Below are 57671 nucleotides of genomic sequence, written 5' to 3'. Positions count from 1 at the left end.
TCATTTTGGCAGTAATATTATCTTTATGTTTCTCAGTTAACTGCAGGTAGGCTCGCGCCTTCTCATAGTTACCGTTGCGTACGTTTATATTGGCTACGTGTACCAGGGCAGCCACGTGGTCGTTAGCGCTACGCAGGGGGTATTGGGCCGCAATTTCGTAATGCTGCTCTGCCCCTTCATAGTCTTTTTTTTGCAGGCATATGCCGCCATATATAAACTCGTAGAAGCCGCGCCTCCGCTTGCTTAGCCATTCTGGCCTGCTCACCTCGTTCAGCAGGCGCTCGGCGCCACGGTAATCTTTGTTGTGGAAATGCTTTGCCGCCAGCACTATCGGGCCTTGTTTAAAATAGCCCCACGCCAGCAACACGATGAACATTGCGCACACCGCAGCCAATGAGTATATATGCATGTATAATACCGCCGTAAGCAGTACCACAAAAAGACCGGTGACTAATATGCGTGCCCGTACCGTGAACATGTATTAATGCTGATCTGTAAACTTATAACCTACGCCGCGTATTGAGTGAAAGTAAACCGGGTTTTTAGGATCCGGCTCAAAATACTTACGGAAAGTAAGGATAAAGTTATCGATGGTGCGGGTTGATGGGTACACGTCGTAGTTCCAAACGGTTTCCAGTATCTGCTCGCGCGATACGGCCTCGTTGCGGCGCTCTATCAATAGCTTCAGCAGCATGGTTTCCTTTTTGGTAAGCGGGGTGATGCTCTCATCTCCGTTCACCAACTCGAAAGAATTGAAGTGGATGGTTTTATCGCCGATCTTGTAGCTGTTGAACTCTTTCAGGTCATCGCCTTTAAGACTGCGTTTTACCAAATTGTTTACCCTCAGGATAAGCTCTTCCAGGTTGAAAGGTTTGGTAAGGTAATCATCCGCACCTTTTTTAAGTCCCGATATCTTATCCTCGTTGGTGTTTTTGGCCGTAAGGAACATGATAGGCACCTCCGAGTTCTCGAGCCTGATGGTTTCTGCCACCACAAAGCCATCAATCTCGGGCATCATCACATCCAGTATTACCAGGTTAAAGCGCTCCTCTTTAAAAATCTGGAGGGCTTTTTTACCATTATTTGCTGTAGAAACTTTATAACCTTCCAGCTCCAGGTTCAGCTTGATGGCTTCCAACAAATGCTCTTCGTCTTCGGCCAGTAATATTCTTTTTTTAGCAGGTATCATACTATTAATTTACGTTTATGCAAATACAACTTCAAACACACTGCCGGCGGGGCGGTTATCTTTCACCCTGATGCTGGCCTGGTGTTTGTCTAGCACTTCCTTTACAATATACAAGCCAAGGCCGGTTCCCTTGGTATTTCGGGTATCTTCACTGCCAACACGGTAAAATTTGTCAAAAATGCGTGTTTTTTCACTGTCAGATATTCCGATACCATGATCGGCCACCTGGAAGAATACTTTACCATCCTTCTGAAACAGCTTCACATCTACCGCCATACAAGGCTTCGAATATTTCACGGCGTTCTCTACCAGGTTGGTCACCACCGATGTCAGCGCGAATTTATCGCCGGTTATCTCAATTTTGGGTTCTATTTCGGCGTTGATAATCTGCTGGTTGCAATCGCACTTGGTTATCTGCAGGCGGTTTACAATGCTATCCACCAATACCGAAAGGTTAAATTGTGCTTTTGGAAAAGTGTATGAACTGTTTTCAATTTTTGCGGCCAGCAGCATGTTCTCTACCATGTCGTCCAACCGTTCTACATCGAGCAATGATTTATCAATAAAATCAAGTATCTGGGCCTTGCTCAAATCGCGCTTTTGGATGGTTTGGAGCAATATTTTGATAGATGCAAGCGGCGATTTCAGTTCGTGCGTTACCGAGAGTAAAAAATTCCTCTTTTGCTCCATCAGCTTACGTTCTTTTCTTACAGAAGTGTGCATGTGGTACGCGCCCAATAAAAACACGATGATGAACATCGAACCTTCGCCCATAATCATGGCGAAACGACGGGGCTGCAAGCTCACCAGCATGTACCCCCACCACATCAGTTCCGCAAGGGCGTAAATGATAATGGCATAAAATATAACAAGCGATCTCTTCATTTCAGTTTACAGTTTGCAGTGGGCAGTTTGCAGTCATCAGTTGGCGGTTTGCAGTTGGCAATGTTGTGTTTTTTTTGCGAACTGCCAACTGAGAACTGCCAACTCAAGCGCCGAATACTATATCAAGGCTATCAAAGATAGCGGTTTTTGTTGTTTCCAAATCGGCTATTGTATGTGCCGATGATATAAAGCCTACTTCGTAGCCCGATGGGCCCAAATATATGCCGCGATTGATGAGTTCGCGATGCATAACCTTGAATTTCAACATGCTCGCCGGGTCTATATCGTCTGCAGTACGGATGCTTTCCTTATCCGTAAATGCGAACCAGAATATGGAGCCAATAGTGAATATCTTCAATTCGTACCCCCGTTCGGCAACAAAGTCTTCTACCGACTTTACGAAATCAGCGGTCTTGGCATGAAGCTCCTCGTAAAAACCGGGCTGCAACAATTCGCTCAATTGGGCAATACCCGCAGCCATAGCAACCGGATTGCCGGATAGCGTACCGGCCTGGTAAACCGAGCCAACCGGCGATATATGATCCATTACTTCTGCCGAGGCACCGTAAGCGCCAACCGGCAAGCCTCCACCAATGATCTTACCATAAGTAAGTATATCAGGCTGAATATCGTAGTACGCCGCTGCACCCTCAAAACCGACGCGGAAACCGGAGATTACTTCATCGAACAGCAGCATAGTGCCGTTTTGGGTACAGGTATCGCGCAGGAATTGCAAATACTCTTTGGTTTGCAGCAGCAAGCCGTTGTTAGCCGGGATAGGTTCGATAATCACGACTGCTATCTGGTCTTTAAAATCTTCGAATGCTTTTAGCACTGCGTCTTTATCATTCAATGCCACCACGATAGTTTCATCGGCAAAGGCTTTTGGTACGCCTGCAGATGAGGTTTCGCCAAAAGTTACCAGGCCCGAACCAGCCTTTACCAGCAAAGCATCGGTATGCCCGTGATAGCAGCCCTCGAACTTCAGTATCTTATCGCGCTTGGTATAGCCCCTTGCCAGCCTGATGGCCGACATTACCGCTTCGGTGCCCGAACTTACGAAACGTATTTTTTGGATGTATTTATTATTGCTGAGGATAAGCTCCGCCAGTTCGTTCTCCAATGCCGTTGGTGCGCCGAAGGACATGCCATTCTGCATCACTTCCATCACCTTATTGCGAACTGAAGCATGGTTATGCCCCAAAATAAGCGGCCCCCATGAGCAGCAAAAATCAATAAACTCGTTGCCATCGGCATCCCAAATATGGCTGCCATCGCCTTTTTCGATAAAAAGCGGCGTGCCGTAAACAGATTTAAAGGCCCGCACAGGCGAGTTTACCCCACCGGGGAAATAGGTTTTTGCTTTCTCGTACAGTTCTGCAGATTTTGCTCTGCTGATATCAGGTATGCTCATTTTGTTTTTTCTTATAAACCCCGTCATTGCGAGGCACGAAGCAATCTCTAAGCTTTGCATCGCCGACCTGCTAGTCGGGAGATTATTGATATTTTAATTTTCCTTTAAGGTATCAATGAGCTCCCTTCGGTCGGTTGTCTTCGTTCCTCGCAATGACGCGGTGGTTAGAGGAGGCAAGCTCCTACAGCCACTTATTCAATAACACCTCTTTAGCGTGATACGTTAGTATCGCCGTTGCTCCTGCCCTGCGGATGCTGGTGAGCACCTCCATGGTGGCACGTTGCTCGTTGAGCCAGCCGTTTTGTACTGCGGCTTTTATCATGGCGTATTCGCCACTTACATTGTACGCGGCAACGGGTAGTTCGGTATTATCTTTTATTAGCTTTATTACGTCCAGGTAAGCCAGGGCGGGTTTCACCATCAGAAAATCTGCGCCTTCCAGCTCATCCAGGTTGGCTTCTATCAAAGCTTCACGCTGGTTGGCAGGGTTCATCTGGTAAGTTTTCTTGTCGCCGAATTTTGGTGCCGAATTAAGGGCATCTCTAAACGGACCGTAAAAGGCACTGGCATATTTTGCCGAGTACGACATGATGGATACATTGGTAAAGCCGGCATCATCCAGCGTTTTGCGGATATAGCCTACCCTGCCATCCATCATATCGCTTGGGGCAATGATATCGGCACCGCTGCGAGCGTGGGCCAGGGCCATCTTGCCTAAAACCTCCAGCGTTTCGTCATTCAATATCTCACCATTCTCCACAATGCCATCGTGTCCGTCGCTGCTGTAGGGGTCCATCGCTACGTCAGTTATTACGCAAGCCTCCGGGAATTCCTTTTTTACGGCACGGATAGCGCGCAGGTAAAGGCTCTCCTCGCGGTAGCTCTCGGTGGCATATTTATCTTTAAAGTCGTCGTGGATATTTGGGAACAGGTCGAAAGATTTCAGGCCCAGGTTGAGGCAGCTCTCCACCTCGCGCAGCAAATTATCTATCGAATAACGGTAGATGCCGGGCATGGATGCCACTTCGGTCTTTTGATTTTCGCCATCCACAATAAACAGCGGAAATATCAGGTTAGCCGCGCTAACATGCGTTTCCTGCACCATCTGGCGGATAACTTCACTCTTCCGGTTTCTTCTTGGTCGTTGTAACATTATTTATTCATTGGGTCATTGAGTCATTGGGTCATTGCCACCCTTACTAATGACTCAATGAACCAATGACTTAATGATATATTAAATGCCAAACACCGCTTCTGCCAGGCCTATTTCATCCGGGGAGAAGGGCAGCTTATAGCTTACGCCCATTTCTTCGAATTTTTTGCCGGTAGATTTGCCTATGGCTATTACTTTTTGTTGCGGCTGCAGCAGGTTGTCTACAAAGTAGGCTTCCACGTTGCTTGGGCTGGTAAATACCAATACATCTGCACCGGTTGGCTCTACGTGTTCTTCTAAAACGGTTTCGTAAACCGGCAGGTCTATTATTTTTGTTTCTGCCGATAAGCCCTGCTGTATGCTCCTCATAGGGTTATCCGCGCCGGGGAACAGTATGGCCGAGCCATTGGCCACCGCCGCAAAATCTGCAGCCACATCGGCTGTATCGGTGCTTTCGCCCACAAAATCGGCAAAGTGGCCGTTCTTGCGCAGCATATCTTCAGAGCCGGTGCCCATCACCCCAAACTTCACCCCTTTCGGGAAGGTTGGGTTCAACTGGAAAAAGTATTCCACCGCGTTTTTGCTGCTGAAGAAAACCCAATCGATATTCTTGAGGATATAGCTGTCGAACTTGTTGATAGTGCGCACCGTGCGTATGAGCGACCGGGCCTCTATCTCTATCTTATTTTTCTCCAACGCCCTGCGGAAATAGCTCCCCGCAGAAATATCGCGCGAGATGAATACTTTCGATGGAAATTTGCGGTCTTTGGCAAACTTGGCCACGATTTTTTCGGGCAGGCCCTCCAGTGTATCGGTTTCTATAAAAAGTCTGTCGGGGAAGCCTTCGCCATCCTCGGCCTTGCTGGTAAACACCTGGAACTTATCGTTCTCCTTGCGGCAATAAACGCCCAATGGCAAGTGGCAGCCACCGCCAAACAGCTTAAGCACGTTACGTTCTACGGCCAGTTCTGCGGCCACATCGGGGTGATTAAGGTCCTGCAGAGCTTCGTATAATATATGGTCGCGTTCGCGTATCTGTATGGCTAAAACGCCTTGTGCAGGTGCGGGTATAAATTCGGTAGCGCCGATTTCTTCCACATGAAATTCGTCCAGATTGATACCTAAACGGCTTACACCTGCTTTGGCCAGCATAATGGCGTCGTACTTCTCGTCGCGTAGTTTACCTATACGGGTTGGCACATTGCCACGCAGATCTTTAATCTCCAAATCTGGCCGCACGGCTAGTAATTGTGCTTTACGGCGGTTAGATGATGTGCCTACCAATCCGCCAAATTTAACGGATAGCTTTTGGCGCACATCGGTGCAGTCTTTCAACACCAGCAGCAATTCGGCGGGGTCTTCCCTCTCAGAAACTGCGGCAATGATGAGGCCCGGAGGGTTTTCGGTAGGCAGATCCTTATGCGAATGCACGGCAATATCAATAGTGCCGGCCAGCAATTCCTCTTCCAGCTCCTTGGTAAAGAAGCCTTTTCCCTCCAGCTTATCAAAGCTGAGGTTGAGGATGCGGTCGCCCTGGGTTTTTATAATTTTAAGTTCGGCGGATATGTGTATCGCTTCCAGGCTATCTTTCACAAAATTGGCCTGCCATAAAGCTAATTCGCTGCCACGCGTTCCTATAATTATTTTTCTGTCCAAAGGGGTGAATTATTTTAGCTGCAAATTTAATTTTTTATGGGGATGATAAGGAATGCCAATTGCATGAATTGCAACAATATGACCTAATAGAGGTAAAAGGCTAAAGGTAAAAGCCAAAAGGTAGGTGCTCCCGGCAATTAGGCTACGGCTTTTTGTTTTTTCTTCACCATAAGTGTGGCCAAAACAGCAAATAGGGTGTACGGGACTACGTATGTCCAAATAAGCTGCCGGGGTGTTCCGCCCAGTCCGAGAATAAATAATAGTGCAATTGCGGAAAAAAAACTTAAAAACATTAGTGCTAAGGGTAATAGCAAAATCAACCAGCCTTTAAATTTCACATTATTAAAAACCAACACAGTAAAAAAGAGGTACGACAATAATACAGAGAATTTAACAGCCGCTTCTTCTGCTTCACCTTTGTAGTGGACGAATTTTGAAAAATTATTACCCCAATAAAGGGCAAAGCCTATCATTATAATAACATAAGCTAGTATTATTGATAATTTGCCCTTACGTTCAAACATTGCCATCTAATTCAAAGGAAGTTTAGTTGTAAACTTTAGGTTGTAACGCCCGCGATAAATCCTGAGCAGTTTTTCGAAATGATGGGTGGCAATACCAAGGGCACCGATATCAATCTTTGTCTCGTTGCCTGCCAATGTGAAAACAAAGTAGGTTGTGCTGCTTTTGCCATGGCGCACAATGCGGGTATCTTCATTCGATATATCGGCCCAACTGTAAAAAACATTGTCTGTCAGGGCAACGCCATTGTTGCTCAGTATTATCTGCGGGTTGTGGTTTGTTAAATGGCGGTAGCCCATAAAGATAAATACGAGGCCGCCGAGCACGAACACGCATGCAAGTATCGGAGAATCGCCCCCTGTAAAAAAGTATGCGCCGCCACCTGCCATCCCTATGCCGAATAGCAAGGTACCCGTTGCCATAATTTTGGAATAATAGATGCGTGTTTCGGTGGGGATGCTGTAGTCGTCGTGAAAGATGTCGGGTTGCTTGAATTTTTCCTGCAAGGCTGCCCATTTTTCTTTTTGGGTAGCAGAGCGCAGCTCGGTCTTCTCCCAGAAGGCACCGTCGGCCCATATCAGGTTTGCTTTTATGGCGCGCTGTTTTAGTTCGTGTACGTTCCGTACGTTATCAAATGCCCATATGCGCCAACGCGCCGCCATAACCGACCAGTACAACCACGACGATGCAAGCCCTATCACAAAGCTGAAGACGACTAACCAGCCGGGCAAGTTCATCTGCAGGATCAAAAAAATCGTCAGACCAGTGGTGGCAAAAAAAATGAAAACAGATGGATAAGTTATCGTTCGCTTTCCGCGGGCTAAGGCTTCATCAACGGTTACGGTTTCGTACATGGGGATAAGGGTTTTGATGCCCTTAAATATAGGGATGTTTTAAAATATATTGCTGTCGCGAGAATTATGCCCCACTTCGCTTTCTATAAATGCCAATCAGCCTTTCAATTTCTTTCGGGTTAAGATCGAGGTTGGTTATCAACATCCGTTCGCTGCCATTTTTATAATTATAGTTCAAATAGTAATTTGTGGTACCTTTAAAGGATTCTTCGGTTACAGTTTCTTCACTTATTTGTTCCCAATTACAAAAATCAGCATCCGGGGTTTGCATACCTTTATTTGTAAGCAACAGCTGCACTTTCGTGTTGTTTAATTTGCTGTAATTCACGTTCAAAAACACACCAGCCACAACGCACATTAACACACCTAACCCTTTATTTTCGAAGCCCTCTTTAAAAATAAAAAAGTAAATGCCTAATAAAATCCCTCCGCACAATAGGATGTTCTCGAAAATGGGTTTCTTCTTAGAATAATAAATCCTTGTTTCTGCGGGTACCGACGGGTTATGTATAATTGTATTGGGAATGGTAGGTTTCATTTAGCGTAATAAATTATTAAAGCTAATAAAACTTATCGAGACATTGCACTGAGGGCAAAAGCATCCTACCTAATAGATAAAAAGGGTGTTTTTTAAACGTAAGTTGGAAGCTTACATCGCCCACCGCGAGTTATGCTTCGCTAAACTCGCGGTAGCGTTAGAATTAATTACTGTTGATCAATATATCCTTGGCCATAATCATTGGCACGCTGATATATTTCTTCTCCATGTAATTCATCACCTTTTCCAGTATCTCGCGCGATTCTTTATCCAGGCTTTGCACTTCCTCGGCAAATACGGTATTTACGGCGTTGTGGCGTATTTCTTTTATCTTCTCGGGCACCTGGCGCATGGCAAGTTCTATGCGGCGCTGTTTAAGCATTACCAAAAACTCGTTGATGTTTTGCTCGATGATGGTTTCGGCGTGCGATAGTTCGTGGTAACGCTCCTGCAGGTTCTTTTTTGCAACCTCGTTAAGGGAGTGGACCTCTATAAAGTTCACGTCGAATTGCTCCAGCACTTCGGGGGCGGTATCGTTCGGGATAGCCAGATCTACGATGGTCTTCTTGTCGGTATCGCCATTAAGCAACGAAGCGTATATTTCTGTAGTAATAATGGGCTCCACTGCCGAGGTGCAGGTAATAATGGCATCGAAGCCTTTTTTATAGGTCTTCAGGTCTTCCAGTTCGTAAGCGTCGCCGCCCAGGTCATCGGCCAGTTGCTGCGCTTTGGATAGCGTGCGATTAAAAACCGAGAAATTACTGAACTTATGTTTCTGCAGGTATTTAGAAATATTTTTGTTGGTTTCGCCGGCACCGATAATAAGGATACGGGCATTAGCGCATAGTTTCAAATCCTTCAATTTACGGTAAGCTAAAGACACTACCGAGATTGGATTTTTAGAAATATTGGTGTGCGTGTAAACTTCTTTGGCGGTTTTTACAACGCATTCCATAATTAAACGCAACTTATCACCTGTAAGGCCCGCTTTGCGGCCGCTGTCGTAAGCTTTACGTAACTGGGCAAGTATTTCTTTTTCGCCAACAATCAGGCTTTCTAAAGAGCATGAGGTGCGCAACAGGTGTTCCATAGCGGCATGGTCTTCGTATATAGAAGCAGCATCTAAAAAGGTCCCCATCGAGTGGGTACACAGGCCAATGCCCAGGGCATCGATAAACTCATGGGCAAATTCTCTATCCACCTTTTGGGAGGTAGATAATACAAACTCAACACGGTTACAAGTAGCCAGGTAAAATATTTCATCAATACCAAAATTGGCTTTCACCTCCTGGAGCTTACCGGTAAGGTCTTCCTGGCATATTACCAACTTCCCCAATTCCTTCAACTCGATTTGTTTATGCGTAAAAGCTATTACCTTTAGATACTTCAAAGCAGTTTTAAATTTGACCCAACAAAAATAGCATACTGTACAGGATGCAATGTCAAGGCTTTGTCAAACAGAGGTATTTAGAATGCTTATAAATAAAATGAATATTACAAAAAATGGAATATTATTTTATCAATGTTTCTTTTTTATCAATCGCCAGCCTATGAAAATTACAAATATCAAAAAAATAAGCTTAGTGATTGTGGTCATATTTTATTTATTGGCCGGGGCCAACCACTTTTACAACCCACAATCGTATTATCATATAATTCCGCGCTACCTTCCCTACCCAGTAGTATTGAACATTCTGTCGGGCTTTTTTGAAATTTTATTCGCCTTGCTGCTCATATCACCAAAAACAAGGCGGTTTGCAGCCTATAGCATCATTTTGATGCTGCTTGCCTTTTTGCCTGTACATGTTCAGATGGTTATTGATGCGCCCTTTTTATTAGGTACGTTAACCATATCCCCATTGGTTGCCTGGATAAGACTGATAGTTTTGCAGCCTTTGCTTATATGGTGGGCGTGGTGGCATAGGTGTTAGATTTGAGACGTGAGATTTGAGATTTGAGAAAGAATCCATAGGCCATAGCTGAAAAATGATTTAACAACATCCGAATTCGAACATCCGAATTCCGAAATCATCAACAAACATTCCAGCTGAAAAGCCGTTACCCAAAACATATGGATCTGCAAAGTATTGAACTACGTAACCTGGATGTGCAGGATTACCAGGAGCTAAAAAAATCGATGAAATCGGCCTACATGGATATGGACGAGGACTACTGGGATGCCGCATCGATAAAAAAACTGATAAAACTCTTCCCCGAAGGGCAAATCTGCGTAACCGTAAACAACGAAGTAGTAGGCTGTGCGCTATCTATTATGGTTGATTACAGCAAATTTGGCGATACTCACACTTACAAACAAATAACCGGCGACAGCACCTTTAAAACCCATACAGATAAAGGTGACGTGCTTTACGGTATCGACATCTTCGTACACCCAAAATACCGAGGCTTGCGCCTGGCCCGGCGTTTATATGATGCCCGCAAGCAGCTTTGCGAAAACCTCAACCTCAAAAGCATCATAGCCGGGGGCCGCATACCCAACTACCAGAAATTCCAGAACGACCTTACCCCCAAGCAATATATAGATAAGGTAAAGTACAAAGAGATATATGACCCTACCCTATCGTTCCAACTGGCAAACGATTTCCACGTGCGCAAGATACTGCGCAACTACCTGCCCGAGGATAGCCGCTCTAAAGGTTTTGCTACGCTGATAGAGTGGAACAACGTTTATTTTGAAGAGCCAACCACCGCCATCAACAATAAAACCGTTGTGCGCATTGGTTTGGTGCAATGGCAGATGCGCCCTTACAATAATATCAGCGAATTGTTGAAGCATGCGGAATATTTTGTAGATGCCGTTAGCGATTACCAAAGCGATTTCATCCTGTTCCCCGAGTTGTTCAACACACCGCTGATGGCCGAGTACAACCATCTCGACTCTGCCCGCGCCATGCGCGAGCTGGCCCAATACACCCAGCCCATCGTAGAGGCATTCAGCAAACTGGCGGTATCGTACAACGTAAACATTATTGCGGGCAGCATGCCTAAGATAGAGGAAGATTCGCTTTATAACGTATCGTACCTTTTCCGCCGCAATGGCAGCATGGAGGAAACCACCAAGATACACCCCACCCCGTCTGAGATCAGCAGCTGGGGCATGCGCGGCGGCGATGAGGTGATCGCTTTTGATACCGACGCAGGCAAAATTGGCATCCTCATTTGTTACGATGTGGAGTTCCCCGAGCTATCGCGCATTTTGGCCAGCCAGGATATGCAGATACTCTTCGTGCCCTTCCTTACCGATACGCAAAATGGCTACAACCGGGTAAAGTTTTGCGCCCAGGCCCGCGCGGTAGAAAACGAATGCTATGTGGCTATCGCCGGCTGCGTGGGCAACCTGCCCAATGTAAATAACATGGGGATTTCGTACGCACAATCGGCCGTGTTTACGCCGTCGGACTTTGGTTTCCCAACCAATGGTATACAATCAGAAGCTACGCCCAATACCGAAATGATCGTGATAGCCGATGTGGACCTTTCCGTATTGAACGAACTGCACGAGTACGGCAGCGTACAGAATTTGAAAGACCGCCGCACGGATTTGTACAGCATTATGTTTAACGGGAAGAAAGTGTAAGCTTCCCTCGGTTGGAAACCGACGGCAATGAAGGTGGGATTCTGATTTTTATTCAACATATGGCACCAATCCACCTTCATTGCCGTTCCATTCATGGAACGGATGATCAAGCACCCCTAAACAACCGCAAGCTATTTTTATATTGACCATAAATTATTTAAATTTGTTATATGACAAGTTTAACGGTAAAAATCCATAACGAACAGGAAGAGAAGGCGCTGATTGCTTTTTTGGATAGCCTTCATTACGAATATGAGGAAACCGACGACATGGATACAACGGAATACCTCCTATCCTCCGTTGCTATGAAAAACCACCTCGACGAAAGCATACAGCAAGCAAAAGAGGGCAAGGTATCTGCAATTCCACTGGATGACTTGTGGAAATAGTTTACACCGATAAAGCAAAAGCCGATTTAAAATACTGGAAAGAATCAAATAACTTATCCATCCAATCCCGCATTTCCCAACTGATACAATCCATCGGCGAAAATCCTTTTAAAGGGATAGGAAAACCCGAACCGCTAAAGCACCATTTATCCGGTACGTGGTCGCGCCGGATAACCCGCGAACACCGCATGGTTTATATTATTACAAATAATACGGCAACCATCATTTCATTGCGGCATCATTACTAAATTGCGCTCATGATCCGCAAAAACTATTACACCATCCCCGGCGCCAAAGGCAGGGGCATGCTGGCCGATATTACTTTTGATGATGCCAACCCCAAAGCGCCGCTGGTGATATTTGCCCACGGCATACGCGGATTTAAAGATTGGGGCGCGCACAACCTGGTTGCGCAGCATTTTGCCCAAAACGGCTTCCGCTACCTCAAGTTCAACTTCTCGCATAACGGCACCACACTGGATAGGCCTACCGATTTTGCCGACCTTATTGCCTTTAGCGATAACACCTTCAGCATAGAATTGGACGACCTTAAAGCTGTCATCGATTTTGCCTGCGGCGGCTCCTACGTGCCCGCCGTGCGCGAGGTTTACCTCATTGGCCACAGTTTGGGCGGCGGCATCAGCATCGTAAAAACTGCCGAAGATAAACGCATCACCAAACTGGTTACCATGGCGGCAATTTCCAGCTTTTACAACCTTTGGCCCAAACAGGCCGAGGCGCAATGGAAGCTGCAGGGCGTAATGTATATCGTCAATTCGCGCACCAAGCAAAACATGCCTTATAAGGTAAGCCTGCTGAACGATCTGGAGAAGAACCCCGAAAGGCTCGATGTACAGCTAAAGGCAGCCGAAATAAAACAGCCCTGGCTCATCGTTCATGGCGATGAAGACACCAGCGTACCCCTCAGCCATGCCGAAGAACTGCATGCGGCCCAGCCGGCAGCGCAACTGGCGGTTATAAAAGGCGCCGACCATGTGTTCAACGCCAGCCATCCTTACCTGCAACCGGAACTGCCTGCCATGCTATTGCAATTTTGTAACGTTTGTATTGAATTTTTGAAACAATAGGTCAGTTGTTACAATCAATAAGGTAGTTTTTTGCGTTATTGCATTTAAATACCTGTACCTATGAGTATATCCGGATCCCGAAAAAAAGGAAGCAAGTTCATCAACACCATCCCTACCGATTCGGCCGGGTTTGGCAAAATGATCCCCATCCTGCGGGAGTATATGAACAACACGGCGGAGAACACGCCGAAGAAGACCTTAGGCCCATTCAGCACCGATGTATCGGTGTATGATACCCCGCCCAAAAGCGGCCTGCGTATAACCTGGGTGGGGCACTCCAGCCTCATCATCGAAATCGACGGTATCCGCATCCTTACCGACCCGGTTTGGAGCCAGCGCGTATCGTTCTCGCAATCCTTCGGGCCAAAAAGGTTTTACCAGCCACCCATAGCCCTGGCCGATTTGCCTAAGATAGATGTCATCATCTCTTCGCACGACCATTACGACCACTTGGATAAAGCCACCATCAAGTTTTTTGCAGACAAAAGCGTACCGTTCATATGCTCGCTCGGCGTATGCGATTACCTCGAAAGTTGGGGTATAGATAAGGGACTCATCCACGAAGTGGATTGGGGCGATAGCGTAATGATAGGCGACTGCAGCATAACCGCTGCGCCTGCCAGGCATTTCTCGGGCAGGGGTATTACCCACCGCGACGAAACACTGTGGTCGTCATTCGTCATCAAGGGTCCTGTGCATAATATCTATTTCGGGGCCGATTCGGGCTACTCGCCCGATTTCAAGGCCATCGGCGAAACTTTCGGCCCCTTCGACCTGACCATGCTGGAGATTGGCGCCTACGGGCAACACTGGGCCGATATACACATGGGGCCGGATAACGCCTCCAACGCCCATCTCGATTTGAAGGGCGATATCATGATGGGCATCCACTGGGGCACCTTCAACCTGGCGCCACACGCCTGGTACGAACCCGCCGAACGGCTGGTGCAATTAGCGAAGGAAAAGAACATCAAGCTACTCCTCCCCGAACCGGGAAAACCTACGGAGGCTGACGCACCGCTGGTAAGTAACTGGTGGAAAAAGTTCATGAGTTAAGGCCGCAGATGCGGGGAGTTCCGTTAGAAAAACCTGGAAATGCCCTGTATAAACATGTGCAAAAACCTGGAAAAAACTGGACAAAACTGAATTATCGGTTTTGTATTATCATATTATAATACAGATATTTACGCAAAACCAATAACCAAGAGGCATGCGTAATTCTTACCATAAAACCTGGAAGAAAAACCCGCATTTTTTGAAGAAAAACGCCTAATTTATATGAGAAAAATGATGTACGCTGCGCTCATCATCGCGCTGCAATTTGCCTGTATAGTAGTATCTGCACAAACCGTTATCCCCCTTTGGGAAAAAGGCGCACCTGGTTTCGAAAGCCGCCGCAACGAGCCAGAGCAAGCTAAGGATTATTGGGTAAAGAACATCCATAACCCCTCGCTCACGGTTTACGCCCCGCCCGCCGGCACAGCCAACGGTGCCGCTGTAGTGATATGCCCCGGCGGCGGCCATCGCCTGCTGGTTTACAACTCCGAAGGCGTGGCACCGGCCAAATTCTACAACAGCCTGGGCATCACTGTTTTTATATTGAAATACCGCCTGGGCCGCGATACGCTATCGCCCTATAAAATAGAGGTGCACGCCAAGCAGGATGGCTACCGCGCCATGCGCCTGGTACGCAGCCGAGCCGCAGAGTTCGGCATCGACCCTAATCGCATCGGCCTGATGGGTTTCTCGGCCGGCGGCGAAGTGGTGGATATGATAGCCTTCGGCGGATACGACGGTGACCCCAACGCCCCCGACCCGATAGACCGTGCAAATGCCAAACCCAACTTCATCGTTCAGGTGTACCCGGGCCCATCATATGTGCCGGCAACCATCGCCCCTAATGCCCCACCTGCCTTCCTGGTGGCCGCTAATGACGATGCTTGCTGCTCGCTGCCGCTTATCCAGTTGCTGCAACGCTACCGCGAGGCGAAAGTACCTGTAGAACTGCATATGTACGCCCAGGGCGACCACGCCTTTAACATGGGTACCAACCGCAAACTCAAATCCATCAACCATTGGCCCGATAGGTTAGCCGACTGGCTGGAAGACAGCCACATATTGCAACCCGTAAAGGATTTGAAGAAGGTGGTGCATTAGGGAGTTGGAGAAAGTTAGAACAGTTAAGAGGTTAGAACAGTTAAATATTCCGCATCGTTTGTATGTAGACATGTAACGCTTGAACGGGTGGGTTACAACACAAACAGGCGCTGAACACGTAAATGTTAAATTAAAACAACAAATTTTTAAATGTTAAGCTTGATTGACGCTTATACGCTAGAATGGAACCCAATGACGGCAGAAGGGTACAATGAAAGCAAGAATGAAGTTACACTAGTTTTTAATTGTGATATTACGACTGAAAGTAAGGTTAACGAAGTAGTTAAGTACGTTGTGGGGCGTACTTTTTGGTGTTGTCAGAACTTCCCCTCCAAAGCTAAAATTACATTATCTTTTGACATCAGAGGACAAGGTATAATTATAACTAAATCGACTAGATTCAAAGAAAAATTGTTTGAAATATTTGAACCTTTAAATATTGACAACCGAATTTTGATTGATTTTCTTAGATAATATGGCATTGATTAACATACTTGCTAAAAGTGGAAAAACTATTAACTGGAATGTCTTTCTTAAAGATTATTCTACCTTAAATATCTTTGATATTGAAGTTTTTCCTATTCCAAAAGAATTAGGTTTTGATTGTGATAGTGTTGGTTTTAGTATTCATAAGGGGTATTTGGAAAAGGAGGCTGTTATATTGGAAGTAAAACGCTTAATAACATTCTTTCAATTAAGTCCATACAATTTTAAATTTATAGAATTATATGATGGAGTAGAAGTTCACCTTGAGAATGTTATGGTTTTGATTAGTGGCTTGTTACCTGTATCTTAATTTTTAACTTATAACACCACACTAAATTTTAAATACCCTGAATTATTAACAAAAAAATATTAAAACATGAAAAGTTTATTAACCGCCTTACTTGTTTTGTTAACAGGTACTATTTATGCCCAGCATTCACTAGAAAAAATCTGGCAAAGCGACTCTACGCTTAATACGCCCGAATCGGTGTTGTATGACGCAAAGGGTAAAACCCTTTATGTAGCCAATATGGGCGATTCTAAAAAGCAAGGGTCGGGCGGCATCAGTAAAGTGGGGTTAGATGGCAAGATCATCAAAACAGACTGGGTTACCGGGCTTACCGCAGCAAAAGGTATGGGCCTGTATAAGAATTTGCTATACGCTGCCGAATTGACAACTGTAGCCGTAATAGACGTTAATACGGCAACAGTTATTAAACGTATAACGGTTGAAGGCGCTAAGTTTTTGAACGACATTACCATCGATGAAAAGGGCATAATTTACGTAAGCGATTCGCAAACCGGCAGCGTACACCAAATAATTGATGGGCAGGCCAGCGTTTATTTAGAGAACTTGAAAGGCATAAACGGCGTGTTATCTGTAGGCACCGACCTTTACGTACTTACCGACGGCGTTTTACAAAAAGTAGATACCAAAAAAAATGCCACAACACTTGCAAAAGGCATGGAAGGTGGTACCGACGGGATTGTTAAGGTAGGCCCGCAGGAATTTATTGTGACCGGATGGGCAGGCACCATTTATTACGTAAACGCCGACGGATCGACACAAGTGCTATCAGATACCCGCGACAAGAAAATGAGCACCGCAGACCTTGCTTATAACGCCGCAGAAAGGATCATCTACGTGCCTACGTTTGCAAAAAACTCGGTGATTGCGTTTAAGGTGAAATGATTGGAATTTAGCCTTCTTGCCGGATAGTTATGGGTGCCCGAGGGACGGGGGAGCAAACCTTGTCGCTTACGGGTCCGCGCGCCGTGCCGAATATTTTATATTAACCCTAAACCGATGAGCCGAACCGCCAAAATAATTTCAACCTTACTCAGATACCAGGTATTGGCATTTGTACTTGTTGCACTTCCTCATCTCGCCGAAGCGCAAGATGAGGATACTTTTCAGCCGGATAGTATTTATCAGGCCCGCAAAGTAAAAACAATTTATGTCTATGAAAATTCGACTAAGGATCTGGCTAAAGTAATAGAATTGGATACAAACGGGCATAAAGTTAAAATAGCAAATTATTCCGCTTCCTATGACAGGCTTTCCCGAATGCGAAAGAGGATAGATAGTTATGTTCGTTATATATACGATTCGGAAAAGAAACTGATTGAGGTAATTGATTCGAGCAATCGCTCCATGCCCGAAGATCAGACAGACCGTACTTATTTTTTCTACGATACAACCGGTGTTTTGAAGGTTTCAAAATACTATAAAAGAAAATACCTGTATAGCCAAACCGACTACAGTTTTAACCCGCTCAAAGCCATCGAAACCCGAAGGAACGATTCTTTGCTCATTGCTATACGAACAACCGAATACGATAAGGATTTTTATGATAAGCGCTGGTATGGATACGCCTGGGAGCCCACACTTAAACATGGATACACCTTTAAGGGTACCGATACCTTAAGATATGGCTACACCGACCAAAAAGACTTAAGAAAGTTGGAAAACTATACGGAGATCACAAATAGCTTCAATTCAAAAGGCCAATTGGTTTCTGCGTACACCAATCAACGTTTTATGACGGATACCGATGTATGGAGAACGTTTAAGTCGACAGTGATTTATAACTATTATCACAACGGGCTTTTAAAAAGTGTTCGGGGTTATATCCCCGAATATTTTAAATACGAATTCTATAAATGACGATTTCCCAGCATTGACCCGTGCGGCCGGAAGACAGCCATATTTTACAGTCCGAAAAAGGATTTAAAGCAGGTGACGCATTAGGGGGAGTATGTGGGCAAACCGTGAAACGAGGCAATATCAAATAGCAAACCAAAAAGTCACCCCTTTTGATGGGTTGTTTCGTACACCAATTTCACCATTATGTCCTTTTATTATCTGCGAAGATATATACAGGCCAAGCCCTATTCCGGAGTAATTATGTGAGGTGTTCTCTGCCCTAAAGAACCGGTCGAATACGTGATTTATGTTATCCTCAGGTATCCCTATCCCCTGGTCGGTAACACTCAAACTGATCCGGCCATCATCCAACCGCTCAAAATGAAGTTCAACCGGGCTGCCTGCCGGGGAGTATTTAAAAGCCTTCGTTAAAAAATTGCTTAAAACCTGTTCAATCCGGTCATGATCTGCAAGAAGCATCAGCGATTCATCTCCGCGGATGTCTACGCTGTGTTTCCCATCTGCCAATCTGCATTGGTCAACGCATTCAACCACCATTTCCATCAGGTTAAATTCGCTCCTTTTAAGTTCAAGCCTGCCGGCCTGTATCCTTGTCACATCTAATAATTCGTCTATCAGGCTTGTTAATTTATTTATCTGTTTGGATGAACGCTGTACAAAGGGTGCAATACCGTTTAAGTTATCGTTTTGGGAAACCATTCTTTCCAAAACCTGCAAAGATGCTTTAACGGTAGTTATGGGTGTCTTTAGCTCGTGGCTGGCTATACTCATAAATTCATCCTTTTTGGCCATCAATTCCTCGGTGACCCTTATCGATACTTGTTGAAGCCTTACCTCCTCCTCTGCTTTTTTTCGTTCAACTATCTCTGTTTCCAACTCGTCGAGCGTTCGCAAACGATAAATCATCGGCAAAAGTTTATAAAGCGCATATACGGTGAACAGCGAGACGATAGCGGTCAAAAATCTTATCAATGCACTTAGCCTGTAGGCCGGCCACCAAAAAATCAGGGCATCCAATAAATGTGTAGAACCGCACAGCAGTATAAAGGCGATAAAAAGCCAAAGGATTTTTGGAAAAGGAATATCCTTTCGTTTGCTGATAATGCGGAATAACAAAATAGGAATAGCGAAATAGGCAACCCAAATGGCCATATCAGAAATAATATATAACCAACCATGAAATTGTTCCCAATTTCCACAGTGCCACCGGGCAGGCCAATCGGCTGTATCGAACAGCTTTGAAAAAAAGTGCTTCACCTGGCTTAACAGGCTTTCGTTTATTTGGTGCGACGAAATGCTTTTTGGACCACATACTGTACCGCACTTTGCAGGCATATGCGTTAAATCCTTGCTACTTTCCATTACTTAAGCTTAAAAGTATCTTGTTGTATATATACTCCCCGAATGAATGTACAAGCTAACAGAACCGGATCCAGGTATCCGTTATAATGTGGCGAAAAAAATTTGCCGCAGATTGAATCTGATTGGAACCGACAAAATCAATCACTAAAGCTATAAAAAAGCGGATAAAACAATGTTTTTTGTTCAGACAAACTATAAAAAACAAATTGTGGATTAGGTTTTTACCGTGACTACAAAAATGTGCGTTAAGGCGGCCGCCCCCCCAAATACGCCGAAAGAAAGCATGAAAGCCGGCTAAAGGTGCTTACCTTAAAACCGGCTTTCCATTGCCAAAGCAAAGGGTATGCATCTGTACTAATACCCCGGGGCAAAGCAGCTGTGCCAGCCGCCTGCTAATTCTGGTTATTTAACCACAATGGCTTTATTTGCCGAGAACAGGAAAAAGTACATCTTCGCTTCTTTGTTGTCGGCCCAATCCTTTGGGTCATCGGATAGCGATTTTAAGGATACTTTTTGGGTGTACACATAATCGCCTACGCTATCTATGTAGCAATTTGCGTATTCGTCGCCCCAATCTTTGCGTACCTGTGTGGTTTTATCAGCATCATAAGTTACGTTAAAATCGGCCGATACATTACCATCTACCAGCAGCTCTACCCGGTAAGTGGTAACGCCATCGGTATTTTTGCCGTTGTTGGTGATACGTACCTTGGGGTTGCTGCGCCCTTCGTCTTTATAGCTTTTCCAGTCATCGGGCCACGTACCCCAGGTGCCGTTAGTCCTAACATTCTCTTTATAAGCAATACAGCTTATGGTACCTGTTTGCGAAAATGCGGAATATGAAAATGCCGCTACAAAAAACAATAACAAAAGTGCCTTTTTCATTGTGATAATAATTTTAGTTGTGTTAAAATATCAATTAATGGTTTATAAGTATATAGGCTGATTATCAAAGATGTCACTAATTATTTGAAATATATTTATAAAAAATTCGGTGCATAAAATGCATGCTAAAATAAAGTGCGCAATAGCCTGTATTTCCCGGCGAGATGCCCATCCCGGTACTTGCCGAAAGGGCGAAACCGATTTTTCACTGTAAAATGCAGGTTATTTCACTACAATCGCCTTATCGGCAGAGAACAGGAAAAAATACATCTGCGAGTCTTTATTGTCTTTCCAATCGTTAGGGTCGTCTGAGAGGGATTTTAATGATACCTTTTGGGTGTATATATAATCGCCTACCTTATCTACGTAGCAATTTGCATACTCGTCGTTCCAGTCTTTTCGTACCTGCGTGGTTTTATCAGCGTCGTAGGTCACTGAAAAGTCTGCGCTTACCGTCCCATCTACGATTATCTCAACGCGGTAGGTGGTAACGCCATCGTCGTTTTTACCATTATTGGTGATACGTATTTTGGGATTGCTGCGCCCCTCGTCTGAGTAGCTCTTCCATTTGTCGGGCCATGTGCCCCAGGTACCCGATGTCCTGAAGTTTTCCTTATAAGCAATACAGCTTATAGTGCCGGTTTGCGAAAAAGCGGAATACGAAAATGCCGCTACAAAAAATAGTAATAACAGGGCTTTTTTCATCGTCATAAAGTGTTAGCTATGTTAAATATCAGATTATATTTTTATAATACAATAGGCTGATTATCAAAAATGTCAGGATATTTATTGCAAAAAACTAATATTTAATTTGCAATACCGTGTTGTAGGTATTTTTTGGTACGCCTGACCAGCCCTGCACCCGTTTAGGTTGTGCAGAAGGCAAAAAAAAACGGGTAGCCTGGCGCAATGGCCGGGCTACCCGTTTTAAATGCTTTGCAACAGTTTGCTATTTTACGCGCTCAACGTATTCGCCGGTGCGGGTATCTACTTTTATTTTATCGCCCTGGTTTACAAACAGGGGCACTTTTATCTCCACGCCGTTTTCGGTGGTGGCATTTTTCATGGCACCAGATGAAGTATCGCCTTTAACAGCCGGCTCGGTGTACGTAATTTCCAGCTCAACGTGGTTAGGGGCGGTTGCCATAATGGGCTCCTCGCTCTCGAAGGACACGATAACGTTCATACCCTCTTTAAGGAATTTAACCGCCGGGCCGAACAGCGTTTTGGGGATGCTATGCTGATCGTAAGTGGTGTTATCCATTACTACCATATAGTCGCCTTCCTCATACAGGTATTGGAAATCGTTGGTTTCCACGCGGCATATCTCCACCTGCTCGTCGGTGCCCAGCCGTGCTTCAACCGCCCTGCCGGTTTTAATATTGCGGAACTTATCCAGATAAAACGCGCCCCCTTTACCGGGGGTGCGGTGTAAAACCTCGGTAACAATTACCAGTTCGCCGTTGTAGCGTAATATATTCCCTACTTTAACTTCAGATGCCTTTGCCATGTAAATACTATCGTAAATTTTGTGCGCGAAGATAAATTAATTATGTAAAACGCTATCATAAAAACTGTTGGCAGCGCATTAAAAAAAAACCGCACGCGGCAAATGCCGGGCACGGTTATCAGATCAGTTAAAGTAAAAAGCTTTTAGTTTATTGTTTCACACGCTCGCCGGTACACTCAAACATACCCAGCAGGCTGCCCGTAACGTGGTCGTCGTCTTTTTTCTCCATGGTGATGTTTACGTCGTACCCCTGTGTGGTAAAGAAGATGGCGATACCTTTCTCGTTCTTATCCACCTTGGTTACCGGTTCATCTTTCTTGGTTTCGGGGTTTTCCATCGTGCCGGTAAAGGCGCCATCTTTTTCTGTTATGGTGAAAAACATATGCACATCACCATTGGGCGTGCCTTTTATCAAAATATCCCATTTGCCTGCAAAATAAGCCGGTGGGGTAGTTTGCGCCTGCGCCTTTACCGAAATGAATAAGAAAGCCAGCAGCCCGGCCAGAAGTAGTTTAATTTTTTTCATGCTTGTTGTTTTTGAAATTTATGGGTTTTAAAATTGGTGCTTATTTGGTGCCGCTGCGCTTTACCTCATTTTCCAGCAGGTTTATGAATGCCGGCTGCGCCCAGGCACCTGCATCGTGCCCTATTGATGTATAATAGGCCCGGCCTTTGCCCACCTCGCGGTACCAGGCCACCGGATGGTCTTTACCCATACCGAAGTTTTTATCCTTTACGAATAGGATGTTACCGCTGGGATTGATCTTTTCGCCGTCGATCGCGTAAATAATATGCGCGCCATGGCTGCGGGGGTTATCAAAGAATACGTACCACTCGTCGGTATGCGCCCAGGGTTGCGGCAAACGCTTTACTACTAAACTATCGTTTACCGTGTTTAGCGAAACCGTTGCCTGCTGCAGGTGTTTTTCTATCGGATGGTGCGAGAAGCCAGCGCCCACCAGCTCCTTTTCGTACCAGGGCCATTGGTGCGAGTTATCGCCCGCGCCGTGTATGCCCAGCCAGCTGCCACCGCCGCTAACATAAGCTTGTAAGGTTTTTTGTTGCTCATCATTCAATAGCCGCCCGGTGCAGTTATTGAAGATTACGATATCGAATTTAGCCAGTTGCGCGGCGTTGAACACCCCGCCATCTTCGGTACTGTACAAAAACCAATCGTTCTTTTTGGCCAGATCGGCAAAGGCCTTTTTACCGGCCTCTATAGATTCGCCATGGCGGAAACCGGTTGATTTGGAAAACAGCAACACCGCCTTTTGGTTAGCCGGGAAAGTGATTGCCGGCACCTCCGTTTCGTACGACACCGGGAAACCATGGGTAACCTTGTAGGCAAACAGCATCATGGCGCCTACCGCCAATATCACGATGGCCAAAACCGACCAGAGGGTTATTTTTAAGGCTTTTTTCATGATATTGCTCATATTGGTTTAATAGCCGGGCGCGAGGTGCGACTATCGCCAAATTGGTTAATAATTTACTAAGTATAATCTATAAAATGGTTAGCAAGGGCCATTCATTTATTAAAAATGAATAAATGAAGGTATGGAAATTTTATTTACATTTATTAAAATTTAATAAATAATTTTTTCGCCATTTTTGTACAGATGGAAAACCTGCAGGAGGCACGCGATTTTTTTAAGATAGGATATTTGGAGTATCGACCTAATATCACCATCGACTGTGCCATCTTCGGCTACCGCGATGGCGACCTGAAAGTGTTACTGGTAAAAAACAAGCTGATACGCAAATGGTACCTGCCGGGTGGCTTCATCAAGAAAACCGAAAGCCTTGACGATGCCGCATCGCGCATAACAGCCGAACGCACCGGGCTGGAAAAATTGTTCCTGAAACAGGTAAAAGCCTTTGGCGATGTGGGTCGCAACTCTGCGCTGGACGTTTTTGATGAGGACGCCTTTGAGGAGATGATAGGCTTCAGGATAGACGATAGCAGCTGGCTTGCCGGCGAAACAGTTACTTTGGGTTTTTACGCTATTACCGATATTGTAAACGCCAGTCCAAAAGCCGACTTTTTTTCGGAGGCTTGCCGATGGTTCCCGATAGATGCCCTGCCGGAGCTGGGTTTCGACCACGCCGAAATCGTGGCTGAGGCCCTGGCGCGCATGCGGATAGACCTTTACCACTTCCCGATAGGGAAAAACCTGCTGCAGCCGAAATTCACCCTCAAAGAAATAAAAACGCTATACGAGGTACTCTCGGGCAAAACACTCAACCCAACCAATTTCCCCAACAAGCTGCTATCGCTTGGCCTGCTCACCAAGCTGGATGAAAAGCGCAGCATAGGCGGGCACCGCTCGCCAACCTATTATAAATTCAATGAGGATACGTACGAAAAGGCATTGGAAGAGGGGTTGGTGTTGGTGTAGAGGGGGTTACTACCGTCATCCTACACTAACACTGTCCCCCCATCCACTACAATATTTTGCCCGGTACCGAAGCGTTGCTTCATCAGGTAAACGAAAGCCTGCGCAACGTCTTCGGCTTCGCCGGCGCGCTTTAAAAGGAGGTTATCGGCCATGGCTTGATATAAGCCCTCGCGTTGTTCGGCAGGCATGCTATCCCACAAATTGGTCCTGATTACGCCCGGCACTACAGCATTAACACGGATGGGTGCCAATTCTACCGCCATGGCCCGCACGAAGCCCTCCATAGCCCCGCATATTGCCGAAGCAACCGACCAGCCCACGCCCGGCCTGGCGTTGGCCGTGCCGCTGATGAGGCAAATAGAACCACCGGCCTTGATGTTTGGCGCAGCGTATTTCACTGCTGCAAACGGCGACCAAAAACGCACATTGAAAAAAGAACGCGCATCTTCTATGTCGGTCTGGTCGATAGTTTTCAGGTTCAGATTCTCTCCTGCAGTATAAACCAAATGGTCGAACGCTCCTATGCCTGCGAAAAAGTCTTTAATGTTCTCTTCTTTGCTCAGATCTACGGCGTGGCCTTCGCTGCCATCCGGCAAGCCCGCCAAAGCCTTATCTATGCGCTGCTGATTGCTGGATACGATGACCACATTAGCGCCCTCTGTCGTAGCGGCTTTAGCTGTTGCCAATCCAAGCCCGCTGCTTGCGCCTAATAAAATGACCTTTTTGCCTTGCAGGCCTTTCAATTGATATTCCATTGTGTTATTATTTGTTGATGCAAATTTCGGCAGCGCGAAACCGCATCCACTTAACAAATGGTAAAATCGGATCCAGGCTTTTATTTATCCGTTTCGATGTGCTTTATTACTGCAATCAAATCCTCCCCGCCAAATTGCCGCTGCGCAGTTTCGTAGGTTTTTAGAGCGGCCTCGCCCAGCGGAGACGCTAAACCAATATCTTGCGCCAGCTTAAGATCTTTAACGATATTGTCGAGCGAGAATGCAGCCTTGTAGTTATCGTTCATGATAGCATCGCCCTTTATTTTCATGAAAGGGTTGGCCAGTGCGCCGCTGTTGAGCAGAGTCAACAAAGTTTCGGGGACTATGCCGTTTTGCCTGGCTAGTATTACGGCTTCAGTCAAACCCTGCGCATGTATGGCCAGCAGCGTGTTGATAGCCAATTTGGCCACATTGCCTGCGCCCACATCGCCAATAAGCGTAGCGCTTTTACCCATTGCCTCTAAAACGGGCTTTACACGCTCAAACGCTGCGGCATCGCCGCCGGCCATAATTACCAATTGCGCAGTCTCAGCTTGTTTTACGCTGCCCGATACCGGCGCATCTAAATAGGCATTACCCTGTGCAGCGCAAAGCCCTGCAATTTCCCTGCTGATGGCCGGCGATACGGTACTCATATTGATGATTACCTTCCCGCCGGCGCCAGCACTCAGCACACCCTCATCGCCGTGGAAAATATCGTTGATGGCCTTATCGTCCGTCACCATAATGATGATTACATCTGATTGCTTAATCAATTCGGCAGGCGTGGTCGCCGTGCCTGCACCCTGCTCTTTCAGGGCGGCTTCTTTATCTTTATTGCGGTTATAAACCGTTACGGGGTAGCCCGCCTTGATCAGTTGCTGCGCCATGGGCGTACCCATCAGTCCCAGGCCTATCCAGCCTATTTTCGTAGTTTCCATATATATAGATGTCGGTATTTTATTTTAACAAATATGCCCGGTAAATGCGGGCACACACTTATCAATTGGTAAAAAGCTATTTGATGTTCCTGCGAATGCGGCTAAGCGATTGCGGCGTAATGCCCAGGTACGAAGCAATATCTGTTAAGGATACGCGCTGCGCTATATACCCTTGCTGTTCCATGAATAATTTATACCGCTCAGCCGAATCGAGACCACGGTAGGCGTTTCTGGTGCTTATTTTAGCCAGTAGGGTGCTTTGCGTGGCCTGCGCGATCAGTTCGCGCAGGTAAGGTATCCTGGCATACAATTGCTCCAGCCTATTTTTGCTGATAACGGTTACCCGCGCATCGCAGGCTGCCTGTATGCTTTCATCGGCAATGATGCCATCGTTAAAGCTTTTCAGGATGGTACATAGCTGTCCTGCCTTTAAAAAGAAGTAAGTAATTTCGTTCCCCTTCTCGTTTTGTGCCATAATGCGCAGCACGCCATCCTCTATAAAAAACATCTGCCGGCACACCTGCCCTGATCGGAATAGGTACTCACCCTCTTTGAAATGCTTTAATTCAAAAGCATCCGTTATCTGTTGCTGATCGTCTAACGGTATCGGTTTCAGTTGCTGCAGCAAGCTTATCAGCGTATTTTCCATAAAGCAAATATCTGCCAATCAGCCCATATTATTATGTATTTTAGTGACGAGAAAAACCCCGAAATGAAGAAGCTAGTTTTTTTGTTTGCCCCCATCATTGTTCTCTTATCCTGTACAAGCAAGCCTGCAAAAAAAAACATCGATACCCTTACTACTGCAAAGCCCAAACCTGCTAAACCCCGAGCAAATCTTTTAGCTATTTACCAGGGCGTTTGGATAAAAAGCGATTATATAGAAAAAATACGGCAGACTCAATCGGTTTTGGCATCGGTAGATTTGGTAGTTGGCATAACCGGCATGCAGATAGATACTGCGGCAATGACTGGCGATAGCCTTTTGGTACCTGTTGGTTGGGATAACCAAAACCCCGGCAGCGTAGCCCTTAGGCTGAAGCCCGGCAAAAGGCCCGGCACTTTTCAATTCGGCGAGGATGAGCTGGGCTACTCGGTTTCTGGCGGCGATACGGCTTTAATTTGGTACCAGGTTTACAACAAGCAGCTATTTACCACCTCATACCGCAAAATCGCCAACGTGGACCCTAACAAAAATGTTAGCGATGGAATCAACTACGCCATCAACAAAGCCCTTTTAGCTGGCAGTTATACGCTTAAGGGCGCGACCGGGAAAACCAGCAAAGTTACCTTCACGCCCAACGGCGCGGTGACCGGCCTGGCGGGCTTCAGAAAATATTTCATCGAGAACGACCTTAAACCCGGTCCGCTCAATAACATGGACCTCATCACCTTCGATGAGTTCAGCAACAAAAGGGTTGTTTATCATTACGTATTTGAAGGTAATACGTTAAAGCTTTACGAAGCAAAACCTAACGCAAAAGCTACCCTGATGGTTTTAGGAAAACTTAAATATACGCTAAGCCGGCAATAGCCCGGCTGATACATTTTCCTCGAAGTATTTTTTTACCAGCAGACTGATAAAGCGCTTCAAGTAGGTTTCGTTGAGGAACACGTTGCTCCAGTTATCAAAACGCTGGCACTGTATGCCCAGATAAAAAAAGTAGAGGCTTACGCCCAAAGCGGGCAGCAATCGTTTTTCTTCGTCGCTTATTTTTACAACCGATTCGTAACCATCCAAAAAACTTTTCTTTTTCCGTTCGCGTTCGGCGGGGTCTTTTTCGGTGCTGTGTATCTGCAATATGTTATAGGCAATATCATAAGCCAGCCAGCCGTTGCCACAAAAATCAAAATCGAAGATGGTCACCACGCCACCCTTAGTGATATTCATATTATCGAACCATATATCCAGATGTATTACGCCTTGGCGCATCTGCGTATCATCGGCATTAGCTAGCTCGCGCAACAGGTATTTTTGTGCCGATAGCATCCAGGCCATTTCATCAGATTGGGCGGGGAGGAAATTATCGAGATATATGAACGAATCCTGAAGGATAGTTTGGGGCGTATAGTCAACCCTTTGCAGTTGCAAGCTCTCTGTTAAGCGGTGGATACGGGCCATGGTTTCCCCAATTTTGTAATGCTGCTCTTCGGATAAGTTCAGCAGCTTTTCGCCTTCGGCAAATGAAAACATCAACCCAAAACGCTTGCCCTCCGGCGCATCCAGCTGTTGCAGGTACTTGCCCGAGGCATCCGTTAAAGGGTAGGAAACCGAAACACCGCCATCGCGGAGTAAATTGAGCAAGCGAATCTCCTCGTTGATTTCTGTTTCGTTGCGCCAATTCAGGCTATAAACTCTAAAAACAAACCTATCGGCACCGTCAGTTATCAAATAGCTGTGATTGATTCCCGTTTTCAATAATTTACAGGTGGTGTTGGCGGAAAAACTATACTTGTCTTGCAGGAATTTTGCCAAATGGCTTGCCGAAAGTATAGAACTGATTGACGGGAATGTTTCCATGGGGATTTTATTGGGCTGCAAAGAAACAAAAACCGCCACTGCTTTTGGCAATGGCGGTTAATTTAATATTTTAAAACATCAACTATAAATCATCGATACTTATCACACGTGTTTCATCGTTTTGAACCTGTAACCTGCTATTCGTATTTTAGAAACAAATTCAGGCTTATACTCATCCTCTATCAATTCAAAACGAATTTTTAAAGCAGTCATAAAAGCTTTTAGAGCATCCAACTGGGCTTTAGTTTGAGGATATACGATAAGCGTTTTCATGAAAATGAATTTAAGCAAACGTTCCAACTTTACAACATTCAAACCTTACAACAAATCTTACACCGCGTCCGAAAGCGACGAGAACGTAAAGTCCCTAACCTTCAATGGCGGTATCAAGTAGCTGCGGTAGCTTTCCACGCTAATGCTGCGTTCCTGCCTGCCCAGGGCCTCCAGGTTGTTCAGCATAATTACGGGGCTCTCGTTAAAGCGGAAGTTCTTCACCGGGAATTTTATCTTGCCGTTCTCGATGTAGAACGTACCATCGCGGGTAAGCCCGGTTAACAGCAGCGATTGCGGATCTACCATGCGGATGTACCACAGCCGCGATACCAATATGCCTCGCTCGGTGCTTTTGATTAGTTCTTCGAGGGTGGCATCGCCGCCATCCATAATGATATTGCTTGGGCCGGGCACCGGGGCTACGCCCTTCTTCTGCGCCCAATAGCGCGAGTACGAAAGATTTTTCACAACGCCTTTATCTATCCACATCGTTTTCTCGCGTGGCAGGCCATCGCCGCCCCAGGTTGCGCCGGGCAGGTCGGGGTTAAAGGGGTCCGAATAGATATTTACCTTGGGGTCCATCAGTTGCTCTCCTAAGCGGGTGCCCCCGCCTTTTTTGCTCAAAAAGCTCCGGCCTTCTTCGGCGCTGCGGGCATCAAAGCGGAACATGTTCTCCAGCATATAAGTTGCGGCAACCGGCTCCAGTATCACCGTGTATTTACCAGGCTCCATGGCCCTTGCGCCTATCGAAGCGTTGGCTTTCATGGCAGCGACGCGCGTTGCAGAAGCGGTATCCAGTTTGCTTGCATCGGTAAAACCGCGGGCAGCATAGCCCGAAGCGGTACCTGCATCGTTGCGTAGGGTTATCGTGAAGTTTACATCCGTGCTTTTGTTATAGGCAAACAAACCCTTTGAGTTCATCACCGCGCTGAAGTTGGTAGAATTGTCTAAAAAGCCGGCGGCATTCAATTTCGCTTCTTTGGCAACAGCCAAACTTTTGCCCACCATCTCGGCCCGGCTATCGGGCGTCATATTGGCGGTATTGGCATTATAGGTTATCGCTTCCTTAAATTCCGATTGGCCCAGCATAGGCATATACTCGGGATTCTCGGGCGCCAGTTGCGCCAGTTCTTCTGAGCGGCGAACTACGCGCTCCAAGGCGGCATCGTCGAACTCGTTGATAGAGGCCGAGCCTGCCTTTTTGCCGTAAACCGATGTTACCGAGAGGCCGATGCTGCTTACATCGCCCGCGGTCGAAACCGCGTTCAGTGCATAGCGCACATTGCCTTCGTCGCCCCCGCCGAGGCTTGCTTCGCACTCATCGGCTTTGGAATAGCTTAGCACCTTTTTTAGTAAGGCCTGTGCCTGTTCTTTTGTATATATAGCCATCTTTTAACCGATTTTTCTTTTTGTGTTGATTACATTAACCCCATTGAACCTTGTTGTAGATGAGCCGTGTGATACCGCGCTGCTTTGGCCCGGCTGCCCTTTACCATCGTTAAACGCGCCCATAAAGCGGTAGTCGCTTTGGTCGCAAACCTGGGTGCAGCTGTTCCAGAATTCCTGCGTGTTGGCCTGGTAGGCTACATCGTTCAGCATACCGGCGATCTGGCCGTTCTTTATCTCGTAAAACAGTTGACCGCCAAACTGGAAGTTGTAGCGTTGCTGATCGATAGAGAAAGAGCCGTCGCCGATGATGTAAATACCTTTTTCTACGTTTTTGATCATATCGTCCACACTTAGCTTTTCTGCACCCGGTTGAAGGGAAATATTCGGCATACGCTGGAATTGTACGTCCTGCCAGCTTTGTGCGTAGCAGCATCCCTGCGATTCTTTCAGGCCGATGATGTGCGCCTGATCGCGGATGGCCTGATAGTTTACCAGCACGCCGTTTTTGATGATGTCCCACTTTTTGGTACCCACGCCTTCGTCATCATAACCAACGGCACCGAGGGAGCCCACCTGTGTTTTATCGGCAACAACATTCACCTTATCGCTACCGAACTTGAAGTTGCCCGATTTCCATTTATCTAAAGTTAGGAAACTGGTACCCGCGTAATTAGCTTCGTAGCCCAGCACGCGGTCGAGTTCTGTTGGATGCCCAACAGATTCGTGTATGGTTAGCCCAAGGTGGCTCGGATCGAGCACCAAATCGTACTTGCCCGGGTCAACCGATTTTGCATTGATTTTCTCGCCCGCCTGTTTGGTGGCAAACTTAATATCCTCCAGCATATCGTAACGCTTTTTGTAGCGCGGGGTGATGCCGGGGAGTGTTTCTGATGCCAATGGCGTTAGATATTCGTACCCCATACCCATTGGTGCGCTTAGCGAGCGGCGGGTTTCGAAGGAGTTTTTTGCAGGATCGATTTTGGTAACCGTGAAGCTGGGGTAAAAGCGGTGGATATCCTGGTCGATATACGAGCCATCGGTACTGGCAAAATACTTCTGCTCGTTAACCGCAAAGATGGTAGAGTTGACAAAGTTAGCACCTGCACCCATAGCAATGGCGTTGGTGTTAAGCAGTAAATCTACCTTTTCTTTGATAGGAACCTCGAAAGCGTTTTTCTCAATAGGCGTTTTCCAGCTCACCTCGCCGTAACCTTTTTGAGGAGCCAACTGTACCGGTGCGCTGCCTAGCTTGGCATTGGCTTTTGCAACGGCAACCGCGCGTTTTGCGGTTTTAGCAACGCCATCTTTGGTTACATCGTTAGTGGCGGCAAAGCCCCAGCAACCGTTCGCAATAACGCGGATACCCACGCCGTAGCTTTCGGTATTGGCTACATTAAGCACCCGGTTTTCGCGGGTGATGACGAACTGGTTAAGGTAGCGGCCTATGCGCACATCGGCGTAGCTTGCACCGGCTGCTTTAGCGGCGTTTAGCCCTGCGTCGGCCAGTTCCTTTTTAATTTTGGCATCCACCGGGTTCAGGGCATCCTGTACATCGATATTTTTACCGAATGCGCCGAGGTTTGGCAATGCTGTTGCCGCCGCGCCAAGCCCTGTTAAATAAATAAAATCTCTTCTTCTCATATTATGATACGTTTAATCATCGCAATACCGCCCGGTCAAGCGTCCCATCTTGACCGAAACACATTTTGGAGCGTCCTCGCTCCCGTCGCAGTTAAAAAGTAAGCGTGGACGCCTACAAAGATTATTATTCAAGCGTGGACGCTTGAACAGGCGCAGTTTTTATTGCGCCATATTTTTCACGACAACTTCCTCTCCACCCACAAAAAAACGAAAGCTGCCAGCAGCAGGATATAAAAGTAAATTTTCGGCACCTCAATCCGAAGTTTTTGATGTATCTGTTTCGTTACAATACTGCCCGATTGATGGCTTGCGGCATATTGCTGCGTGGCGGCGGTTTTCGCAGCGGCTTGTACGCCTTTCCATTCGGTTGGCGGCCAGGCGTAAAACCAATCGGTAGTATTATTTTGCCTTACGGATTGCCAACCTGCCTCCGTTGGCCAGTAAGGTGCCGACCACTCGAAGTGCATCGCGGGATTTTGCTCATGGGCCAGGGCCTCGCCGTTGATGCTGATTGCCGAACTTGTACTTTTCGCAATGCGTAGGTGCACCGGCTCGCCGACAAATGGCATGGCATCTGCCTCTATCGGCATGGCTGCGTTCGTATCTCTACGGGCGGCCTTACCAATCAGGGCACTCCATACCGCAGCATAATCATGCTGGTTGCCGCCCAATGCCCAACTATACGTGTTGCCCAAAGTACTGAAGACTAATTTTCCCTGCCCTGCAAGGCTGCTGCTTGCCAGCACCCGGTCATTCGCCCCGGTAATCAGCGGCTGCGTGCCTTCATGGTAGCGGATGCCTGTTGTGCCATTACCTATTTTATCTGATACGCTTTTTTTGCTGTTGATGGCAAGGGCAGATAAACTCTCTTTACCCGGAACATTATCCGTTGGGAATTCTTTTTGCAGCCAGGATGTTTTGCCGGTACTATCCGCCCGGATAATGATGCCCAAGCCATCATCTTCCACCTCATGCTTTAGTGATGCAGCGTCGGTGCCGCCCAGGGTATTGAGGGTGGATAGGTCGCCTATCACCACATCGAATTGCGCGAGGGTTGAGGCCGTGAGCCTATCCAACGGCAGCTGTTTAATATTGATGTATTCGCTGTTGAATTTTTCTTTGCTGATGGCCGAACGCGCGGCTACTGCATAACCCTGTGCACTGAGCCAGCTCTTTAAAAACTTTGTCTCAAAACCGGGCGAAGCGGAAAGTATCAGCACCTTCAGCGGCTTCACCGGCTCTACTATAAACGGCAAGCTGCCTTGCAAAACGGTATCGCCGCCGCTTACCGATAGCAGTTGATAAATTTGTTTGCCGTTTGATTTCGGCGTGGCATTCAACTCAAAGTTCCATTGCCCGTTTGGTTGGATGGTGGCTGTATCTAAAACCGTATTCAATCCTTTCAACAACAGCATTACCTTTTGTGCCGATGGGTTCTGGTAAGTCCCTTGTACCTGCAAGGCCTTGCCTGTCTTTAGCTTTTGGGGCCAACTGATATGGCTTATACCTTCGGGCGGCATTTGCGGGTGGAAAATCACGGGCAGGCTATCCAGTTCATCCAACTGGGTTTTATTCAGGCCATGGCCGTAAATATGCAGCGGATTGCCTTTTAGGGTATCGGCCAGCGCATCCAAACTATTCGTGAACATGGCGCGGGTATAGGCCTTTTTGATGGCCTCGTCGGCGGTAAATAGCCGCACTTTTGCAGGGATACTATCGATAGTAAATCCTTTTGTAAGGAGGGCAAACTCCTCACTGTCGTTTTGCTTTGCTTCTTTCTGATAGCTTACCAGCAATGCCATACAAGCCAAAGCGATTACAGCAAGCAGGACTGCCAATGCCCTCAACGCCAAACGCTTTTGATTAGGCCTTCGGATTTCCAGCCAAACTGCGAAGGCCGCCAGCAATATGCAAAGCCCGATTACGATGGTATTCCAGTTGGCGTGCATCATGGCCTGGCGTTTTTAAGGTTTTTATAATAGCTGCGCGATAGTCCCCCATCCGCCGGTTGGCCCTTTGCGAACGGTTGCACCTTAGGCACCGATATCGTTGTTTGGATTGCCCGTTGTACTATACCAATATCCACTACATTTATTTTTTGTGCCGATAATATCCTGCGCATGGCACCTAAAGCGGTGAGGTAGGTACCCGGCTGAGCAGATGCGCGTAGGCTCAATTGCTGGTTAGCCACCTGCAATACGCGGGCATCTGCAGTAGTTAATATGGGTTTGGCCTTCAGTTGTTCCAATATTTCTATAGCCTTGCGGAGTGCTCCGGACGGGTCAGCTGCAGGCTTTCCTTCTTGTTTGTTTATCGGCTGGATAATCTTATCCAGTTCGCCGGTAAGGCGTTTATCCAGTTTGATGGGCGTGGGGTTATAGGCCGTTTTCGCCACGAAGGAGCGTGATTTTTGCTGCAAGTCCTTCAGCAAACGCAAAGCCTTATAGGCAAAGGGCAATGCAGCTTGCGGTTTGTATAGTCGCAGTTGCAGCTCGGCCTTCCACATTTCGGTAAGGGTGGCCTTCAGTTGCGCTTTGATGGCCGGCTCGAAGAACTGCGCGTCCTCGGCTTTATCATGATCGTCGGTGTACTCTTTTAATATTTTGGCCGCGTTGCTGAAATCTGCCGGGTCGGCCACGCCATCGCTGGTTTTCGGGCCTTCCTGGGTTTCATCTTCTTCGCCTAAAAATTTGCCGTAGCGCAGGCGTAGCAGTTTCTGGTCGATCCCGAGCTCATTGCTACGGGCGTTGAATTTCTCCACCGAGATGCTATCCTTATCCTTCAATAATTGTTCTGCATCGATGATGATTTGCCTTTCGCTACGGAAGAATTCGGGTTTGAGGTTGGCGCCGCTCAGTACACCGTCCATACTGAGGAGTTCGGCGGTGTCCTGGATGGCCACAGTAAATACGTCGGTGCGGCTTTGTTGCTGATGGGTATCTTTTGCCTGAACATAAAAATACAGCTCGTCGCCGGGTTCCATGTTCAGGGCGGGCAGGTCTACCAGTTTCTGCGCATCGTATTGGGGGTTGCCCGCAAATGCGGTATTGAAATTCAGTTTATACTCCTTGAATTTTACGCCCTCGCCGCGTCCCTTGGCCACGGTGGCCATAATCTGCGCATTGGCAATGCCGTAATCATCCGTTAAGGCGGCATCTATATTGATGCGCTGGGCTTCGCCCGCATCGATATAAGTATAGGGTTTGGGCGTTTTGATTTGTATCACCGGCGGCGCATCTTTAATAACCTGCACCTGGTAAAGTTCAGACAGCTTGTCATCTATACTTACCTGGTAATATCCCGGTCCGCTGATGGTTTTCGCGGCCCGCCAGGCTTTGCCCTCGCCGGTATCATTCAGGCTGATACGCTCCATATCATTAAACAGCAAGTACGCAGTCTTTACCGCAATGTTGGTGCTGATATGCCAGTTTACGGTTGCGCCATCCTCTACGGAGAGATTGAACCTATCCTGGCTGCGTTGTGCCTTGTGGGTATAAGCGGGTGGGGCAATGATAATATCGATGCCCTCAATCTGCGGGAGGGGTTTTTCCATCGGGAACTTTTGCTCCGCAATGCCTATTCCTCTGGTCCGGCTCTTGCCGCCATTTGCGGGATGGTACAGCATTGCTATTGTCACAAAAAACAATGCCGATAAGCCCATCAGCAATAATGAGCGCAAAAACCGCTTGGCGAAAAGCTTATGGTTTACCTGTAAGTTGGTCAATGCTTCCGCAGCATTTGCCCGGGCCAGCGACTGCAACACATTCAATTCCTCCGCAGGCAGTAATAACAGCCCCGTACTCTCCTGTAGTTCCGGATATTCGCTATCGAGGAAGCTCACGATTTTTTGGCTGCCGATGCGCCATGGACGATGTAGGACGAGCATCAGAATAAACGTGCTCCAAAACACCGGGAAGGCCCACCAAACCAACCATCCCAGCAGCAAAAACACGCCCGCTGCTAACAACGCAACGGTGGCCGACAAAGCGGCATCGGCCAGCACCTGGTAAACTACCCAGCGGCGGCGCAGCGCATCAATTTTATGTATTGCGTGCTCAGCCATTAGTGGTAGATTTTGTTTTGTGGGATAGCCAGCGCTCCGCAAAGAATACTAATACGATCAACAGCCAAAAATACGGCGCAATAGGCTTTGGATTAGTGGCAGTTATGGACGATGGCTTATAACTATTAGCCATGTAATACGGCATTAACTGCTTATCGCTTAGCGCGCGCCTGTCATATTCAGCAGGCACGGTATAAGGTTTATCATTCAGCAATTGCAGTATCTGTTTGGGGAAGGCATCGTTCCAAACCATGTCGCACCAGGCTGGGTTGAGGCGCGTGTAGAAATGGTAGAGAGTTTTATCGCCCTTTTGTTCTTTGCCGAGTATCGCACCGCCGAAGCCATCGCTCCATAATATCTCCCGTATGGCAGTAGCAGAAATGCGTTTGGTCAGCGGGATATCACCGGGGTTAATTACTGTATGCACATCTAGCATTTTACCGCCTTCGTACTTAAAAACATTTGTATTACTGGCTGATAAACGATTATCCACCGACTTATCGCTCAGCCAAAAAAGCCAGGTTTGCCCTGCGGGAATCTGGTTTGGCGATGCGTATTGTTTCACGACGGCCTTGTGCCCCATGAAGCCTGTGGCGGCCTGCAGTGCAGCGTGCAGGTAATGCGCATCCAAAGCATATTTATCCGTGTAGATGGCGATGTTGATGGTGGCGGTATCTACAGCTACCAGCTGCTGCTTTGCCCCTTTCAGGCTGACTAAGGGCCGACCATTTTGTATAGTTAATTGTAAATCGCCCGCGCCCCCTGCCTTTACGGGCTTGGTATCGAACTGTGTACCCTGCGGGTTGCTGGTGCCCACCATTGCCCTTATCTCACCTGAATTATCGAGCCATGCCCCCGCAATCCAGAGGCTTGTGGAATCTGCCGGCGTATAAGTCGCCCACTGAATGGCTGATTTGATTATCGGTTTACTGCCTGCAAAATGGCTTAAGCCATTTGGTGTGTAGAGGTATGCCTGCGGTATGCTCGGCGCTTTTTCATCCAATTGCTTTATCAGGCTCCAGTAATTGGCCTGGGTGGCGGTATCTTTTATCGTGGTATCTGCCAATTCAAGTTTCAAGTCGGCGGCGGCAAAACCCTTGTTGAAATAATGGAACTCAAAGCCTGCTTTCAGCAAAGAATCTACCTGTGGTTTGAATTTTTGATTGCTTTCCTTTAAATTTTCTTTGGGGATAAGCACCCAGCCCTTCGCCTTTTTATCCGGCGCAAACCAGGTCCACAGCGGTCCTGCCAAAAAGAAGGCCAGCAAGGCCAGCAGCAGGCAACGCAGTATCAGCAGGATGATATCTAATAATTTTAAACTGCGGCTGGTAGTTTTAGAAGCTTCGGTAATGAGCGAGATACTGCCCACTTTCAGTGTTTTGCCCGGGCGGATATTCCATAGGTGTATCAGTACCGGGATGCCGAGGGCAGCCAGTGCGATAAACCATATGGGGGATAGGAAACTCATCTTTGGAGAGTGGTGAGTAGTGAATGGTGAGTGGTTTTGAAACCCTGGTGTGCCGAGCATAGCGCTAATGTCCGCTTGCAGAGTTTACTCACCCCGACATCGCTATCGCTTGTCGACCCTCTCTGCTTCGCAAAGAGGGTGAAGAAATATAGCCACCATGTCTCCCCCTCTTTACGAAGTGGAGAGGGGGCGGGGGGTGAGTCCACTCGCGATGCGGACAAGGCCGCTATGTATTGAAAACCTGAGTAGGCAAAACTAAAAAAAGCGGGGGATGTGCGATTCCCCTCTTGAGAGGGGTGGACGGGTGTGTCCTCTGCGTCGAGCTTTGCGCCATTGCTTTGCGGCGAACACACCCCCGCCACCGCGCTGCCCGGCGCACCCCCTCTCGAGAGGGGAGCAAAAAAACCGTTCCGAAACTCATCGTTGCGGATAAAGCTATTATAAGATATTAAATTCGGTTGCCTTCTCATAACGCCCCCTTCTTCCTTTGCACCAAAAAATCACGCAGGGCTTCGTCAAGCGGTTGCGCCGTGCTCAGCATCCGGTACGAAATACGTTTGCCTAATAGCGTTGAGCGGATTGCCGCCAAATGCTGCTGCAATTTTTCGGTATAGGCATCTTTTGCGCGTTGCGTGTTTACTTGTATGGCTTCGCCTGTTTCCAGGTCTTCCAGTGTAGAATATCCTTTGAAATCAAAATCAAGCTCGTTCTGCCCCATCAGGTGGAAAACGATGATCTCATGTTTCAGGGCCGAAAGCGAACTGAGCAGGGCGTCAATCTCCCCCTCCGCCTGGTACATATCGGTTATAAAAACCAGCAGTTCCTTGCGGCCATTGCCTGCAAACAACTCCTTATAATGTACGGGTTTGGTGAACGTGCCCGTTGGCTCGAGGCCTTGCAAATGATAGAACAGGCGTTGCAGATGCTGCGGATCGGGTTTGGAGGGGAGCGAGAACAGCTCGCCATCCTTAAACACGTTCAGTGCAACCGAATCGCCCTGCAGGTTGGCCAAATAAGCCAGCGATGCAGTCAAGGCTTTGGCATAATCTATTTTCTTTATGCCGTTATCATCATGGTTCATGGAGGCGCTGGCATCCACCAAAAACCTTACGGAAATACTGGTCTCTATCTCCGATTCGCGGATGTAGTATCGGTCACTGCGGGCAAACATGCGCCAATCGAGCCAGCGCAGGTCGTCGCCCGGCTGGTAGCTGCGGTACTGGCTAAACTCCAGTCCGGGCCCCTTTACGGTGCTTTTGTTGAACCCATTCATAAAGCCATCGATAACCGTTTTCGCCAGTAACGGCAAATCCTTAATGGTCATTAATACTTTGGGGTCGAGCACAGTTTGATTTACGATTTTAGATGTACGATTTTAGATTCTGTCTGAACCGCTGATTTTAATGATAGAATGATTTCGCTGATGCGTGATTTTTATATACCGCCCTGACGTTCGATGATTTTCAGCAATTCCTCCGTCACCCTGTCAGAATTTATGCCCTCGGCTTCGGCTTTAAAGTTCATCAATATGCGGTGCCTTAAAACGGCCGGGGCCATGGCATGGATATCTTCCATCAATACCGAATACCGGCCTTTCAGCAAGGCGCGGGCTTTGGCCGTCAGGATCAGTGCCTGCCCTGCACGCGGGCCAGCACCCCAACGCACCCATTCCTTTATATAGGTTACTTCGGTTGTATCGGGCCGGGTGGCGCGGATGATATGGCTTACATAGCGCGTCAGGTCCTCATTGATGGTAACCTGCCTTACCAGCTCCTGCGCCTGGGTTATTTCTTCGGCGGTGATAACGGCTTTTACGTCGGCCTTTTTTGTGCCGGTGGTGCGGTTCAATATCGCAAATTCTTCCTGCTCGGTTGGGTAGCCAATTTTTATCAGCAATAAAAATCGGTCTAACTGTGCCTCTGGCAGCGGATAAGTGCCGGCTTGCTCAATGGGGTTTTGCGTGGCGAGGATAAAGAAGGGCTTATCCAGCGGGTAAGTTTGCCCGCCGTAGGTTACCTCAAATTCCTGCATGGCTTCCAGCAGGGCCGACTGTGTCTTAGGCGGCGTCCTGTTTATCTCATCCGCCAATATAATATTGGCAAATAACGGCCCCTTATTAAATTTGAAGAAACGCTTGCCGGTGGCATGGTCCTCCTCCAATATCTCCGTACCGATGATATCCGTCGGCATCAAATCGGGTGTAAACTGTATGCGCCTGAACGAGAGATGCAACGCCTGCGACATGGTTTTTACGATGAGCGTTTTCGCCAGGCCGGGTACGCCCTCCAGCAGGCAATGCCCGCCGGCCAAAAAGGCCACCAGCAGTTCGTCCAATATATGGTCCTGCCCTACTATTACCTTTTGTATCTCGGTTTTCAGCTGCGGTAATTTGGCCAGCAGGGTTTTGATGTTAGTCTCGGTAAGTTCCAATCTTATCGTGTTTATAATATATGTCGTTTGTTTTGTGCGCCATAGCGATGGGTTTGAAACCTATCGCTATGGCATGTGTCGTTATTTGACTCACCCCGACGGCCCGCATGCGCGGGCGTCGACCCTCTCTGCTTCGCAAAGAGGGTTAAAAATGAAGCTCACCCTCTTTTCCGCAGGAAGAGAGGGTCGGGCAGCGAAGCGAACCCGGGGTGAGTCAACGGGTAGGCGGCATTCCCCACCAACACCCTCACAAGATATTACCCTTTTAACTAAATACCCAGTTTTTTTACCAAAAACCCAACAAAGTATCTAAAACTTTACAACGTTGTTAGCTTATCATAAGCAAGGGGCAAAAATTTTATCCTAATTTTAGGGTTTTGTAATTGATGGCACAAGGCGCAAAGTTTACTTTTACCAGGTTAAGTTACCATAGCGGCGATTGGGATACCGACCAGCGCATGCCCTCAAACCTGCTCAACTCGCTGGTAGAATACACCACCATCCCCATCGACCCGCACGAAAAGGTTATCCCCCTCAGCAGCGACGATATCTTCAATTACCCCTTCTGCTACCTTAGCGGCCATAAACTCGTACAGTTCGACACGAAGGAAAAGGCCAATTTCAAAAAATACGTGCAGAACGGGGGCTTCGTATTCGTTGACGATTGCAATCACGATATTGACGGGCTTTTCGCCAAATCGTTCGAAGCGCAAATGGCGGCACTGTTCGGGCCTGCTGCTTTAAAAAAGATACCCAACAACCATAAGCTTTATCACTCCTTTTTCAGTTTTGATAAAGGACCGCCTACCACGTCATTCGAACTGAACGGCTGGGGCGACGACCTGGTGCACGATTATCTTAAGGCTATAGAAGTAGATGGCCGCATAACCGTATTGTACAGCAGCAAAGATTATGGCTGCGAATGGGATTACGATTTCCGCAATAAGCGCTTCCTGGCCGAGGATAACACCAAATTCGGGGTGAATATTATTGTTTACGCCATGAATTCATGATGCGGTTTACCTATGTTTGCTATGGTTAACACTAAATGATGAACGATACTTACTACATACTGGATAATGGCCAACAAACAGGCCCCTACACGCTTAAAGAACTGTTTGAGCTGGACCTGGATGTAGATACCATGGTTTTAACGCCCGGTAACGAAGAAGGGCAGGAAGCATCTTACATCCCTGAATTATTTGAGTATTTTGAGGCCAGAGGTATATATTTCCCTACAGAAGGCAATCTGGCTAACTTTTGGGTAAGGCTGCTGGCTTATTTTTTAGATTTGTTTATCATTTCGATAGTGCTTTCCCTTGTTGCACAGGATTATGTTTTGGAACTTTCCAAATCATTCAATATAGAAAACCCTAACCAAGCCCAGGCTATCGAACGCTTGAAATTCAGCATGGCGCTATATGTGCTGTTGGCATTGTATAACACGCTTTGCGAATCGACCCCGATGCGCGGCAGCATCGGTAAGAAATTGTGTCGGCTGGCCGTAGTTGACGCCGATGGCCGCAGGCTTGGTGTTGGCAGGGCATTACTACGCAATTTTTTTAAAATATTATCAAGCTTGCCCCTTAACATCGGTTTCCTACCGATTCTTTGGAACGAACGCCGCCAGGCCTGGCACGACAGGATTGCTAAAACCTACGTTATCCGCCGCGACGTTTAACAAAAACACCCACGAAGGTTGTTTTCATCGGGTGTGTTTGCCTATATTAGGCTTTTAATCGTATCACCTTGAAAAGAAAAGATTTCCTTTACCTTACCGGCATGGGCATCAGCGCAACCATGCTCAGCAGGATGACCGCCATGGGCAGCCCCGTGGTACCCGGCACCGTTTTGCGCGATGTTGATGTAGCCCTTAAAAAACGCATGGCGGATGTTGCCCTCAACGCAGCCCGCTCAAAAGGCGCCACCTATACCGATGCGCGCATAGGCCGCTACCTTAACCAGTTTGTGGTTACCCGCGATAAAAACATCGAGAATATTGTGGATACCGAAAGCTACGGCATGGGCATCCGCGTTATTGCCAATGGCTGCTGGGGCTTTGCCGCTACCGATAAGCTGGATAACGATAGCATTGCACGCGCGGCCGAAACAGCTGTGGCAATAGCTAAAGAAAACGCCCGCATACAAAGCGAGCCTGTGCGACTGGCCCCACAGAAAGGTTACGGCGAGGTAAGCTGGAAAACGCCTATCGAAAAGAATGCCTTCGAGGTGCCGATGAAGGACAAAACCGACCTGCTGTTATCCGTAAATGATGCTGCATTTAAAAACGGCGCCAGCTATGCGCAGTCGGTATTGTTTTTTGTGAACGAGCAGAAATACTTCGCATCAACCGATGGCTCGTACATCGACCAGGATATCCATCGTATATGGCCAATTTTTGGTATGACGAAAGTCGACGAAAAGAGCGGAAAGTTTGAAACCCGCAGCAGCTTAAGCGCGCCACGCGGCATGGGTTACGAATACTTAATCCCGCGCGAAAGCGATAAAATAAAAAGCCAAACCACCCTATACCGCGACCGCTACGATATGCTGGAAGATGCCGGTGCAGCGGCTTTGCAGGCTGCTCAAAAGCTCAAGGCAAAATCGGTAGAGCCGGGCAAATACGACCTGGTGCTCGACCCAAGCCACCTGTGGCTCACCATCCACGAATCGGTTGGACACCCTTCAGAACTCGACCGTGTGCTGGGTTACGAAGCCAACTTTGCCGGTACCAGCTTCCTCACGCTCGATAAATGGGAATCGAAAAAATTCAAGTTCGGAAGCGAGCACGTAAACATTGTTGCCGATAAGCTGCAGCCGGGTTCGCTTGGTGCGGTTGGTTATGATGATGAAGGCGTAGGCACTAAGCAATGGGATATCATTAAAGACGGCATACTGGTAAACTACCAGGCCATCCGCGATCAGGCGCATATCATCGGCCTTACCGAATCGCAGGGCTGCTGTTACTCGCAAAGCTGGCAGGATGTACAGTTCCAACGCATGCCGAACATCTCCCTGCAACCGGGCAAAACCCCGCTGAATGTAGAGCAGATGATTAGCAAGGTAGAAAAAGGCATCTACATTATCGGCGATAGCTCTTTCTCTATCGATCAGCAGCGCTACAACTTCCAGTTTAGCGGGCAACTTTATTACGAGATAAAGAACGGCAAAATAGTAGGTATGCTGAACGATGTAGCCTACCAGGCCAACACGCAGGAGTTTTGGAACAGCTGCGCCGCCGTTTGCGATAAAAGCGATTACCGTTTGGGCGGCTCCTTCTTCGACGGAAAGGGCCAGCCGATGCAAAGCAGCGCGGTCTCTCATGGTTCATCAACTGCCCTATTTAAAGGGGTTAACGTAATTAACACAGCAAGAAAAATTTAAGATATGGCTATCCTAACTGAAGACGAATGCAAAGCGATACTGAAAAAGGCGCTTAGCTACTCCAAAGCCGACGAATGCGAAATAAGCCTTAACGGGTCCGATTCTGCCAATATACGTTACGCGCGTAATTCGGTATCAACCAGCGGCGCGTTAAGCTCAAGCAGCATGGCCATTTCATCTGCCTTCGGCAAAAAACTGGGGATTGTTACGCTGAATGAATATACCGATGAGGCTATCTCTGCTGCCGTAAAACGCTCGGAAGAGCTGGCTAAGCTGGCACCTGAGAACCCCGAGTATATGCCATTTTTAGGTCCGCAAAAGTATGATGCACCGGCAAAAACCTTCGTACCGGCGACTGCTGCCATTACACCGGCACAACGCACGGATATGGTAGCGCAAAGCCTCAACGTAGCCAAAGAGAACAAGCTTACCGCCGCAGGCTTTTTGCAAAACAGCGCAGGCTTTTCGGCCATGATGAACTCGCATGGGTTGTTTGCCTATAACACCTCAACCGATATCAACTTCTCGGTTACCCTGCGCACGGCAGATAGCCAGGGTTCGGGCTACTCCACAAAAAATTATAACGATGTTGCCAAGCTGGATACCCTTGCCTTTACCAAAATAGCAGCGCAAAAGGCAAGTGGCTCGGCAAGTGCACGCGCCATAGAGCCGGGCAAATACACCGTAATTTTAGAGCCTGCCGCCGGCATTGTTCTGTTAGAGCAATTGTACGGCAGCCTTGATGCCCGCAGTGCAGATGAAGGCCGCAGCTTTTTGAGCAAACCGGGAGGCAAAACCAAACTGGGCGAAAAACTGGTTGATGAACGCATCAATATCTACACCGACCCATGGCACCCCGACCTGCCCAGCAGTAGTTGGAGCGGCGACGGCCAACCGCAGGTAAAACGCAGCTGGATTGAAAAAGGCGTGGTGAAAAACTTTAACTATTCGCGCTTTTGGGCGCAGAAGAAAGGCGTTGCACCGATCCCCGGTGGTGGCAATATTATTATGGATGGCGGCACCCAAACATTAGAGGAACTGATAAAAGGCACCGCCAAAGGCATATTGGTAACCCGCCTGTGGTATATTCGCCCGGTAGATCCGCAAACGCTGCTGTTCACAGGCCTTACCCGCGATGGCACGTTCTACATAGAGAACGGCCAGATAAAATTCCCGATAAAGAATCTGCGCTTTAACGAGAGCCCGGTTATTATGCTGAACAATCTGGATGCTTTGGGCAAACCCGAGCGCACTGTAAGCGGCGAAAGCGGCCAAAGCGCTATGATTCCGCCTATAAGGATAAAGGAGTTTACGTTTACATCGCTATCGGATGCGGTTTAGTGAGTGATGAGCGGTTGCATTGCCTACTACCGCTCAAATTGAAACCCAGGGGGCGCAAGGTTGAGAAATCGATTTTGCGCCCTTTTTAGTTTAGCATTTTAGGCAAAACCTTAAAAAATGTTAAATCTGTTAATATTTATTTTCAGACACCGATATTAGCGTTACCTAACGTTGATCTTTTGCCATAAACCTTATTGAACGCCATGACACGCTGCCTGTATTTTATTTTATTGATAATGTTTTTCAGCATGTCGGCGCGCGCTCAAAACGAATATTTAGCCCGACTGCAAATCTTTGGTCGTACAAACGAATTCGGGGTTTCGCCCGATGAAGAGATTTGGGTTACGAACAGGGCAGGTAACTTATTCTATACTAGTCAAATTGGTCGACCATGGGAACTTGGCTCATTCGGCAGCCTTGATCGTTATTCGCCGAGTATAGGCGGCATTTTCGAGCGTATCAGTGTTATCTCCCGCGATACGCTCATCATCTCGGGGTATATAGACTCTGACAGGACACACGGCATTGTGTATTGGTCGGGAAACCACGGCGTCACCTGGAAAAAAGTAATATTTGGTAAAAGTAGTTGGCTTGATGCGTTCTTTGTTGACAATAAAGGCCGATGTTGGGCAAGCGGCAGTTCGCAGTTCATTTATTATTCAACTGATAAGGGCCAAACCTGGGCGACATTAGGCAAAGTAGAAAAAAAAGGGGATTTCAGGGTTAATGCTATCCATTTTGCCGATGACGGGATAACCGGCATTGCCGGATCGTATGATAACCAGATATACCGCACGTATAATAATTGTATCAGTTGGGAAAAACTGCCTACGCCTTTGTCGCAAAAGCGATACCAGTTGATTTCTATTGAAGATCGGGGCGAAATCCTAAAAATAAGGGCGTTCGGCGATTATTATATCGTGAACCAGCAAGGGCGTGTATTCATTAGCAAAAGTGACCATGTTGATTGGAGGTACTTGCCCGATGCAGACGATTTTGAAGTGAATGACCGCGGCGGATTATATACCGTAAACCGGGATTCGACGGTTCAGCTCTTCGATAATAATTTAAATAGCCTGTGGAAATCCGACAAAAAATTCGATAGTCCGCCCAAGGCGATCAGCGTAAAAAACGGGAAACTGTTTGCGCTTACGCCAGAGCATATCTACAAAGTAAGCCCAAAAGGTTTTGTTGAATCTGAATTATTAACCAGTCAAACAGACATCCCCGAGCCATATTTAAAGGTTACCTATAAAGACACCACATACGGATTTGCGGAAAGGGACATCCTAAAAATGGATAAAGCAAAAGGTAAATGGTACCGATTCCTTACGGTAGATTTCCCGATTGCGAACGCAGCTGTTTTTAAGAATGAACTTGTTATAGCAGAAGACAATTTCACAAAGCACTACCGCGTAGATACCGATAACAAAACCGTAAACACATTTGAGCTGCCCGCAACGCTATTCGGCAATAAAAAAGTGGAGGAGTGGCATATTGAAAGCGGCAGCCGGGGTTGTTTTCACTATTACAACAACGCCAGGCGATACCTGAGAAAGGGATCTGTATTTGTAGCAGGAAAAGCACCGGATAAAAAGCCTTTTCTGAACGCGATGAGTAAGCAACTTGCAGCAGCGAACATTGATAGGTTAGCGAAAATCATCGATACCGCAAGGTTTGAAAATATCCGCTTCAGCGATTTGAACATAAAAACCGCCGACGCGTTACGCTTTAAACAATATGTAGATAACCAACGGAAAAACGTACAGCAGGCAAAACAGAATGATGCAGATTATTACGACTTTGATAATCTTTACAATTTCCCGGGAGAAAATATCGATTTTGGTTTTTATAAACGCGCAGCCGATGCATTGCCCCATTTGCCGGCAGGCGACATTAACAACGCCTTTTGGCAAAACTACGGTAATTGGAGCACCACAATGGATTGGAGGCGCATAACCTTTGTATTTGCCGATAGCACCCAGGTGGTGATTGAAAACTCCGACGATAAGCCTAATTATTTGTGCACACCATGGGTTGTTACTTACCAAGGACTAAAATTCAGCACAAACTCTATAAAGTTTGGGCAGGAGTTAGACAGGTTGACCAAGGGCCAATTTTTCGATAAAACTGTTCGTAATAAGCAATACGCCATATTTAAAATTGCCGACTACCTGTACAGAAAGAAAATCAATATGCGATAAGTTAGCCACCACGTCCTTGCGAGCCACGGCGGGCAGGTGAGCGCGAAAGGGCGGCGTGGCAATCATCGGCAGGCCTTTTTTCTAATTTTTCCGACTCTTTCTACCCTTCTAACCTTTCCAGCCCTTATATATTAAACGTCACCTTCATCAGCAGAAACCTTCCCGGGATATTGTAAGTGCTTTGGGTGAACGAATTTGCCGAAAGGTACAGGGCGCTGTAGGTTTTGGTGTTGAACAAATTCTGCGCGCTTAGCTCCATATCCATCTTTGTTTTCTTGAATTTGTAACGCAGGCTGGCATCGGCAAACATGTACTTCAAATCGTTAGCCTGCTGCTGGTGGGTGTAATAATGGTCGCCGCTGATGGCGAAGAACAGGTTATCTGTTGGGTTGTAGTTCACCGATGCCTGCTGTATCAGCCGCTCGAATTTGCTGGTTGATGCTACAGCGGCTGATTTGCTGGTGGTTTGGTCGTAACCGGCCTTGTAGCTAAAGTTCACTTTGCTGCTCACTTTGGTGTCGGCACCAAAATTCAACGTTTTTGATACCGTGTTGTAAGGCAGGATAATGTTGTTGAGTATCTGGTTCAATTTGGTTGTTTGTACTGATAACCCCGCACTGAATGTAGTGCGCAGGTTGAAGGCGTATTTGCTGATATTGCCCGCCAGCGACCATGAATCGATATTGTTATTATAAGGTAGCACAATGCGCTGCTGTATATTATTGGTGAGCACGCTGGATGCTATATTGTTTGCATTTTGGTGCATATAGCTGGCGTTTATGCTGAAGAAAAACAGCTGTATAGCCCTGCGGAAATTAAACCCAAGGTTGGCCGACTGCGTTTTGCGTTCGGTTAGGTCGGCGTTATTGGCATACAGACTGCGGTAGTTTTTTAGGATATAGCCGTTATATACATCCTGTATGCTGCCGATATCGTTACGGAAACTATACCCCGCCGAAAAGTAATTCTCCACCCCGCTTTGGTATTTTAGGTACAGGCGTGGGTTAAAATACAGCCTGTCGAGGTTTTTATTCAGGCCGTAATACCCATCGTTGTAATGGATGTTGAGGTAGTTTACGGGCAGGCTGATATTTACTTTAAGGATGCTGCCGGGGATGTCATACCCTGCTTCGGCGTAGATTTTACGCCGCTGCCAGTCTAAGTTGTTCAATGCGCTATCTGCCACCAAATTGCTGCTGTTGTTCAGCTGGGTTAAGCTTAAATCAGATTTCAGCGTTTGCGATTGCAGGCTGAACCCGGCCCTGTAAGTTTGCGTTACGTTATTGCCCGGTATTTTATAACCCACATAGTTATTGGTAAACCAGGTGGGGATATCCGCAGTTTGGGTGAGCTGTTTATAAGCTACGCCGTTGTTAAAGACATCGGGGTTGAGGCCGGGGTCTATCACGCGGGTCTCCGGTTCGGTAGAGCGGTTAAGGTAGCTGTAGAGTTCGATGATATCATTCTTTTTAAAGGTTTTCATGTAGTTGAATTCGTTGGAGATATCCATCAAATTATCCTTGAAAACCTGGTTCACGGGCGTTCCGTTTGTAATCAATGCCGAGTAACCCGTGCTTTTGGCGTAATCGGCCACGAAATTATCGTACAGGTAAAATTTATCCTTGTTGATGTTGAGGCTTAGCTGACTGTGCAAATAATCGGGCCGGTACTTGTTTTTCTGCACCTCGGCGTAGCGTATGGTGTCGGTAGGCAAATAAAACTCGCTGAACTTGGTATAGGTTTGCTTCTGCGTATCGTGCAGGTACGATAGGTTGGCCTTCAGTTGCACGTCCTTTTTCAGGTTCACCAGGTTATTAAGGTTGATGATACCCGCCTGGTTAAACAGATAGCGGTTGCGCGGCAGGTCGGGGTCGCCTGCGGTACCCAGCGATAACACGGTTGCGGGCTTATCATTATCCAGCCGGGATAAATAACTGCCGTTATTATGCGCCACCAAATCGCCGGCTACATCAAAGTTGGTGTTGTTTACTTTGAGATAGTTGATGGCCTTGTATTTGTCCTTAAACATCATGGCGTTTATATCGGCGTAGTATTTATCGGGCAGGCCTGCGCCCAGGGTTTCCTGGCCCACCAATTGCAATTTGGCATCTTTCTTTATCGTGATATTCATGGCCACATCTTCGCTCACCACCTTATCTTTCAGCATTTTGATGGGCTGATGGTTATCCAGCACCTGCACCTTATCTACCACGCCCTGGGGGATAGAACCGGTGGCGATGTTGTACTTATCATCTGTAAGGTTATCACCACCGATGTAAAAGTTGGATATGGCCTTACCGTTGTAACTGATGGTACCATCCTTGGCCACGGTAACGCCGGGCAGCTTTTTAATCACATCGCCAATCACCCTATCCTGCGGACTGGCAAAATCAGATACCTTATAATCCAGCGTATCGCCATGCGCCCTCAATCGGGGGCTATTATCCTTTATGGTTACCGTTTTCAGTTGATTAGATGCCGCGCTCAATTTAAAGTTATAGGGTGATGTAAGCCCCTCCACTTTGGCGGTGGCCTTTTTAAAGCCCACGCAGCTTACCGCCAACTGCAGGTTGGCCTTGTCGGCATCGGCGGGTACGGCCAGGGTGTAGGCGCCCTTATCGTTAGTGGTGGCGTAGGCCAGTATCAGGTTGCCGCTTTTGAGGTTTACCGTGGCAAAGGAAATCCCCTTGCCCAAACTATCGGTAACCGTGCCTTTTATGCTTTGGGCAAGGCACGCGGTGGCACATAGCGTACATAACATGCACACCAGCGCAAACTTGCATAGCTTTATCATTTCTTCTCTGGCAGTTCTATCGGGTTATTGATCACATCGGGCGTGCCGCCGTTTACAACAACGGAGCGTATCTGCCTGTCGCCGCCAGCACCGGGGCCTTGGCCGCCCGGCCTCATTGCGGCATTACCGCCACCCATGGCGGCCATAAAGGCTTGCGGGTCTTTACGCATCGCAGCCTGCAACCTGTCGAACTCTTTTTCGGTAGTCTTAACGGCATTGGCGGGTAGTGCTATCAAATTGGGGTCAGTATTATCATCGGGGCCGCCTATCCTTATCATGGTGCCTCCTTGCCCGGGTGCCGGTTCGGCGGCCACTACCGGTTTATCAGATGCCGTAACCTGCTCCATCCCATCGAACTTAAACACTACCTCTTTATTGGTATCATAAGCCTCTACTATAAGGCCCGGCAAGCCGTTCAGTTTCCAGGGCCCTGTATGAAAGGGCAGGTCGGGGCAAAACCAGGCGGTATAATCGCGGCCTTTAAAGTGGCCCGTAGCCTTTTGGCAAAGCAAGGTGCCGAAGGTGGCGGTATCGGCGCTTATCTTCCAGCTGATGGCTGGCATGGGTTCTTCTATGAGGTAGGGCGTTATCAGGTTTTCCTTCCGAACCAACTGGCCTTTAGCGGCAAACTGGTAGTATTCTACCCGGGTGGTTGGCCTGCTGCCGCTTACTTTGATGTTTACGTTGCCGCTGCCTTTTTGCTCGGCCAACTGCTGCTCTATCTGCTTCTTCATCATGGCATCCTGCAGTTTGCGGTCGTAGCTTTTGTAGGCGCTGGAGCTTGGACCCAAAAACAGCACCATATTTTCGGTGTAGGGTTTGTCTTTCTGGGTGGTATCGCGCAGGTGCGAAAATTTATAATGAACGATGGCTTTGGCCATTTCGGGGCCCTGGGCCTGCACGTTGTGTACAACGATGCCAAACGTTAAAAGTAGGATTAAGCTTTTCATTTTACTGTGATATAATTATTAGAAATTAAGGTTGTTATCCGGGGTACACAGCAAATATAACTAGCTGATTAGTTAATCTACGATAATTTCGTAGAGTTTAACAATTTTTAACGTTTGGGGAGGGGGAAGGGGAATGTTGGAAGGTTGTAAAGTTGGAAGGTTGAAAAGTTTGAAAGTTAGAAAGTTGCAAAGCCGGAGACGATTTGCTTGCTTTTGATCAAAACCTTTCAACCTTAAAACCTTCCAACCTTAAAACTTTGATTAGAACCTTCCAACCTTAAAACTTTTCAACCTTAAAACTTTGATTAGAACCTTTCAACCTTCCAACATTTCAACCTTAAAACAAATGAACTAACCTTAAAACAAATGAACTAACCTTCCAGCCTATCTTTTAACACTACCGTATCTGCAATCATATCGTGCAGGGCTTGTTGTTTTTTGGTGAAGAAGATGAAGAAGTAGCCAATGAAGAAGGTAAGTACCGAAACTAATTTGGCTGCGTTTCGGCCAAGGGCGCGGGAGGTATCTATGCGCTCGCCGTACATATCGCACACGCGTATTTTGAGTAGTTGCTTGCCGTAGGTGCCTTGTTTGGGGCCGCTTTCCATTACTACGGCGTAAATGAGCCTGGCAGGTATGGCCAGCGCTACTATGGCACCGCCTATGCCCAGGCGTAGGTATTTGCTATCATCGCCGGGGAACAATATCAGCAGCAAAAACATCACTGCAAAAGCCACTAGCACGAACACCGCAAACATCAGGAACCAATCTACCACAGAAGCCGTAGCCCGCTGATCGAAACTGCCGAAGTACTGCATGGGCACCGGCTGCCTGCTAAAGCCAAAAAGTTGCCGTAGTTCGGCAACTTCATGGGCTTCTTTATAATCGTCCATCCCGGGGCTTTTAACAAAATCGCCGGGCTTTATCTTGCGGCTCCTGAGTTCTTCTATGCTGAAGGGCCCCTGGGGTTTGCCGGCTATCACCAGCACGTATTTTGGGGTAGTTGTAGGGTTGTTAAGGCCGGGAGCTTGCATATCTGTCAAAATTAAACATTTGTACCTATACCCTCCCGGCTCTTCATATAAATTAGTATCTCTTAACCTCGAAGCCCGACAGGCCGCCTTTCAGTTTGATGTACATCTTGTTCTTGGCGGCATCAAAACCGGGGGTTTCATAGTGGCTGTTGCCTTTATCATCGAACCCTTCAAAATCGTTAGACGACAGGCCCGAGCTGGTAGTAATGCTGCAGGCTGCATCCTTTGGTATCTGGATGGTAACACCCGATACACCTGTAGATACCTCAATATTGGTGTTAACCAGCGGCTGGCCCATCTTCACCTCGAACGATGCTGCACCGCCGTTGATGATGAGGTTCTTCACCTTGAATTTGCTCAGGTCGAAATCGAGCGCGCTGGCACCGGTCTTTACGTTGATATCCCATTCTGGTGCGGTGTTTAGTTTTATTACCGTTGAGTTCATGTTATCGCTATCCCAATGGAAATCTTTGCCTTTTTGGTCGCGCATTTTAAGGTTGGCGGTAAACACGCCGCTATCCAAGCTGTGGGTATAATCGTATTTGTTGTAGAACTCTTTGGTTACTGCATTGAACAGTTCGCCCGTGGTATCTTTTATGGTGTACTCGGATGCGCCGCCGCTGATGTTCAGATGCGCCGACTTGATCGTTGCTGCGTAAGGCTCGCTATAGGTGGTTGCACCCTCTACTTTTAAAACGCCATGCGATGCTGAAGTATCGTTGTCGTTGTCATCATCGTCGTCGTGGTCGCCGAAGTTCCAGTTGCCGTGACTATGGTTCCAGAAGTACCGGTGATTATTCGGCACGAAAGCCAGCAGGCAAAAACAAATTACCACTACCCCTACCTTTATTGCGGTGGCCCATGGGGCCGGGTTGTTGGATAGCAGCAGGTTTACGCCGCCCATTATCAAAAACACGGGCCATAAGGAGAATATGTTCTCCCACCTGAAGTTGATAACATGGAAGTTATGCAACATAATAAGGGCGCCTATCAAAACCAGGACAACGCCCGGCATTATCTTATTGCTTTTCATGGTTATATAGTTGTAGGGTTATCGGTTGATGGTTCGTCGGTTTTCTTGCTCAGGTCAAATGCTGAGGGTTTGGTTTTGTCCGCAACGTTATTATCGTCTACCGGCTCTTCGGTAGCTGTTGTGGCGGCGGTAGCGTTCCAGTCATGCTTTTCCCATGGTTGTTTTTTTTTGCCGGCAAATATTAATGCGGCACCTGCGCCTACTATAATGAGTGGCCAAAGCCTGTCGAAATCCCAATCGGGTATAATGTTCAGCTCGTTGGCTAAAAATATAGTGCCCAATACGATGAGCACCGCGCCGAATATCATGCCTGCATTAGAGGATTTCTTTATCGGCGTTACCGGCGGGAAGCCAAAGGGTTGGTTGAATGGCTGACCGAAGGGCTGACCAAAAGGTTGCGTTGGCGGCACCCGGTAATCTTTATCGTCTACACCCGGCCTGAAGTTAGGGTTAATGAACGAGTTGTTTTTTGGCAATACCACCAATAAGATAATGTACATTAAAAGGCCTGCGCCATGTGTTATGAATAATACAATAAATACCAGGCGTACGATGGTAGGGTCGATGCCTAAATAATCTGCAATCCCCGAACAAACACCGCCTATCATCTTGCCGTATTCGTTCCTATAAAGTTTCTTTTCCATTTTGTTTAGTTTTTTAATTGCGTTTAAATAATCAGATCTGTCCAAATTTTGGTGTAACAATCATCTCATCTACGTTGGCGCCTGTACTCATGTTGTAAATAGTTACGATGGCTTCTGCTATATCTTCCGGCATTACCATCTTGTTTTTATCAACCGTCATCCCCGCCCACGAATCTGTTAATGTTGAGCCGGGAATTATTGCTGTTACTTTTACTCCGTGTGGCTGCATTTCGAGTTTCATTACCTTATTAAGACCTAGTAACGCATACTTTGTTACGCTATACACCCCCGCCTCGGCTATGGGGTTTATAGCTGCAATAGAGCATATGTTGAATATATGCCCTTTACCGACAGAAACCATGCTTTTACCGAAGAAACGGTACAGTTCGTAGGCCGGCGTCAGGTTGGTATCTATCTGTTTTTGAAAGGAATCGTCGCTATCATCAAGTATAAACGAGTGCTTGTACATACCCACATTATTCACCAAAATGTCGACGAAACCCATGTTTTTCTCGGTGAATTCGGCAAATTTTTTGATATCGTCGCGTTTGCTCACGTCGGCAACCAGGGTATGCACAGTAATTTGGGGTGCTATCTGCAGTATCTCGGCCTTAAAATCTAATAATTCCTGCTCTTTGCGCGAACAAATTGACAGGTTTATCCCTTGTTTAGCGAAAGCTATGGCTACTGCACGGCCCATGCCTTTTGTTGCCCCGGTTATTAATGCGTTTTTCATAGTAGGTGTTATGTTTTCGGCAATTGCCGTGTAATATTCTTATTAAAAGTAACTCAATTATAACAGGCCGTAAAGCTTAAAATTAAAAAATGTATTTTTAACCAGATTTTGCATCAACCATGTTTTATAGTTTAGGAAAATATATGCTGCTGCTGCGCCTCAGCTTTAAGCGGCCCGAAAAGTTCAGCGTGTACTGGGCCGAAGTACTGCGCGAAATGGTGTCTGTTGGTATCGGTTCGCTGGGTATCATCAGCATGATTTCTTTATTTATTGGCGCGGCTACTACCATACAGGTAGCTTTTCAGCTATCCAACCCTTTGGTGCCGTTAAGCACCGCCGGCAAAATAGCGCGCGATTCTACCATCCTGGAATTCAGCCCAACCATTTCGGCACTGGTTTTGGCCGGCCGCGTGGGCAGCAGCATTGCATCGCAAATTGGCACCATGCGCGTTACCGAACAGATAGACGCGCTGGAAATTATGGGCGTAAACGCGCCTGGCTACCTTATAGCGCCAAAGATAATCGCCTGCGTTACCATGGTACCTATGCTGGTTATTATTTCCATTGTATTGGGCATGACCGGCGGCTGGATTGCCTGTCTTTTCGGCGGCGACGTAACCCCTGCGGACTACATCATGGGTTTGCGCGATGGCTTTTTGCCGCTCACCATCCAGGTAGCGCTGGTTAAGGCCTGTGCATTTGGCTTCATCATCGCATCAATTTGTGCCTACCAGGGTTTTTACACCTCGGGCGGCGCGCTTGAGGTGGGCCAATCGGCCACGCGTGGCGTAGTGTTCAGTTGCGTAATGATATTATTTGCCGATTTGGTGATCACCCGTTTAATGCTATGATCGAGATAAAAGACATCTACAAAACCTTCGGCGATAACGACGTACTTAAAGGCATCAGCGCCACCTTTAAAACCGGCAAGAACAACCTCATCATAGGCGGCTCCGGCTCGGGTAAAACCACCCTGCTTAAGTGCATCGTGGGTTTGCACGAACCTACCAAAGGCGATGTTTTTTTTGAGGAGGAGAATTTCACCGATATGGATTTCACCCAGCGCGTGCCCATCCGCACACAGATAGGCATGCTTTTCCAGAATTCGGCCCTGTTCGATTCCATGACGGTGGAGCAAAATATTATGTTCCCGCTGAACCTTTTCACCAGGCAATCGCACGCCGAAAAACTGGATCGCGCCAACTTTTGCCTGGAACGCGTGAACCTGAAAGATAAAAACAAACTGTACCCGGCAGAACTATCCGGCGGGATGAAAAAACGTGTGGGTATTGCCCGTGCCTTATCTATGCAGCCAAAATATTTGTTTGTAGATGAGCCTAACTCGGGCCTCGACCCCAAAACCTCTATCGTAATAGACGACCTTATCAACGACCTGACCGCCGAATACAACATGACCACCATTATCGTTACGCACGATATGAACTCGGTAATGGGAATAGGCGACCATATCATCTTTTTGCACGAGGGCCAGAAATGGTGGGAAGGCAGCAACAAAGAGATTGCCCATACCGATAATAAAGAACTAAACGAATTCGTTTTCGCCAGCAAATTTATGCAGGCATCGAAGGAGAAGTTGTAGTGGGCAGTTGGCAGATAGCAGTTTCAGAGAAATCGCCTTTAAACAAATTGATGATAGGAGGCACCTGCGGAGCCAAAATTCCTATTCTCAGATTGTGTAAACCTATAGCCGTATAAGACCGATTTCTATAAACAGGGTGCTCCTCTGGAGCGCTCAACATGGTTGAAACAGATTGACTCCGGCGGAGTCCCCTGTTTATAGACAAGCAATTATTTTTGGCTCCGTAGGTACCTCCTTTTTTACAGCGATTGCCCGCGCAAGTAACAAGGTTAAGATTCTTTGCGAACTTCGCGGCTTTGCGTGAAACCAACATTACTGCACTCCTGACTATCCGCTATAAACTAATCCCCAGCCCCGCATAATAACTCCTCGGTGCCGATGGGTTATAATAGCGGTTGCCAATGGCGTTCAAATCGTTGCCGAGGCTATATTTTTCGTTTAGCAGGTTATCGGCACCGGCATAAATTTCCAGGCGTGTTTTGCCGATGGGGTGCTGCCACGATGCTTTAGCCTGCAGCAGGTTGTACTTGCCGGCATACACGGTGTTGCCATCGGTAAGGGGTATTTTAGCGGTATAGTTATGCTGCACGAATACCGAAAAGCCCTGCGGGAACAGCGCTTGCAGGGATGTCACCAGCACCTCGCCCGGTACGCCGGTTAACTTATTGCCCGAGTAATTGTTGCCCGCCACGTTATAATCCCTGAATTTGAAACGGCTGATGCTTGCCGAGGTATTGAACTGCAGGCCACGAATGAAGCGGGTGTTGTTTTGGCGTATGAGCCACCAGGTGAAGACCAGTTCCGTCCCCGGCTGTTTGGTGCCGCCGGCATTGAGGTAGTACTCGGTTTCGTCGGGGTTTAGCTGGCGCACTATGGCGTTATTGATGCGGTAATAAAATACCGAGGCATCAAGCAGCAGGCTTTCATCGTGATTGCGCAGGCGGAAACCGGTCTCATAGTTCCAGCCGAATTGGGCCTGCAAGCCCGTGTTGATGATATTGTTGGTGGGACGCACCTCCGCCGTGGTAGGGGTAGAGTAACCGCGACTAACCGAAGCCCGCCAGATAAAATCATTGGTAATCTGGTAGCTCAGTGCCAGCCTCGGCATCAGTTGCGGACTGAAATAGCGGTCGGTAAAACCAGCCTCGTTCAGCGGTGCCGTGTTCTTGAATTTGTAGTGGTAATAATTCAGGCTGAGGGCGGCTTCGGCATGCAGGCGTTTGTATATATCTGCCGCATAACGTGCAAAAAAGAAATGCTGGTTGGTGTTTATCTTATCAATCTTCTGCACGTTGCCCTTTACACCTTTGTTGTTATCGTAATTACTGATGAGCGAGTTGGTTTGCTGCCACTCCAACCCAAGGTTGAGCTTGCCGCTGTAATTGGGGCTTGCCTTGCCCGCAAATTCGAAGTAGCTGCGCAGGCCGTAGGTGTCCTCGTTTCGTTGCTCGTAATTGGTGATGAAGGGGTTGGCAAAATCTACATGGTTGCCAAACACGGCCAGCACGTTGCGTATGCCCGGGGCCAGCAGGGCATCGTTGGTGATGCCGCCTAAAAGTATTTTGGTGTTGATGCGGATTTTTTGGTCGATAGCGCTTGGGAGGGTTTTGGTGGCCAGCCTTGCCGAGCGTGGATCTGCCTGCATTTGGGCGAGGGTGAGTCCGCCGGGCGTTTGGTAGTCGAGGTCGGAAAATAGTACCGTGCTGCGCAGTTCGCTGTTTTTGGCATATTGCCAGGCGTAGCCGCCCTGCAGGTAGCTGCGGTCCATACGGCTGTTTTGGCGGTAACCATCGTAATTCTGATACGATTGATTAAGGTTGAAACGGTAATTGTTGCCCGACTGCTGCAAGGATACTTTCTGGTGGAACAAGCCGTACGAGCCGCCATTGATGCCTGCTGAAAGGTAGCTGCTATCGGTTTTATTTGCCGGGTTTAATAGCACAACGCCGCCGCTGTTCGCGCCGAAAAGGCTGCCATCGGGGCCTTTCAGTATCTCTATATGGCGGATGTTGGCTATATCGAAAGTGTTGAGGTACGTATTGCCGCCTGCGTCGGTAAGGGGTATCTCGTCGAAATAAACCTTTACATCCCTCACCCCGAACGGCGAGCGTAGCAGGCTGCCCCTGATAGATAGGCGGTAGCTGCCCGGCGAGCGTTCTTCTGCCCGTACGCCCGGCACCGTATTGAGGGCGGTAACAAAGGAGTTATCGGGCTGTAG

At 47.4% G+C, this 57671-nt stretch carries 55 protein-coding genes (2 of these 55 running past the window's edge); 20 read left to right on the top strand and 35 right to left on the bottom strand.

Translation table 11 applies throughout. The annotated features are described in order from the left end of the window. The 10 genes from AC1DXC_RS00960 to hemA all read right to left on the bottom strand — a co-directional run. On the bottom strand, window positions 1-478 hold the 5' portion of the coding sequence (locus AC1DXC_RS00960) for a tetratricopeptide repeat protein (protein WP_477457248.1). The gene continues 44 nt to the left of window position 1, outside the view; only the first 478 of its 522 coding nucleotides appear in the window; it begins with the start codon at window positions 476-478; the stop codon falls past the left edge of the window. Window positions 479-481: 3 nt separating this feature from the next. After that, entirely contained in the window at window positions 482-1186 is a 705-nt protein-coding gene (locus AC1DXC_RS00955) for a response regulator transcription factor (RefSeq protein ID WP_477457628.1), read from the bottom strand. Window positions 1187-1204: 18 nt separating this feature from the next. Beyond that, a complete protein-coding gene (locus AC1DXC_RS00950; RefSeq protein WP_477457247.1) occupies window positions 1205-2074 on the bottom strand; it encodes a sensor histidine kinase in 870 nt (289 codons plus the stop codon). A 103-nt stretch (window positions 2075-2177) separates the two neighbouring features. After that, window positions 2178-3488 carry a glutamate-1-semialdehyde 2,1-aminomutase gene (gene hemL, locus AC1DXC_RS00945; protein ID WP_477457246.1) on the bottom strand — a complete coding sequence of 437 codons (1311 nt, stop codon included), beginning with the start codon at window positions 3486-3488 and terminating at the stop codon, window positions 2178-2180. A gap of 181 nt (window positions 3489-3669) precedes the next feature. Next, window positions 3670-4641, bottom strand: a complete 972-nt coding sequence (gene hemB / locus AC1DXC_RS00940) for a porphobilinogen synthase (RefSeq protein WP_477457245.1) — start codon at window positions 4639-4641, stop codon at window positions 3670-3672. Between the two features lie 81 nt (window positions 4642-4722). Beyond that, window positions 4723-6297, bottom strand: coding sequence for a hydroxymethylbilane synthase (gene hemC / locus AC1DXC_RS00935; RefSeq protein WP_477457244.1), 1575 nt, complete (start codon window positions 6295-6297; stop codon window positions 4723-4725). 137 nt (window positions 6298-6434) lie between these two features. After that, window positions 6435-6821, bottom strand: coding sequence for a hypothetical protein (locus AC1DXC_RS00930; protein WP_477457243.1), 387 nt, complete (start codon window positions 6819-6821; stop codon window positions 6435-6437). Between the two features lie 6 nt (window positions 6822-6827). After that, window positions 6828-7673 carry a hypothetical protein gene (locus AC1DXC_RS00925; RefSeq protein WP_477457242.1) on the bottom strand — a complete coding sequence of 282 codons (846 nt, stop codon included), beginning with the start codon at window positions 7671-7673 and terminating at the stop codon, window positions 6828-6830. Window positions 7674-7737: 64 nt separating this feature from the next. After that, window positions 7738-8211 carry a hypothetical protein gene (locus AC1DXC_RS00920; RefSeq protein ID WP_477457241.1) on the bottom strand — a complete coding sequence of 158 codons (474 nt, stop codon included), beginning with the start codon at window positions 8209-8211 and terminating at the stop codon, window positions 7738-7740. A gap of 163 nt (window positions 8212-8374) precedes the next feature. Beyond that, window positions 8375-9601: a glutamyl-tRNA reductase gene (gene hemA, locus AC1DXC_RS00915; protein ID WP_477457240.1), complete on the bottom strand. Its 1227-nt coding sequence runs from the start codon at window positions 9599-9601 to the stop codon at window positions 8375-8377. A 160-nt stretch (window positions 9602-9761) separates the two neighbouring features. On the opposite strand from hemA, the gene AC1DXC_RS00910 reads away from it, so the two are divergent. From AC1DXC_RS00910 to AC1DXC_RS00860, 11 genes are all read left to right on the top strand, one after another. Further along, complete coding sequence (locus tag AC1DXC_RS00910) at window positions 9762-10142, top strand: DoxX family protein (protein WP_477457239.1); 381 nt, start codon at window positions 9762-9764, stop codon at window positions 10140-10142. Between the two features lie 140 nt (window positions 10143-10282). Continuing rightward, window positions 10283-11809: a GNAT family N-acetyltransferase gene (locus AC1DXC_RS00905; protein WP_477457238.1), complete on the top strand. Its 1527-nt coding sequence runs from the start codon at window positions 10283-10285 to the stop codon at window positions 11807-11809. 170 nt (window positions 11810-11979) lie between these two features. After that, the gene (locus AC1DXC_RS00900) at window positions 11980-12198 is read left to right on the top strand and encodes a hypothetical protein (protein ID WP_477457237.1); all 219 of its coding nucleotides are present in this window, start codon (window positions 11980-11982) and stop codon (window positions 12196-12198) included. Further along, entirely contained in the window at window positions 12189-12446 is a 258-nt protein-coding gene (locus AC1DXC_RS00895) for a Txe/YoeB family addiction module toxin (RefSeq protein ID WP_477457236.1), read from the top strand. Before AC1DXC_RS00900 ends, AC1DXC_RS00895 begins: the two co-directional genes overlap by 10 nt. Before the next feature lie 9 nt (window positions 12447-12455). Continuing rightward, a complete protein-coding gene (locus AC1DXC_RS00890; protein ID WP_477457235.1) occupies window positions 12456-13286 on the top strand; it encodes an alpha/beta hydrolase family protein in 831 nt (276 codons plus the stop codon). 60 nt (window positions 13287-13346) lie between these two features. Further along, entirely contained in the window at window positions 13347-14342 is a 996-nt protein-coding gene (locus AC1DXC_RS00885; protein ID WP_477457234.1) for an MBL fold metallo-hydrolase, read from the top strand. 222 nt (window positions 14343-14564) lie between these two features. Beyond that, on the top strand, window positions 14565-15443 hold the full coding sequence (locus AC1DXC_RS00880) for an alpha/beta hydrolase (RefSeq protein ID WP_477457233.1): 879 nt from the start codon (window positions 14565-14567) through the stop codon (window positions 15441-15443). Between the two features lie 150 nt (window positions 15444-15593). After that, window positions 15594-15917 (top strand): hypothetical protein, encoded by a 324-nt coding sequence (locus tag AC1DXC_RS00875; protein ID WP_477457232.1) that lies wholly within the window; start codon window positions 15594-15596, stop codon window positions 15915-15917. 1 nt (window position 15918) lies between these two features. After that, window positions 15919-16239 carry a hypothetical protein gene (locus AC1DXC_RS00870; RefSeq protein ID WP_477457231.1) on the top strand — a complete coding sequence of 107 codons (321 nt, stop codon included), beginning with the start codon at window positions 15919-15921 and terminating at the stop codon, window positions 16237-16239. Window positions 16240-16305: 66 nt separating this feature from the next. Further along, window positions 16306-17121 (top strand): SMP-30/gluconolactonase/LRE family protein, encoded by an 816-nt coding sequence (locus AC1DXC_RS00865; RefSeq protein WP_477457230.1) that lies wholly within the window; start codon window positions 16306-16308, stop codon window positions 17119-17121. A gap of 114 nt (window positions 17122-17235) precedes the next feature. After that, entirely contained in the window at window positions 17236-18096 is an 861-nt protein-coding gene (locus AC1DXC_RS00860) for a hypothetical protein (protein WP_477457229.1), read from the top strand. Between the two features lie 120 nt (window positions 18097-18216). On the opposite strand, the gene AC1DXC_RS00855 is transcribed toward AC1DXC_RS00860, so the two are convergent. The 6 genes from AC1DXC_RS00855 to AC1DXC_RS00830 form a co-directional block, all read right to left on the bottom strand. Further along, the gene (locus AC1DXC_RS00855) at window positions 18217-19431 is read right to left on the bottom strand and encodes a sensor histidine kinase (RefSeq protein WP_477457627.1); all 1215 of its coding nucleotides are present in this window, start codon (window positions 19429-19431) and stop codon (window positions 18217-18219) included. Window positions 19432-19860: 429 nt separating this feature from the next. Continuing rightward, window positions 19861-20343: a hypothetical protein gene (locus AC1DXC_RS00850; RefSeq protein ID WP_477457228.1), complete on the bottom strand. Its 483-nt coding sequence runs from the start codon at window positions 20341-20343 to the stop codon at window positions 19861-19863. A 222-nt stretch (window positions 20344-20565) separates the two neighbouring features. Next, on the bottom strand, window positions 20566-21048 hold the full coding sequence (locus tag AC1DXC_RS00845; RefSeq protein WP_477457227.1) for a hypothetical protein: 483 nt from the start codon (window positions 21046-21048) through the stop codon (window positions 20566-20568). Window positions 21049-21292: 244 nt separating this feature from the next. Further along, a complete protein-coding gene (efp, locus tag AC1DXC_RS00840) occupies window positions 21293-21853 on the bottom strand; it encodes an elongation factor P (RefSeq protein WP_133229083.1) in 561 nt (186 codons plus the stop codon). 148 nt (window positions 21854-22001) lie between these two features. Then, window positions 22002-22379, bottom strand: a complete 378-nt coding sequence (locus AC1DXC_RS00835) for a hypothetical protein (RefSeq protein WP_477457226.1) — start codon at window positions 22377-22379, stop codon at window positions 22002-22004. 40 nt (window positions 22380-22419) lie between these two features. After that, window positions 22420-23277: a ThuA domain-containing protein gene (locus AC1DXC_RS00830; protein WP_477457225.1), complete on the bottom strand. Its 858-nt coding sequence runs from the start codon at window positions 23275-23277 to the stop codon at window positions 22420-22422. A gap of 195 nt (window positions 23278-23472) precedes the next feature. Here AC1DXC_RS00830 and AC1DXC_RS00825 point away from each other — a divergent pair, with 195 nt between their 5' ends. After that, complete coding sequence (locus tag AC1DXC_RS00825) at window positions 23473-24252, top strand: NUDIX hydrolase (RefSeq protein ID WP_477457224.1); 780 nt, start codon at window positions 23473-23475, stop codon at window positions 24250-24252. 20 nt (window positions 24253-24272) lie between these two features. On the opposite strand, the gene AC1DXC_RS00820 is transcribed toward AC1DXC_RS00825, so the two are convergent. The 3 genes from AC1DXC_RS00820 to AC1DXC_RS00810 form a co-directional block, all read right to left on the bottom strand. Next, window positions 24273-25007, bottom strand: coding sequence for an SDR family oxidoreductase (locus tag AC1DXC_RS00820; protein ID WP_477457223.1), 735 nt, complete (start codon window positions 25005-25007; stop codon window positions 24273-24275). Between the two features lie 80 nt (window positions 25008-25087). Then, on the bottom strand, window positions 25088-25948 hold the full coding sequence (locus AC1DXC_RS00815) for an NAD(P)-dependent oxidoreductase (RefSeq protein ID WP_477457222.1): 861 nt from the start codon (window positions 25946-25948) through the stop codon (window positions 25088-25090). Window positions 25949-26024: 76 nt separating this feature from the next. Then, entirely contained in the window at window positions 26025-26597 is a 573-nt protein-coding gene (locus tag AC1DXC_RS00810; protein WP_477457221.1) for a Crp/Fnr family transcriptional regulator, read from the bottom strand. Window positions 26598-26660: 63 nt separating this feature from the next. Between AC1DXC_RS00810 and AC1DXC_RS00805 the strand changes: the two genes are divergently transcribed. Then, window positions 26661-27482: a hypothetical protein gene (locus tag AC1DXC_RS00805; RefSeq protein WP_477457220.1), complete on the top strand. Its 822-nt coding sequence runs from the start codon at window positions 26661-26663 to the stop codon at window positions 27480-27482. On the opposite strand, the gene AC1DXC_RS00800 is transcribed toward AC1DXC_RS00805, so the two are convergent. The 9 genes from AC1DXC_RS00800 to AC1DXC_RS00760 all read right to left on the bottom strand — a co-directional run bounded on the left by AC1DXC_RS00800 (window position 27468) and on the right by AC1DXC_RS00760 (window position 39733). Then, the gene (locus tag AC1DXC_RS00800) at window positions 27468-28469 is read right to left on the bottom strand and encodes a phosphotransferase (RefSeq protein WP_477457219.1); all 1002 of its coding nucleotides are present in this window, start codon (window positions 28467-28469) and stop codon (window positions 27468-27470) included. The genes AC1DXC_RS00805 and AC1DXC_RS00800 overlap by 15 nt on opposite strands. A 102-nt stretch (window positions 28470-28571) precedes the next feature. Next, on the bottom strand, window positions 28572-28742 hold the full coding sequence (locus AC1DXC_RS00795; RefSeq protein WP_477457218.1) for a DUF2683 family protein: 171 nt from the start codon (window positions 28740-28742) through the stop codon (window positions 28572-28574). Window positions 28743-28799: 57 nt separating this feature from the next. Then, window positions 28800-30131 (bottom strand): TldD/PmbA family protein, encoded by a 1332-nt coding sequence (locus AC1DXC_RS00790; RefSeq protein ID WP_477457217.1) that lies wholly within the window; start codon window positions 30129-30131, stop codon window positions 28800-28802. Window positions 30132-30134: 3 nt separating this feature from the next. Beyond that, window positions 30135-31772, bottom strand: coding sequence for a TldD/PmbA family protein (locus tag AC1DXC_RS00785; protein WP_477457216.1), 1638 nt, complete (start codon window positions 31770-31772; stop codon window positions 30135-30137). Window positions 31773-31948: 176 nt separating this feature from the next. Further along, a complete protein-coding gene (locus AC1DXC_RS00780; protein WP_477457215.1) occupies window positions 31949-33724 on the bottom strand; it encodes a hypothetical protein in 1776 nt (591 codons plus the stop codon). After that, window positions 33721-35835: a hypothetical protein gene (locus tag AC1DXC_RS00775; protein ID WP_477457214.1), complete on the bottom strand. Its 2115-nt coding sequence runs from the start codon at window positions 35833-35835 to the stop codon at window positions 33721-33723. Before AC1DXC_RS00775 ends, AC1DXC_RS00780 begins: the two co-directional genes overlap by 4 nt. Next, a complete protein-coding gene (locus tag AC1DXC_RS00770; protein ID WP_477457213.1) occupies window positions 35828-37303 on the bottom strand; it encodes a BatA domain-containing protein in 1476 nt (491 codons plus the stop codon). The genes AC1DXC_RS00775 and AC1DXC_RS00770 overlap by 8 nt, the downstream gene beginning before the upstream one ends. A gap of 466 nt (window positions 37304-37769) precedes the next feature. Beyond that, a complete protein-coding gene (locus tag AC1DXC_RS00765) occupies window positions 37770-38648 on the bottom strand; it encodes a DUF58 domain-containing protein (RefSeq protein ID WP_477457212.1) in 879 nt (292 codons plus the stop codon). Window positions 38649-38737: 89 nt separating this feature from the next. Continuing rightward, window positions 38738-39733 carry an AAA family ATPase gene (locus AC1DXC_RS00760; protein ID WP_477457211.1) on the bottom strand — a complete coding sequence of 332 codons (996 nt, stop codon included), beginning with the start codon at window positions 39731-39733 and terminating at the stop codon, window positions 38738-38740. Between the two features lie 386 nt (window positions 39734-40119). On the opposite strand from AC1DXC_RS00760, the gene AC1DXC_RS00755 reads away from it, so the two are divergent. The 5 genes from AC1DXC_RS00755 (at window position 40120) to AC1DXC_RS00735 (ending at window position 46662) form a co-directional block, all read left to right on the top strand. Then, on the top strand, window positions 40120-40746 hold the full coding sequence (locus AC1DXC_RS00755; RefSeq protein ID WP_477457210.1) for a DUF4159 domain-containing protein: 627 nt from the start codon (window positions 40120-40122) through the stop codon (window positions 40744-40746). Between the two features lie 35 nt (window positions 40747-40781). After that, entirely contained in the window at window positions 40782-41414 is a 633-nt protein-coding gene (locus AC1DXC_RS00750; protein WP_477457209.1) for an RDD family protein, read from the top strand. 68 nt (window positions 41415-41482) lie between these two features. Further along, window positions 41483-43117, top strand: a complete 1635-nt coding sequence (locus AC1DXC_RS00745) for a TldD/PmbA family protein (RefSeq protein WP_477457208.1) — start codon at window positions 41483-41485, stop codon at window positions 43115-43117. Between the two features lie 3 nt (window positions 43118-43120). Beyond that, window positions 43121-44458, top strand: a complete 1338-nt coding sequence (locus AC1DXC_RS00740) for a TldD/PmbA family protein (RefSeq protein WP_477457207.1) — start codon at window positions 43121-43123, stop codon at window positions 44456-44458. A gap of 203 nt (window positions 44459-44661) precedes the next feature. Beyond that, the gene (locus AC1DXC_RS00735) at window positions 44662-46662 is read left to right on the top strand and encodes a WD40/YVTN/BNR-like repeat-containing protein (RefSeq protein WP_477457206.1); all 2001 of its coding nucleotides are present in this window, start codon (window positions 44662-44664) and stop codon (window positions 46660-46662) included. A 124-nt stretch (window positions 46663-46786) separates the two neighbouring features. Here the strand turns inward: AC1DXC_RS00735 and AC1DXC_RS00730 are convergent, their stop codons facing one another. The 6 genes from AC1DXC_RS00730 to AC1DXC_RS00705 all read right to left on the bottom strand — a co-directional run bounded on the left by AC1DXC_RS00730 (window position 46787) and on the right by AC1DXC_RS00705 (window position 53853). Continuing rightward, window positions 46787-49456: a TonB-dependent receptor gene (locus AC1DXC_RS00730; RefSeq protein ID WP_477457205.1), complete on the bottom strand. Its 2670-nt coding sequence runs from the start codon at window positions 49454-49456 to the stop codon at window positions 46787-46789. After that, window positions 49453-50406, bottom strand: a complete 954-nt coding sequence (locus AC1DXC_RS00725) for a GLPGLI family protein (RefSeq protein WP_477457204.1) — start codon at window positions 50404-50406, stop codon at window positions 49453-49455. Before AC1DXC_RS00725 ends, AC1DXC_RS00730 begins: the two co-directional genes overlap by 4 nt. Window positions 50407-50777: 371 nt before the next feature. Further along, the gene (locus AC1DXC_RS00720; RefSeq protein ID WP_477457203.1) at window positions 50778-51440 is read right to left on the bottom strand and encodes an RDD family protein; all 663 of its coding nucleotides are present in this window, start codon (window positions 51438-51440) and stop codon (window positions 50778-50780) included. A 52-nt stretch (window positions 51441-51492) separates the two neighbouring features. Next, complete coding sequence (locus AC1DXC_RS00715) at window positions 51493-52473, bottom strand: LiaI-LiaF-like domain-containing protein (protein ID WP_477457202.1); 981 nt, start codon at window positions 52471-52473, stop codon at window positions 51493-51495. Between the two features lie 2 nt (window positions 52474-52475). Then, a complete protein-coding gene (locus tag AC1DXC_RS00710) occupies window positions 52476-53117 on the bottom strand; it encodes a PspC domain-containing protein (RefSeq protein WP_477457201.1) in 642 nt (213 codons plus the stop codon). 31 nt (window positions 53118-53148) lie between these two features. Next, window positions 53149-53853, bottom strand: a complete 705-nt coding sequence (locus AC1DXC_RS00705) for an SDR family oxidoreductase (protein WP_477457200.1) — start codon at window positions 53851-53853, stop codon at window positions 53149-53151. A 119-nt stretch (window positions 53854-53972) separates the two neighbouring features. Here AC1DXC_RS00705 and AC1DXC_RS00700 point away from each other — a divergent pair, with 119 nt between their 5' ends. Beyond that, complete coding sequence (locus AC1DXC_RS00700; protein WP_477457199.1) at window positions 53973-54704, top strand: MlaE family ABC transporter permease; 732 nt, start codon at window positions 53973-53975, stop codon at window positions 54702-54704. Continuing rightward, window positions 54701-55453, top strand: coding sequence for an ABC transporter ATP-binding protein (locus AC1DXC_RS00695; RefSeq protein ID WP_477457198.1), 753 nt, complete (start codon window positions 54701-54703; stop codon window positions 55451-55453). Before AC1DXC_RS00700 ends, AC1DXC_RS00695 begins: the two co-directional genes overlap by 4 nt. A 334-nt stretch (window positions 55454-55787) precedes the next feature. Here AC1DXC_RS00695 and AC1DXC_RS00690 read toward each other — a convergent pair whose 3' ends face one another. Then, a protein-coding gene (locus AC1DXC_RS00690; RefSeq protein ID WP_477457197.1) for a TonB-dependent receptor crosses the window boundary here: on the bottom strand, window positions 55788-57671 show its 3' portion. It continues 186 nt past the right edge of the window; only the last 1884 of its 2070 coding nucleotides appear in the window; its start codon lies beyond the right edge, outside the window; the stop codon is at window positions 55788-55790.

The organism is Mucilaginibacter sp. P2_D11, from assembly GCF_056404435.1.
Note: the sequence above shows the minus strand (reverse complement) of the source record. Positions and strands in the feature narration are given on the sequence as shown.

Excerpts from the sequence above, each read along its gene's own strand:
- AC1DXC_RS00950 (WP_477457247.1), bottom strand. The coding sequence starts at position 2,074 with ATGAAGAGATCGCTTGTTATATTTTATGCCATTATCATTTACGCCCTT.
- hemL (WP_477457246.1), bottom strand. The coding sequence starts at position 3,488 with ATGAGCATACCTGATATCAGCAGAGCAAAATCTGCAGAACTGTACGAG.
- hemB (WP_477457245.1), bottom strand. The coding sequence starts at position 4,641 with ATGTTACAACGACCAAGAAGAAACCGGAAGAGTGAAGTTATCCGCCAG.
- AC1DXC_RS00930 (WP_477457243.1), bottom strand. The coding sequence starts at position 6,821 with ATGTTTGAACGTAAGGGCAAATTATCAATAATACTAGCTTATGTTATT.
- AC1DXC_RS00925 (WP_477457242.1), bottom strand. The coding sequence starts at position 7,673 with ATGTACGAAACCGTAACCGTTGATGAAGCCTTAGCCCGCGGAAAGCGA.
- AC1DXC_RS00920 (WP_477457241.1), bottom strand. The coding sequence starts at position 8,211 with ATGAAACCTACCATTCCCAATACAATTATACATAACCCGTCGGTACCC.
- AC1DXC_RS00910 (WP_477457239.1), top strand. The coding sequence starts at position 9,762 with ATGAAAATTACAAATATCAAAAAAATAAGCTTAGTGATTGTGGTCATA.
- AC1DXC_RS00905 (WP_477457238.1), top strand. The coding sequence starts at position 10,283 with ATGGATCTGCAAAGTATTGAACTACGTAACCTGGATGTGCAGGATTAC.
- AC1DXC_RS00900 (WP_477457237.1), top strand. The coding sequence starts at position 11,980 with ATGACAAGTTTAACGGTAAAAATCCATAACGAACAGGAAGAGAAGGCG.
- AC1DXC_RS00890 (WP_477457235.1), top strand. The coding sequence starts at position 12,456 with ATGATCCGCAAAAACTATTACACCATCCCCGGCGCCAAAGGCAGGGGC.
- AC1DXC_RS00885 (WP_477457234.1), top strand. The coding sequence starts at position 13,347 with ATGAGTATATCCGGATCCCGAAAAAAAGGAAGCAAGTTCATCAACACC.
- AC1DXC_RS00880 (WP_477457233.1), top strand. The coding sequence starts at position 14,565 with ATGAGAAAAATGATGTACGCTGCGCTCATCATCGCGCTGCAATTTGCC.
- AC1DXC_RS00875 (WP_477457232.1), top strand. The coding sequence starts at position 15,594 with ATGTTAAGCTTGATTGACGCTTATACGCTAGAATGGAACCCAATGACG.
- AC1DXC_RS00870 (WP_477457231.1), top strand. The coding sequence starts at position 15,919 with ATGGCATTGATTAACATACTTGCTAAAAGTGGAAAAACTATTAACTGG.
- AC1DXC_RS00865 (WP_477457230.1), top strand. The coding sequence starts at position 16,306 with ATGAAAAGTTTATTAACCGCCTTACTTGTTTTGTTAACAGGTACTATT.
- AC1DXC_RS00860 (WP_477457229.1), top strand. The coding sequence starts at position 17,236 with ATGAGCCGAACCGCCAAAATAATTTCAACCTTACTCAGATACCAGGTA.
- AC1DXC_RS00855 (WP_477457627.1), bottom strand. The coding sequence starts at position 19,431 with ATGCCTGCAAAGTGCGGTACAGTATGTGGTCCAAAAAGCATTTCGTCG.
- AC1DXC_RS00850 (WP_477457228.1), bottom strand. The coding sequence starts at position 20,343 with ATGAAAAAGGCACTTTTGTTATTGTTTTTTGTAGCGGCATTTTCATAT.
- AC1DXC_RS00845 (WP_477457227.1), bottom strand. The coding sequence starts at position 21,048 with ATGAAAAAAGCCCTGTTATTACTATTTTTTGTAGCGGCATTTTCGTAT.
- efp (WP_133229083.1), bottom strand. The coding sequence starts at position 21,853 with ATGGCAAAGGCATCTGAAGTTAAAGTAGGGAATATATTACGCTACAAC.
- AC1DXC_RS00835 (WP_477457226.1), bottom strand. The coding sequence starts at position 22,379 with ATGAAAAAAATTAAACTACTTCTGGCCGGGCTGCTGGCTTTCTTATTC.
- AC1DXC_RS00830 (WP_477457225.1), bottom strand. The coding sequence starts at position 23,277 with ATGAAAAAAGCCTTAAAAATAACCCTCTGGTCGGTTTTGGCCATCGTG.
- AC1DXC_RS00825 (WP_477457224.1), top strand. The coding sequence starts at position 23,473 with ATGGAAAACCTGCAGGAGGCACGCGATTTTTTTAAGATAGGATATTTG.
- AC1DXC_RS00820 (WP_477457223.1), bottom strand. The coding sequence starts at position 25,007 with ATGGAATATCAATTGAAAGGCCTGCAAGGCAAAAAGGTCATTTTATTA.
- AC1DXC_RS00815 (WP_477457222.1), bottom strand. The coding sequence starts at position 25,948 with ATGGAAACTACGAAAATAGGCTGGATAGGCCTGGGACTGATGGGTACG.
- AC1DXC_RS00810 (WP_477457221.1), bottom strand. The coding sequence starts at position 26,597 with ATGGAAAATACGCTGATAAGCTTGCTGCAGCAACTGAAACCGATACCG.
- AC1DXC_RS00805 (WP_477457220.1), top strand. The coding sequence starts at position 26,661 with ATGAAGAAGCTAGTTTTTTTGTTTGCCCCCATCATTGTTCTCTTATCC.
- AC1DXC_RS00800 (WP_477457219.1), bottom strand. The coding sequence starts at position 28,469 with ATGGAAACATTCCCGTCAATCAGTTCTATACTTTCGGCAAGCCATTTG.
- AC1DXC_RS00795 (WP_477457218.1), bottom strand. The coding sequence starts at position 28,742 with ATGAAAACGCTTATCGTATATCCTCAAACTAAAGCCCAGTTGGATGCT.
- AC1DXC_RS00790 (WP_477457217.1), bottom strand. The coding sequence starts at position 30,131 with ATGGCTATATATACAAAAGAACAGGCACAGGCCTTACTAAAAAAGGTG.
- AC1DXC_RS00785 (WP_477457216.1), bottom strand. The coding sequence starts at position 31,772 with ATGAGAAGAAGAGATTTTATTTATTTAACAGGGCTTGGCGCGGCGGCA.
- AC1DXC_RS00780 (WP_477457215.1), bottom strand. The coding sequence starts at position 33,724 with ATGATGCACGCCAACTGGAATACCATCGTAATCGGGCTTTGCATATTG.
- AC1DXC_RS00775 (WP_477457214.1), bottom strand. The coding sequence starts at position 35,835 with ATGGCTGAGCACGCAATACATAAAATTGATGCGCTGCGCCGCCGCTGG.
- AC1DXC_RS00770 (WP_477457213.1), bottom strand. The coding sequence starts at position 37,303 with ATGAGTTTCCTATCCCCCATATGGTTTATCGCACTGGCTGCCCTCGGC.
- AC1DXC_RS00755 (WP_477457210.1), top strand. The coding sequence starts at position 40,120 with ATGGCACAAGGCGCAAAGTTTACTTTTACCAGGTTAAGTTACCATAGC.
- AC1DXC_RS00750 (WP_477457209.1), top strand. The coding sequence starts at position 40,782 with ATGATGAACGATACTTACTACATACTGGATAATGGCCAACAAACAGGC.
- AC1DXC_RS00740 (WP_477457207.1), top strand. The coding sequence starts at position 43,121 with ATGGCTATCCTAACTGAAGACGAATGCAAAGCGATACTGAAAAAGGCG.
- AC1DXC_RS00735 (WP_477457206.1), top strand. The coding sequence starts at position 44,662 with ATGACACGCTGCCTGTATTTTATTTTATTGATAATGTTTTTCAGCATG.
- AC1DXC_RS00730 (WP_477457205.1), bottom strand. The coding sequence starts at position 49,456 with ATGATAAAGCTATGCAAGTTTGCGCTGGTGTGCATGTTATGTACGCTA.
- AC1DXC_RS00725 (WP_477457204.1), bottom strand. The coding sequence starts at position 50,406 with ATGAAAAGCTTAATCCTACTTTTAACGTTTGGCATCGTTGTACACAAC.
- AC1DXC_RS00720 (WP_477457203.1), bottom strand. The coding sequence starts at position 51,440 with ATGCAAGCTCCCGGCCTTAACAACCCTACAACTACCCCAAAATACGTG.
- AC1DXC_RS00715 (WP_477457202.1), bottom strand. The coding sequence starts at position 52,473 with ATGAAAAGCAATAAGATAATGCCGGGCGTTGTCCTGGTTTTGATAGGC.
- AC1DXC_RS00710 (WP_477457201.1), bottom strand. The coding sequence starts at position 53,117 with ATGGAAAAGAAACTTTATAGGAACGAATACGGCAAGATGATAGGCGGT.
- AC1DXC_RS00705 (WP_477457200.1), bottom strand. The coding sequence starts at position 53,853 with ATGAAAAACGCATTAATAACCGGGGCAACAAAAGGCATGGGCCGTGCA.
- AC1DXC_RS00700 (WP_477457199.1), top strand. The coding sequence starts at position 53,973 with ATGTTTTATAGTTTAGGAAAATATATGCTGCTGCTGCGCCTCAGCTTT.
- AC1DXC_RS00695 (WP_477457198.1), top strand. The coding sequence starts at position 54,701 with ATGATCGAGATAAAAGACATCTACAAAACCTTCGGCGATAACGACGTA.